Below are 57,034 nucleotides of genomic sequence, written 5' to 3' on the forward strand. Positions count from 1 at the left end.
GGTGAGGCAGGCGGTCACACGGGCCGAATCGGAACCTTGCCGCTGCTGCAGGAGATCCTCGAAACGACATCACTTCCAGTACTGGCGGCCGGCGGAATCGGGACCGGCCGCGGTTTGGCCGCAGTCCTGGCGGCAGGCGGGGAAGGCGTGATGATCGGAACGGCGCTGCTCGCCAGCCCGGAGACGGTCGGGCCGGGCTATGCCCGCGAGCGCGTCGTCGAAGCCGGAAGTGCCGACACGATTTACACCTCGGTGTTCGACCGAGCGCGCAGTCAACCGTGGCCGCAGCGGTGGGGTGGCCGCGCGGTGGCCAACGAGTTCACTGCCGCCTGGCACGGAGTCGACGCCGATGAGGAAATGCTGGCAAAGGCGTACGACCCGTCGGATCCCCACAGCGGAGTCGTCTACGCCGGAGAAGCTGTCGGACTCGTACACGGAACCCATCCGGCCGGCGACGTGGTTCGACGCATCGGCGCCGATGCGGAGCGTCTGCTCTCTCGTTTCGCCTGAAAGCAAGGTCGGACACAGCCGGATCCCATATGAGAAGGTAAGCCTCTGCTAACTAGTGGAGGAGTATTTTCGTGCGTGCGATGAAGTTTTCGGCGGTGGCTCTCTTGGGAGCGCTGGTCGTAGGTATCAGCGGATGTTCGTCCTCGGACGCCGACGAGATCGCGGGCGGTCGGGTCACCACGATCGACCACAAGTTCGGCGCCACCACGATCACCGGGACGCCGACGCGCATCGTCGCGGCCGACACCCAGTGGCTCGACGCTCTGCTCGAACTCGGAATCCAGCCGGTGGGGTACCTGGCTGCCGGCCCGATGGGCGACGAGCGTGGTCTGTTCCCGTGGGAGAGTGGCGTGGACGCGTCGGCGAAGGAACTCGATCGCTCGGCGATCCAGCAGTTCGGTGTCCCGCTCAAAGCTGAAGAAATTGCAACCTTGGATCCCGATCTGATTCTCGGCGGGTTCTCCGTCGCCGATCAGGACGATTTCGACCAGTTGAGCAAGATCGCTCCGACAATTGCCGGTCTGTCCGACGTCCAGGTCGATCCGTGGCAGGACCAGGTGGAGATTCTCGGCCGGGTTCTCGACAAGGAGTCGCGAGCCGACGAGATCGTCGAGGCGACAAACGGGCAGATCGATGCGCTCGCACAGCGGTTGCCGGGGCTGAAGGGTAAGACCGCTCTTTTGTCGCAGTACGTCTTCCCGACGTCGCAGTTGGTGATCGTCGCTGATCCCAAGGACGGTGCTTCGGGACTGTTCACGCGTCTGGGAATGTCGTTGCCGCCCAAGCTGGTCGACGAGGCCGGTGTGACCGGTGGCCGGCTGATACTCAGCCCGGAACGGGTCGACGCTCTCAGCGCCGACGTCGTGGTGCTGCTGCCCAACGGCGGGTCGCTCGACGACATGATGAAGCTGCCGGGGTTTGCCGACCTGCCTGCAGTCAAGGGTGGCGGATTGGCCATCGTCGACTATCCGACTGTTGCCGGCCTGAACACTCCGTCGTCGCTGTCGCTGAAGTACTCGCTCGAATCGATCACGCCGCAGCTCGAAGCGGTGGCCGGCTAGACCTGCTGTGCGCCTTTATTAACCGCGGGCGGTTAATAAAGGCGCACAGCAGGGGGTCTAGGTCGCGTTGTGCGCGGGCTGGAAAGCTCCGGCTTCGGCAGCTTCCTCGGCGCGGATCACGTGGACCACGGCGTTGATCAGCGCCAGGTGTGTGAACGCCTGCGGGAAGTTACCCAGATGGCGACCGGTGTGCGCGTCGATCTCCTCCGCGTACAGCTTGAGCGGGCTCGCGAACCCGAGCAGACGCTCGCAGAGATGCTTTGCCCGATCCAGTTCGCCGATCTCGACGAGGGCGGAGACGAGCCAGAAGGAGCAGATGGTGAACGTGCCCTCTTCTCCGCTCAATCCGTCGTCGGTGGTGTCGACGCGATAGCGCAGGACCAACCCCTCTTCGGTGAGCTCGTCGGCGATCGCCAGCACCGTCGCCCGGATGCGCGGATCGTCGGCCGGCAGGAAGCGCAGCAGCGGTGCCAACAAGAGCGACGCGTCGAGTGAATCGTGGCCGTACCGCTGTGTTAGAACTCCGCGCGAGTCGACACCGTGCGCGAGGATGTCGGCCTTGATCTCGTCCGCGATGGCCGTCCATTGCTGTGCAAAGCTCTTCTCGCCCTGCATCTCTGCCAGCTTGGCGCCGCGATCGAGAGCGACCCAGCACATGATCTTCGACGACGTGAAGTGCTGCGGTTCACCGCGCACCTCCCAGATCCCGCGGTCGGGCTGGCGCCAATGCTTGATCGCTTCCTCGACCTGCTTCTTGAGCAGCGGCCACAACGCCTCGGGGACGCGCTCGCGGGTACGGATGTGGAGGTACACCGAGTCGAGCATGGTGCCCCAGATGTCGTGCTGCTGTTGATCGAACGCCCCGTTGCCGATACGCACCGGACGGGCGCCGTCGTAGCCGGACAGATGGTTGAGTTCGGATTCCTCGAGCGTGCGCTCGCCGCCGATGCCGTACATCACCTGCAAGGGATGCGGCTGACCGTTGTCCGAACTCGACACGTCGTAGATGAAGTTGAAGAAGTCGTTGGCCTCACGGTCCAACCCGAGCGTGTAGAGGCCCCACAGTGCGAAGGTGGAATCGCGAACCCACGCGTAGCGATAGTCCCAGTTGCGTTCTCCGCCTGGTGTTTCCGGTAGCGAGGTCGTCGAAGCCGCGAGTAGGGCTCCGGTCGGTGCGTAGGTGAGCCCCTTGAGTGTGAGCGCACTGCGCTGTAGGTATCCGCGCCACGGGTGATCGGGGAACTTGCCGATCGTCACCCACTCACGCCAGGACTTCGACGTCTGCCACATCTTGTCGGCGGCCTCGTCGAACGTCTGCGGCGCGGGAAGATCCGACCACGAGAGCGCGACGTACACGTTGTCGCCTTCGACCAGTCGCGTCCGGGCCCGTGCCTCACGACCTTCCAGACCCAGTCGGAGATCGGTGGTCAAGCGCAGAGTGGGATGGTCGCCGGGCTTGGCGGAGCGACACGTTGCCGTTGCTTCCTCGTAGACCTTTCCGGTGTACTCCCAATTCGCCGTGCCACGGTGATAGTCGAACGCGGGCTCACAGCTCATCTCGAGTTCGACGGTGCCGCTGACGCATTTGACCGTACGGAGAAGGGTGTGTTCGGCATCCCAGTCGGTCGGTGTGCGCTTGTGCGTGTTCGATCGCTTGTCGACGTTGTGCCAGGGACCGAGAACCAGGGCGTCGCGGACGACGAGCCAGCCGGTCTCGGTCTGCCAGGTGGTCTCGAGAATGAGTCCACCCGGCAGATAGCGCCGAGCGGCCGGCACGTTCTGGCCGTAGGGGCCGATACGGAAATGGCCTGCGCTGCGGTCGAGGATGGCACCGAACACGCTTGGGGAGTCCGGGCGGGGAACGCACATCCACTCGACAGATCCGTTACGGGCAATCAGGCACGAGGTTTCGCAATCGGAAAGAAACGCATAGTCGTCGATCGGGGGGAAGTTGCTTCGATGGTGACCCGTGGAGGCGGGAGGAATCGTCTGCACCACTTCGTCGTCAGCACTCATTCGGCCATCATCCGGCCAGAATCGGCACACGTCCAATCCACACGCTGTCGGGACCGTATCGTCCGAAGGATAGGGTGTTGGCGTGGATCGGATAGCGGATTGGTGGGACAGCTTCGAGCTGTGGATGGCGGGGCTCCCGTTCATCCCGCAGGTCGCGTTGGTCCTGATCGTCGTCGTTCCGCTGTGCCGCCTGGTGGCCATCGGTCTGGATCGCGCGTTGGCCGCCGTTCTCGCTCTGCCGCTCTTCGGCTGGTTGCGTAGGAATTCTCGAGAAGTAGAGGAAAGCTGATGCCCCGCTCACGGGTCACTCTCGCCCTGATAGCCCTGATTCTCCTCGTGATCGTCGCGTGGCTTCTCACCCGTTAGTTCTCCCGATTAGAGCGGGCGCCGGTGCTCTGCTAAAGTCCACCGCGTGTCCGAAGCAACAGCTCCCGTAATCCGCCACCAGTTGGCGTTGATTGCTGTCGGCATGCTCGACGTCGCTGACGTCGCCTGTTGTTGATTTCCTGAGTTCGACCTCTCCGGTGGTGCTGCGCACCCCACTCGAACTTCTCTGCGCGTAACTCGCGCCCCCGATTCAGGGCTCATCGCCCGTCGGCTCTCCATGTCTGAACATCCCGATGGAATCAGCCCCAGAGGTCTCGGACTTGTCGTTTGACCAACCCTCGTTTGTCAGTCCTTTCAGGAAGGTATCTGCAATGAAACGCCGTTCCCGCACACTTCTCACTGCTATCGCGACCATGGGGGCCGTGGTACTCACAGCGTGCAGTGGTGGCTCGAGCGACACCGTGGGTGGTGACAGCGCCGCCAGCGACGGTAGCGCCGGCACGATCAACCTGTTCGCCTACGCCGTGCCGAAGCCTGGCTTCGACAAGCTCACCGCAGCCTTCCAGGCGACCGACGAGGGCAAGAACGTCAACTTCAATCCTTCCTACGGCGCCTCGGGCGACCAGTCGCGCAAGGTGAAGGACGGTGCCGAGGCAGACTTCGTCAACTTCTCCGTCGAGCCCGACATCACCCGTCTGGTCGATGCCGGTCTGGTAGATCAGAACTGGAACCAGGACGCCTACAACGGAATTCCGTTCGGATCGGTAGTCACCATCGTGACGCGTCCGGGCAACCCGAAGGGCATCAAAGACTGGGACGACCTGCTTCAGCCCGGCCTCGAGGTCGTCACGCCGAACCCGTTCAGCTCCGGCTCGGCCAAGTGGAACCTCTTGGCGCCGTACGCCGCGAAGAGCGACGGTGGCAAGAACCCGCAGGCGGGTCTCGACTACGTCACCGCCTTGGTCAACGACCACGTCAAGATCCAGCCCAAGTCGGGACGCGAGGCTTCGGAAGCCTTCCTGCAGGGTAGCGGTGACGTTCTGATCAGTTACGAGAACGAGGCACTGTTCATCGAAGGCAACGGCGACCCGGTCGAGCACGTCACCCCGCCCACGACCTTCAAGATCGAGAACCCCGTTGCCGTGATCTCGAACAGCAAGGTCCTCGACAAGGCGACCGCGTTCAAGGACTACCTGTACACGACCGAGGGTCAGACGCTCTGGGCCGAAGCAGGATTCCGTCCCGTGGATCCCGCCGTCGCTGCCAAGTTCACCGACAAGTTCCCCGAGCCGACCAAGCTGTGGACCATTGCAGACCTCGGCGGCTGGAAGGCCGTGGACAGTGCTCTGTTCACCAAGGACACCGGTTCGATCGCAGTGATCTACGACAACGCGACCAAGTAAGACTGACGTGACTGACACTATTGACCCCACCCCCGTGGCTCGTCGGCGAAAACTCGCGCGGGTCACGGGGAGTGTGGGGCCGCTCGGAATCGGAGTGGCCACCCTGTGGCTCTCCGTCATCGTTCTGCTTCCGCTCGCCGCGTTGACCGCCACCGCGTTCGACGAGGGGATCTCCGGATTCTGGGACGCCGTCACCGCACCCGTCGCCTTGGCGTCGTTGCGCGTGACGTTGTTGGTCTCGGTGATCGTGGCATTGATCAACGTCGTGATGGGCACGATCATCGCGTGGGTGCTGGTCCGGGACGACTTCCCGGGCAAGCGCATCGTCAACTCGATGATCGATCTGCCGTTCGCGCTACCGACCATCGTGGCATCGATCGTGCTGCTGTCCCTCTACGGCCCGCAGTCACCGATCGACATCCATCTCAATGCAACTCAGCCCGGACTGATCGTGGCATTGGCCTTCGTGACCTTGCCGTTCGTCGTCCGTTCCGTGCAGCCGGTGCTGATGGAGGTCGACCGCGAAGTCGAGGAAGCCGCTGCGTCGTTGGGAGCTTCCAACTGGACGATCTTTCGCTCGGTTGTTCTCCCGACGTTGGCGCCTGCCGTCATCTCCGGTGCGGGCCTCGCGTTCGCCAGAGCGATCGGTGAATACGGCTCGGTCGTTCTGATCGGCGGCAACATCCCACGCGTGACACAGATGACGTCGCAGTACATTCAGCAGCAGATCGAGATCGATCGTCCGACCAACGCCGCTGCCGTCTCGGTAGCGTTGCTGGCCATCGCATTCGTGACGCTGTTCGTCCTGCGAATCTTCGCCTCGCGGGGACAGCGACGTGAGGAGAGTTCCCGATGAACGTGTCCAGAGGATCGAAGATCGGTCTGCGGACCATCGCTCTCGTCTACCTGTTCGTGTTGCTGGTCGTGCCGATCGGTGTGATCCTGACGCGAACGTTCGAGAACGGAATCGGCCCGTTTCTCGAATCGATCACGACACCGGCAGCGATTTCCGCGCTGAATCTTTCGCTGATCATCGTGGCGATCGTGGTTCCGATCAACGTGGTGTTCGGTGTCGTCACGGCTCTGGCACTCGTGCGTGGGCGTTTCCCGGGCCGCGGAGTTCTGCAGTCGGTGGTCGACCTGCCCTTCGCGGTCTCGCCCGTCGTCGTCGGTGTGTCGTTGATTCTCCTGTGGGGTGCCAACGGTTGGTTCGGCGGCATCGAATCGTTGGGGTTCAAAGTCATCTTCGGGTTGCCAGGCATGGTGATCGCGACGATTTTCGTGACGCTGCCCTTCGTCGTCCGGGAAGTCGAACCCGTACTTCACGAGATCGGCGACGAGCAGGAACAAGCAGCCGCGACGCTCGGTGCCTCGGGCTGGCAGACGTTCTGGCGGATCACCTTGCCCGCGATCCGTTGGGGCCTGACGTACGGAATCGTGTTGACGGTGGCGCGTTCGCTCGGTGAATTCGGCGCAGTCATCATGGTCTCTTCCGGCTTCCCGGGGGTATCCCAGACACTGACATTGCTGGTGCACTCGCGATACATCGACGACCACAACACCTTTGGTGCGTATTCGGCGGCAACGCTGCTGATGGGCATCGCCATCATTGTCCTGTTGCTGATGACGCTGCTGGACCGTAAGAGGAGCACCACATGATCACAGTGACCGGGGCCCGCAAGAACTACGGTGATTTCGCGGCGCTCGACGACGTGACGGTCAACATTCCCTCGGGTTCGTTGACGGCATTGCTCGGGCCCAGTGGCTCGGGAAAGTCGACGTTGCTGCGTTCGATCGCAGGGCTCGAAGAACTCGATTCGGGAACCATCACCATCGCAGGCAAGGACGTCACCGGCGTCTCGCCGCAGAAGCGTGACATCGGTTTCGTGTTCCAGCACTACGCGGCGTTCAAGCATATGACCGTGCGGGACAACGTGGCGTTCGGGCTCAAGATCCGCAAGCGCCCGAAGCCGGAGATCGAGAAGAAGGTCAACGAACTACTGGGGATCGTCGGTCTCGACGGGTTTCAGCATCGGTACCCCGCGCAGCTCTCCGGCGGTCAGCGTCAGCGCATGGCGTTGGCGCGCGCTCTGGCTGTGGATCCACAGGTGCTCCTGCTCGACGAGCCCTTCGGCGCGCTCGACGCGAAGGTGCGTGCCGACCTGCGCACGTGGTTGCGTCGCCTGCACGACGAGGTGCACGTCACCACCGTCCTGGTCACCCACGACCAGGAAGAGGCTCTCGACGTCGCCGACCGCATCGCGGTGCTGAACAAGGGGCGGATCGAGCAGATCGGTGAACCTGCCGACCTGTACGACCGCCCGTCCAACGACTTCGTGATGTCCTTCCTCGGATCCGTCGCGAAGCTCAACGGGCAGTTGGTCCGTCCGCACGACATCCGACTCGGCCGCGATCCGAGCATGGCTCTCGCGCAGGAATCCGGAACGGCCGAGTCGCTCGGCGTCACACGCGCAACAGTCGAGCGCGTCGTGTACCTCGGCTTCGAGGTTCGAGTGGACCTGCGCAACGAGGCAACCGGCGAGCTCTTCTCGGCTCAGGTCACGCGCGGTGACAGTGCAGCGCTGCACCTCGAGGCGGGGGAGACGGTGTACGCGCGTGCTACCCGGGTGCCGGATCTGCCGGAGACCCCGGTGTCGACGCCGGTGCAGGAGCCGGTCACGGTGAGCGTGGTCGGCCAGGTATGACCCGCTCGCCCTGTTCGACCTGTTGTACCCCCACTCCTGTTTGAGCGAACGGCACTTTCGGACTCCTGATGGCGCCGAAAGTGCCGTTCGCTCAGAAAAAAGGGGGTGGGGCACAACAGTGAGACGGGTTCAGCCCTCGCGGCAGACGAGGACCGGGCACTGGGCGTGGTGGATGAGGCTCTGACTGGTCGATCCGACTATCGACGCCATGAAGGGGCTGCGGCCGTGGCTACCGACGACTACGAGCTGCGCCTCCGCTGAATGCTCGAGCAGTGCTTTCATCGGTCCGCTGCGCTGGACACTGCGGGTGACTTCGACGTCGGGGTACTTCTCCGTCCAGCCGGCGAGGCACTCGGACAGCAGTGCATGCTCATGCTGTTCGTACGGTCCCCAGTCGACGAAGCGCCTGGCTTCGGAATACCCGCCCAGCGAGGCGTGCTCGTTCCACGTGTGGACCGCAACCAAAGGTGCGCCGAGGAACGCGGCAAATTCGAAGGCATGCGCGACGGCGAGTTCGCTGAGCTTGCTCCCGTCGACGCCGACGACGATGGGCCTGGTGTCGGCCATCGCGTGATCACCCGTACCGCGGAATACGGCCACGGGACAGTGCGCGCGGTTGACCACCCGAATGGTGTCGGATCCGAGAAACACGGACTGCATTTCGCTGGTGCCGGCCTGACCCAGTGCAACGATGCGAGCCGACTTCGAGAGTTCGACGAGTGTGGTTGCGGGAGTACCGGTCACGAGGCCACGTTCGACGGTGACGTCGGTGTGATCATCGCGGATGGCGTCCTCGGCCTCGTCGAGCAGTTTTGCACCCTCGACGCGAAGGTGGTGGTCGAACATCTCTTCGTCGGTGACGTTTGTACCGCCACCGGACTCGGGTTGTCCTGGCAGCACGTGGGTCAGGCGAAGTGGTTCGTCGAATCTCTTTGCAGCCGAAGCTGCCCACCTCGCGGCGTTGACCGCGCTTGCCGAGCCGTCGATACCGGCCACGATTCCGTGTCGAACAGATGCACTGGTCATGGAAGTCTCCTCGCGTCGCCTCCTTACCAGTGTGTCCCTGCTCACCCCCGGTTCGCTACAAACCGGTCAGCTCCCGTGGTGCGAGAACGTCGGTGGGCACTGCCGCGCGAGATCGACGCGGGCGCAACGACAACAGAGCGGTGATGAATCCGTTACCGGACAGTGTCAGTTCCACGTTCTTCAACACGGTTCGGCGCATCAACGCGAGCAGGGCCGCGACGCCGGTGACGGCCATCCACATAGGCAGCGGGTACAGCGTCAGGCGTTCACCAAGGCCGAAAGTGAGGGTTCGTCCGAGAAGCAGTACGGCACCGACGATTCCGGTAGCCGCGCACAGCCCTGACCACACTGCGATCCATTTGCTGTGCTTCCAGAATTGAATTGCCATGAGGACGAGAACGGCATGACGTGCGACGAAGCCGGGAAGTACGGCGGTCCAATGAACGAAGGTCCCGTCGTTCGCCGGGAAGAGGCCGGTGGCCGCGGTGCTCAATGCAACGACGACGGCAAGACCGAGAATCCACTTCTTCGCACGACCGTCCGGAATGTACTTGTGCAGCAAGGCCGCCCCGAGGATGGTGAGCGCACCGAGGATCATGAAGGCCGCGTTCATCACGTCGTGCATCGGCGAACATGAATCCACGCTGCATGTCGTCACGCCCAGCGAACTGATGGAGTCGCGCGCGAAGCTGTACGGCGTCTTCCATGCTCCGGCTGTGAAGATTTCGACAAGCAGGTAGAGCACCGACAGGACCCATGCGATGCCGGCTGTGCCGAGGCGAAGATTGTGAGTGATGGTGTTCCCTCTCGCGGCGCTCTGAGGGGATTGCACCCAAAGATCTGTTTCGCAGGCGAAGGAGGTACCTTCGCGAGCTGGACAGATCCAACACTACGGTAACAATCTGATAACGGCCTGTGAAACCGGATCAGGCGGAGCGGACCAGACGGCCGGGTAGTGCATCAGCGACTTGTCGGTAACGGTCGATCATCGTTTCGATCAGTAGAGAGTGCCCACCGATCGTGTCGGCGAAACGCGCGCGCGGACATGCAGTTGCTGCGGCAGCGCTGAGTCGATCGGTCAGTAGGCCGGGAGCCAAGAACCACGGCGCGACGACAACACGTTCGGCGCCGTCCTGCTCGAGTGCGGAGATCGCCTGGGTAACTGTCGGTTCCGCGGATGTCGCGAAACAGATTCGAACGCCCGACCAGTTGGTTCCGCCGAGGAGAGTGGACGCCAATTCTGCGGTCGCGGCATTGGCGCGCGCATCGGACGAGCCGACTGCCGCAAGAGCGACACCGACCGACGGATCGTCCGGCCGGGCACCCGCTTCGAGAATTCGCTCGCGTACTGCCTCGATCAGCCGAGCATCGCGACCCAGTACGTCTGCTTGGAACACGGTCAACTGGGGGTGGCGTGTCGCGGCAGCGGCCAAGAGTCCGGGCAGATCTACCCGGGCGTGGAAGGCATTGCCCAGCAGCATCGGAACAACAACGGCGTGAGTGTGGCCGTCGTGTGCAACCCCGTCCAGGACCTGATCGATGGACGGTGCATTGAGGTCGAGAAACGCCAGCCGGACATCGAGGTCTGGCCGGACTTCACGAAGAGCTGCCACAGCAGCCGCGATCACCCGAGCAGAACGGGGATCACGGCTACCGTGCGCAACAGCGATGAGCGGAACCATCGACTTAGACGCGCTCGCCCAATTCGACAGCGGAAATGACGTCGCCCACCAGGCCGGCTGCGAGAGTGTTTCCACCAGCGGGATCGATCAGCAGGAAGCTGCCGGTGTGGCGATTGACGGCGTAGTCGTCAGCCACGATCGGCTCGGCCACCCGGATGGAGATCTTGCCGATCTCGTTGAGCTCGAGAGTGTCCGGGCCCTGATCCGTGGTGAGGTCCTGCTCGTTGAAGCGTTCCACCAAACTGCCCACGATGGCCTGCGTCGTTCGCGTGCCGTGCTTGAGCAGCAGACGTGCACCGGGGCGCAGCGACTTCTCGGCCAGCCAGCAGACAGTGGCGTCGAATTCGCCGATCGGCTCGGGTGCGTCGGACGGCGATGCGATGGTGTCGCCGCGAGAGACGTCGACGTCGTCGGCCAGGATCAGCGTGACGCTGCGTCCGGCGTGGGCGACGTCCAGTTCGCCGTCGGCCGTGTCGATACGTGTGACGGTGGTGCGCGTACCCGAGGGCAGGATCACCACTTCGTCGCCGGGCACGACGGAACCTGCAGCGACCTGACCGGCGTAGCCGCGGTAGTCGAGGAACTCTGCGGTGCGGGGGCGGATCACGTACTGCACCGGGAAACGCAGACCGACGCGATGTGGCTCGGCGTCGACCGGAATCGACTCGAGGTGCTCGATCAGCGTGGGGCCGGTGTAGTACGGGGTCTTGTCGGAGCGGATGGCGACGTTGTCACCGTGCAGTGCCGACACCGGGATCTCGACGACGTCTTCGCTTGCCCAGCCAAGTGAGCTGGTGAGTTCGTTGAACTCGGCGGAGATCGAGGTGAAGACCTCTTCGGGGTTCTCGACGAGGTCGATCTTGTTCACGGCGAGAACGAGCTTCGGGACACCGAGCAACGCGAGAACCGCTGCGTGCCTGCGAGTCTGCGCGATGACGCCCTTGCGAGCATCGACCAGCAGGATCACGAGCTGAGCCGTCGAGGCACCGGAGACAGTGTTGCGGGTGTACTGCACGTGGCCCGGTGTATCGGCGAGCACGAAGGTGCGCTTGGGGGTCGCGAAGTAGCGGTACGCCACGTCGATGGTGATGCCCTGCTCACGCTCGGCGCGCAGTCCGTCCACCAGGAGCGAGAGGTCAGGGGTGTCGAGACCGCGGTCCACCGACGCACGGGTCACGGCGTCGATCTGGTCGGCGAGAACGGATTTCGTGTCGTACAACAGGCGGCCCACGAGGGTGGACTTTCCGTCGTCGACGCTGCCGGCAGTTGCCAGTCTGAGCAGATCGCTCATCAGAAGTAGCCCTCTCGCTTGCGGTCTTCCATGGCCGCTTCGGAAACTCGGTCGTCGCCACGGGTCGCGCCGCGCTCGGTCAAACGTGATGCCGCAACCTCGGCGAGGATCGCTTCGTTGTCGGCCGCATCGGAGAGAACAGCACCGGTGGTCGAACCGTCGCCGACGGTGCGGTATCGCACCGAAAGGGTCTGCAGCTCTTCGCCGTCAGCCGGCCCACCCCAGACTCCGGGGGTCATCCACATGCCGTCGCGCTGGTACACCGGACGCTGGTGGGCGTAGTAGATGCTGGCGAGTTCGACGTTGTCGCGAGCGATGTAACGCCAGATGTCCAGTTCGGTGAAGTTGCTGAGCGGGAAGACGCGCACCTGCTCGCCGGGGGAGTGGCGACCGTTGTACAGGTTCCACAGCTCCGGGCGCTGCTTCTTGGGATCCCACTGGCCGAAAGCGTTGCGCAGTGAGAAGATCCGCTCCTTGGCACGTGCCCGCTCCTCGTCGCGGCGAGCGCCACCGAAGACGGCGTCGAAACGGTTCTCCGAGATCGCGTCCAGCAACGGCACGGTCTGCAGCGGGTTGCGGATACCGTCGGGACGCTCGGTGAGGCGGCCGTCCGCGATGTACTCCTCGACGCTGGCCACGTGCAGGCGCAGGTTGTACTTGGCCACCACGTGGTCGCGGAAGTCGAGGACTTCCTGCAGGTTGTGGCCGGTGTCGACGTGCAGCAGGGTGAACGGCAACGGCGCAGGCCAGAAGGCCTTGATCGCCAGGTGCAGCAGCACGGTGGAGTCCTTACCGCCCGAGAAGAGAATGACCGGGCGTTCGAATTCGCCGGCTACCTCTCGGAAGATGTGGATCGCTTCGGACTCGAGGGCGTCGAGAGTATCGAACTGTGTGCCGTCGAGCTGAGGCCGTGAAGGTGTCAAGTCAACTGTCATGATGCGTGCAACCCGCATTCTGTCTTGGAGGCACCGGCCCAACGACCGCTACGCGGATCGCTGCCGGGGGCTGGCTTGCTGGTGCAGGGTGCGCAGCCGATGGACGGATATCCCTCGTCGACAAGGGGATTGACGAGGATGGAATTGGTGTCGATGTAGTTCTGCATCTCCTCGTCCGACCAGGGAGCGATCGGGTTGATCTTCACGAGTCCGAAGGCTTCGTCGAAGGAGATCAGGGGAGCGTTGGCGCGGGTGGGCGCTTCGACGCGGCGGATGCCGGTCACCCACGCGCTGTACCCGGACAGTGTCTGCTTGAGCGGCGCGACTTTGCGTAGTGCGCAGCAGCGGTTGGGATCACGGGCGAACAGATCCTTGCCCTCGGCGACATCCTGCTCGGCGACGCTTGCCAGCGCACGAGCGTTGATGACGTTGACGCCGTACACCTGCTCGACCGCGTCACGCGTGCCGATGGTTTCGGGGAAGTGGTAGCCGGTGTCGAGGAATAGGACGTCGACGCCCGGATGCACCTGTGCGGCAAGGTGAACCAACACCCCGTCCTGCATGTTCGACGCCACGATGTACGAGTCACCGAACGTGTCCTCGGTCCACTGCAACAGTTCCTGCGCGCTGGCTCCGTCGAGTTCTACTGCACCGCGCTCGGCGATGGACCGAAGCTCGTCGGCAGTTGCTCGCGAAATGTCCACTGTCATCGCAAATCTCCTTCGTCTGCGCGCACTGCCCATTCGGCGAACCGTTCACCTTCGTTGCGGTTCTTGACGAACTGACGTACGACGCGGTCGATGTAGTCACCCATCTCGACGCTGGTGACCTTGTGCTGGCGCAGCTTGCGTCCGAAGGCGCTGTCGAATCCGAGGCTGCCTCCCAGGTGAACCTGGAAACCCTCGACTTGATTCCCCTCACCGTCGTCGACGAGCTGGCCCTTGAAGCCGATGTCGGCGATCTGCGAGCGAGCGCAGGAGTTGGGGCAACCGTTGATGTTGATGGTGATCGGCACGTCGAGCTGGCTGTTGATGTCGGCGAGACGCTGCTCGAGTTCGGGCACGAGCACCTGCGAACGCTTGCGGGTCTCGGCGAACGAGAGCTTGCAGAACTCGATGCCGGAGCAGGCCATCAGGTTCTTGCGCCAGTGTGACGGTCGGGCGGGAAGGCCCAGCGCGTCGAGATCGGCGATGAGCGGCTCGAGCGTCTCGTCGGCGACGTCGAGGATGATCAGCTTCTGGTACGGAGTGAAGCGGATCCGGTCGCTGCCGGCCTTCTCCGCGGCGTCGGCGACCTGAGCCAGGATGTCTCCCGAGACGCGGCCGGCGATCGGAGCGAAACCGACTGCGTTGTGGCCGTTGCGGGTCTTCTGGATGCCGACGTGATCGATCGGGCGCTTGGGCTTCTCGGGCGCGGGGCCGTCGATGAGCGGGCGCTCGAGGTACTCGGTCTCGAGAACCTCGCGGAACTTCTCGATACCCCAGTCCTTGACGAGGAACTTGAGCCTGGCCTTCGCGCGCAGACGGCGGTAGCCGTAGTCACGGAAGATCGAGACGACGCCCTCCCAGACATCGGGGACCTCGTCGAGCGGAATCCAGGCGCCGACGCGCTGCGCCAGCATCGGGTTGGTGGACAGTCCGCCGCCGACCCAGAGGTCGAGGCCCGGGCCGTGCTCGGGGTGGTTCACGCCGATGAAGGCGATGTCGTTGATCTCGTGAACAACATCCTGCTGGCCGGAGATGGCGGTCTTGAACTTGCGCGGCAGGTTGGAGTACTTGGGGTCGCCGATGTAGCGGCGCACGATCTCGTCGATCGCCGGGGTGGGATCGAGGACCTCGTCGAGCGATTCGCCGGCCAGGGGAGAACCGAGGACGACGCGAGGGCAGTCACCGCACGCTTCGGTGGTCTTGAGCCCGACGGCTTCGAGGCGCTTCCAGATCTCCGGGACGTTCTCGACCTCGATCCAGTGGAACTGAACGTTCTCACGGTCCGACAGGTCGGCGGTGTTCCGGCCGAATTCCTTCGAGATACCGGCGATGGTGCGCAGCTGCTCGACGTTCAGAGCGCCGGCGTCGCAACGCACGCGCATCATGAAGTACTTGGCCTCGAGCAGGTCGATGTTCTCGTCGCCGGTGAAGGTGCCGTCGTAGCCTTCTTCGCGCTGGGTGTAGAGACCCCACCAGCGGAAGCGGCCGCGAAGGTCGCCCTTGTCGATGCTGTCGAAGCCCTGCTTGGAGTAGATGTTCTCGATGCGGGCCCGAACGTTGAGCGGGTTGTCGTCCTTCTTGGCCTGCTCGTTGGCGTTGAGAGGCTCGCGGTAACCGAGGGCCCACTGACCTTCGGCGCGACGCTTGGCGGGACGCGCAGCGCGTGCAGGCCGGGCTTCGGCAGCTGCCGAATCGGCGGGGGGGGGGGGGGCGGGGGGGGGGGGTTGATCGGCACGCGGCACGCACTATCGATGAACTGTGGCGGTGTCTGATCGGGACGCACCGGTCCGTGTCGGAAATCGAGGGGGCTGTCCTCGGTCTCGGAAAGCTCGCGGCCGGCAGGTGTGCTCACGAAAACGAACAGCTGGAGAAGCTGCGTCCCTGAAAAGGCATGTCTCTGCAGAGAGTGTTTCGGTGAAGCAGATGGAGATGAGCGGGAAAGGCTGGAAGATCAGTGAAAGATCAACAGCTACACAGGTGCAGACACGACGAGCTGCACACACGCTTGAAGTCGACATGGCGACGCGCCACAAGTCGCACTCCGAGTCCGGTCATGCGGACCATTGTGCCACGTCAACTCGATAATTCCGACTCGGGTGCGTATTTCCACGAAAAACGGGGGAAATATCGAGTTCAAGCCGTACGCCGACCTGCATCGCAGGCTGAATAGGTGTGCGTTCCGGATGCTGGGACACTGGAGGCGTGAATGCCACCAGCACGACTCCCACTCGACAGAGCGAGGCGACGCCCTTCGCCTTGCCCGCGCGATCGCTCGAGGGTGTCGGGAAACGGCCGTTCGGGATCTACATCCACGTCCCGTTCTGTGCCACCAGGTGTGGGTACTGCGATTTCAACACCTACACGGCCGGAGAGCTCGGAACTTCCGCCTCGCCGCAATCGTGGTTGGAAGGTCTGCGGCGCGAACTCGATCTCGCGGCCGAGATGACGGGCGTCCCGGCGGCGGACACCGTGTTCGTGGGCGGTGGAACGCCGTCGCTGCTCGGTGGTGACGGATTGTCCGACGTGCTGTCGGCGGTGCGGAGCAGCTTCGGCCTGGCGTCCGGCGCCGAAGTGACCACGGAATCGAACCCCGAATCGACGTCGCCGGAGTTCTTCGGTGCTCTCCGCAGCGCTGGATTCACCCGGATTTCCCTCGGCATGCAGTCGGCCGCCCAGCACGTTCTGAAGATCCTCGACCGCACGCACACCCCCGGTCGCGCCGTCGCTGCCGCGAAAGAGGCTCGCGCAGCTGGTTTTTCGCACGTGAATCTCGATTTGATCTATGGAACCCCGGGGGAGCGCGATCAAGACCTGGACGCCTCACTCGATGCGGTCCTCTCCGCCGATGTCGATCACGTCTCGGCCTACGCGTTGATCGTCGAGGACGGCACCGCCATGGCTCGCAAGGTCAGGCGCGGCGAGCTGCCCGCCCCGGACGACGACGTGCTGGCCTCGCGGTACGAACGAATCGATTCACGCCTGTCCGAGGCAGGCTTGCGGTGGTACGAGGTCTCCAACTGGGCAAAGGCGGAAACCGCGGACTCCGGTGACACCCGGTGTCGTCACAACCTCGGCTACTGGGACGGCGGTGACTGGTGGGGTGCCGGTCCGGGCGCGCACAGCCACGTCGGCGGAGTGCGGTGGTGGAACGTCAAGCACCCGGCGCGGTACGCGGAACAGTTGGCGCTCGGCGAACTTCCCGTCGGCGGCAGCGAAGAACTGACCGCCGAGGACGAACACATGGAGCGAGTCATGCTGACCGCACGGTTGCGTACGGGACTTCCGTTGTCGGAACTGTCTGCATCCGAACGTCTTTCGGCCGAACAGGTGGTAGTCGACGGGTTGGCCGTGATCGAGAACGATCACGTGGTTCTCACCGACCGTGGTCGCCTGCTCGCCGATGCGGTGATTCGCACGATCCTGACCTGACGCGCAACCATCCTTCGCCGCGTAATGTGGCCGTGGTGGCCATCATTCATCGTGCGCAGCTGAATCCGTCCAAGAACGACCTGCTCCGAGCGTGGGTGCCCAAGCAGCCGTGGCTCGGGTCGGTCGACTGTTCGACGCTCGAACGCGTCGACGCCTATCGTTTCGACGACCCGGACGGTGAGGTCGGAATCGAGACGCACCTGATGCGCTCTGCCGACGGTCGAATTCTTCAGGTCCCGCTCACTTATCGAGGTGCTCCGCTGGACGGGGCGGACGCCGCACTGATCGCGACCATGGATCATTCGGTACTGGGCGAGCGGTGGGTGTACGACGCATGCTGTGATCCGGTCTACGTCAGCGCGGTGGCGACCGCGATTCTGACCGGTGGGGCCGGAGTCGAACTGGTCTTCGCGGACACCGCCGATCGCATCCCCGTGACAGCTCACGTAGTTGGCAGCGGTACGGCCCGCGCTTCCGTACCGGCAGTCGAATCCGTGACCTGCTCGACAGTCGGCACCGACACGATCATCCGCGCGGGAGATCTGGAACTGACTGTGGCGAGAGTGATCGACGCAGATCGAGTCTCGGGCTCGGCGACGCTCACCGGAACCTGGCCGGGGCAAACGACACCTGCGTTGCTCGTGACTATCGCCTGAGCGTCAGCGGACTCCCTCGATGACACCGGGCATCGCGTCGAAGTCGAAGACACGCGCGTGCAGCACGACGCGGTTTCGCAGGGCCGAACGAACCGCTCGGTGCAGACCGTCCTCGAGGTAGAGAGTGCCGCGCCACTGCACTGCGTGCGGGAACAGATCGCCGTAGAAGGTCGAGTCCTCCGACAGCAGGCGATCGAGTTCGAGGACCTTCGTGGTGGTCACGATCTCGTCGAGTCGAACCTGACGTGGAGGGAACTTCGACCAGTCGCGTAGAGACAGTCCGTGATCGGGATACGGTTTGCCGTCCATCACGCCTTTGAAGATCATGTGCCGCCTTGTCCATGGTTGTGCGATCGACCTTTCGCCGATCTCACTCCACAGTAAGGGCAACAGCCGTCTCTGGCGCTCGGGCGATTAGACTGCCAGTGGAAACCGATGTGTAAATGTCGGTGTTCGTTCTTTTCAGGAAACGGAGGTGGCAACGATGTCGAGTACCGACGACAGGCGTTTCGAGGTCTTACGTGCAATCGTGGCCGATTACGTCTCCACCCAGGACCCGGTGGGATCCAAGGCACTGGTCGAGCGTCACAACCTCGGAGTGTCGAGCGCCACTGTGCGCAACGACATGGCATTCCTCGAGGCCGAGGGCTACATCGCCCAACCGCACACCAGTTCCGGCCGCGTCCCCACCGACAAGGGATACCGCGAATTCGTCGATCGCATCGCCGACGTCAAGCCCATGTCCGGGCCCGAGCGTCGAGCGATCCTCGAGTTCTTGGAGTCGGGTGTCGATCTCGACGACGTTCTGCGCCGCGGTGTGCGACTGCTCGCGCAACTGACCCGTCAGGTCGCGGTTGTCCAGTACCCGTCGCTGTCCGCGTCGTCGGTTCGCCACCTCGAGGTGGTCGCGTTGACGCCGGCGCGCCTGCTTCTCGTTCTCATCACCGATTCCGGCCGCGTCGATCAGCGAATCGTCGAACTCGGAGACGTCCTCGAAGACGAAGACCTTTCCCGGTTGCGTACGCTTCTCGGCGGAGCACTGGAAGGCAAGCGCCTGGCCGCCGCGTCGATTGCCGTAGCGGAACTGGCCGACGAGTCTCCGGCCGACCTTCGCGACGCCGTGATCCGCTCGGCAACGGTTCTGGTCGAGACCCTGGTCGAACATCCGGAAGATCGTCTCGTTCTGGGCGGAACCTCGAATCTCACGCGCAACGCCGCCGATTTCTCCGGTCTGGCCGGCTTCCCCGGTTCGCTGCGCGCTGTGCTCGAAGCACTGGAAGAGCAGGTAGTGGTCCTCAAACTGCTCGCTGCGACGCAGAACTCCGGCACGGTCACCGTTCAGATCGGTGAAGAGACGCAGGTCGAACAGATGCGCGGAACCTCTGTGATTTCGACTGGCTACGGCGCGGCCGGTACCGTTTTCGGTGGTGTCGGTGTGCTCGGACCCACTCGGATGGACTATCCGGGAACAATTGCATCGGTTGCCGCCGTTGCCAGATACATCGGCGAAGTTCTCTCCGAGCGATGACGGACGTCGACATTCGTCGGCACGCCTCCTCGCGAGGACTGAGGAAAACCTAGAAGTAAGAGAAGGACGAGAGACTCAACGTGGCACGGGATTACTACGGATTGCTCGGCGTCGACAAGAACGCGACAGACCAGGAGCTCAAGCGCGCTTACCGCAAGCTGGCACGCGAACTGCACCCGGACGTCAACCCTGACGAGGCGGCGCAGGCCAAGTTCAAGGAGATCTCGACGGCCTACGAGGTCCTGACCGACCCGGAGAAGCGTCGCATCGTCGATCTCGGCGGAGACCCGCTCGAGTCCGGTGGTGGCGGCGGTGGTGGCTTCGGCGGCGGATTCGGTGGCGGCGGCCTCGGCGACGTCTTCGAAGCATTCTTCGGCGGCGGTGGCGGCGCAGGTCGTGGGCCGCGCGGTCGCGTTCAGCCCGGAGCCGACTCGTTGCTTCGCACCAAGCTGACCCTCGCAGAATGTGCGACGGGAGTCAGCAAGCACGTGACCGTCGAGACGGCCATTCTGTGCGACAGCTGCACCGGAGCCGGAACCAACGGCGACTCCAAGCCTGTCCGCTGTGAGACCTGCAACGGTGCCGGCGAAGTTCAGTCCATCCAGCGCTCGTTCCTCGGTCAGGTCATGACCTCGCGTCCCTGCCCGACGTGCCGCGGTGCCGGTGAGACCATCCCGGATCCCTGCCACAAGTGTGGCGGCGACGGCCGAGTTCGGGCCAAGCGTGACATCACCGTGAAGGTTCCCGCGGGCGTCGCCGGTGGCATGCGCATCCGTTTGACCGCGCAGGGTGAAGTGGGCCCGGGCGGCGGACACCCCGGCGACCTCTACGTCGAGATCGTCGAGCAGCAGCACGATGTCTTCGTTCGAGACGGTGAAGACCTGCACTGCACGATCCGCGTTCCGATGGTCGACGCAGCGCTCGGTACGACTGTCACCGTCGACACCATCATCGACGGCCCCAAGGAAATCACCATCGAGCCAGGCACCCAGCCCGGACACGTTGCTGTTCTTCGCGGTCATGGCATGCCGAAACTGCGGTCGGGAGTGCGCGGCGACGTGCACGCTCACCTCGAGGTGGTCATCCCGAGCCGTCTCGATCACAAGCAGTCCAAGCTGCTCAAGGAATTCAAGCTGCTCCGCGATCGTGACGAGGCCGAGGTTGTCTCGACGGCCTCGCAGAACAGCGGTGGATTGTTCTCGCGTCTTCGCGAAGCATTCAGCGGCCGCTGACGGTGGCCGCAACGGTCTTCTTTCTCGACCCGGTTCCCGGCGTCGGTGAAATCGCAGTTCTGGACGGACAGGAGGGTCGCCACGCGGCCACTGTCCGCCGGATCGGCGTCGGTGAGCGATTGGTGTTGGCCGACGGCCGTGGCCGGGTGGCCGACGCCGAGGTGACGAGCGTCGGCAAGGACCGCCTGGAACTGTTGGTCAGTGACGTTCAGGTTCTCGAGCAGCCCAAGCCGTTGGTGACCCTCGTTCAGGCACTTCCCAAGGCCGAGCGTTCCGAGTTGGCCGTCGAACTGGCGACCGAGGCGGGGATCGACGCGGTGATCCCGTGGCAGTCCTTGCGTTGTGTCGCCAAGTGGGAGGGCCCCAAGCTCGCCAAGGGCGTCGCACGCTGGCGAAGTGCGGCAGTGTCTGCGGCAAAGCAGTCCAGACGCGCGTTCGTCCCGGAAATTGCGGAACTGCACAAGACGCCGGCGGTGATCGCGTTGGTTCGTGACGCCGTTGCCCGTGGCGCTGTGGTTGCGGTGCTTCACGAATCGGCGACGACGCCGTTGGCCGGTTTGCCGCTGGCGAGCGCGGACGAGGTATTTCTGGTTGTCGGTCCCGAAGGTGGGCTGGACGATTCGGAGATCAGCGCGTTGTCGGAGGCCGGGGCCACTCCGGTGCTTCTCGGCCCGACGGTCCTGCGTACGTCGACCGCCGGGGCTGTTGCTCTGGGCGCGATCGGAGTGCTGACCGATCGTTGGGGACCACGGCCACTGCACTGATCTTGTTGTGATCCCGAGCTGAATCGGATCCGGCGCTCAGCGAAGTGTCAGATTTGCGCACTATCGTAAAGACGTCGGGGGTCGCCTTCGGCGTGAGTTGGTTCGGGGATTTCAGGAGGCCAGATGTTGTCACGTGCGCATATGCGAATCGTTGGAGCGGTGTGTGCCGCGGCGGCGTTGATGCTCGTCGCGGGGTGCACGGTCTCCACCGGAGACAACACGGGTTCCTCCAGCAGCGCCGTCACCACTACCCCGACCAGCGAGGCGCTCGTCACCGTCACACCGGCGGACGGCGGAACTCCGGTGAGTCCACTCGACCCCATCGAGGTCCAGGTCGCGAAGGGAACACTGACGACCGTCGCGCTGACCAATCCCGAGGGTAAGGAAGTCGCCGGTATCACCACGCCGGACAAGACGTCCTGGAAACCGAGCGAACCACTCGGATACGGCAAGACTTACAAGCTGGTCGTCGACGCCGTCGACGCGAACGGTGTTGCCACGACCAAGAACACGACGCTGACCACCGTCGCGCCGAGTAACCAGACCCGGGCGTATATCAACACCACCGGTGGCGCCTCGATATCGGACGGTGGCACGTACGGTGTCGGCACCGTCGTCGCCGTTCATTTCGACGAGTTGATCGGTGACAAGGCCGCGGCCGAGAAGTCTCTGCTGGTCACAACCAATCCGCCCGTACAGGGATCGTGGTACTGGGTCGACGGTCAGAACGTTCACTGGCGACCGCAGAACTACTACGCACCAGGCACGACGGTCTCGGTGAACGCGAACATCTACGGCAAGCAGCTCGGCAACGGACTGTACGGCCAGCAGGACGACACCGTGTCCTTCAAGATCGGCGACTCCCACGTCTCGGTCGCCGACGACAACACCAAGATGGTGACCGTCTACGAAAACGGTCAGGTGATCAAGGAAATGCCGACCTCGATGGGAATGGGCGGCACCGAGACGATCGGCGGCACGACGCTCTCGTTCTGGACCCAGCCCGGCACGTACACCGTGATGGACAAGGCAAATCCCGTCATCATGGATTCGTCGACCTACGGTCTGCCGATCAACTCGCGCCTCGGCTACAAGGAATCCATCAACTGGGCCACCCGCATCAGCACGGACGGTATCTATCTTCACGAGTTGGAGAGCACCGTCTGGGCGCAGGGAAACACCGACACCTCGCACGGTTGCCTCAATCTCAGTGCGGCCAATGCCAAATGGTTCTTCGATTTCTCGCAGCCGGGAGATGTCGTCGAGATCAAGAACACCGGCGGCGCTCCGCTGGAGGTGTGGCAGAACGGCGACTGGACCCTTTCCTGGGCAGACTGGGCCGCAGGCAGCGCCCTCGCCTGAGATAGATTTCCTCGGTGCCTCGATTCAAGATTCCGTACGGCCGACACGAGCAGCAGTTCGGGCATCTCTACGTTCCCGACGGAGTCGTTGACGGCCCGATCCCGGTCGTCATGCAGATCCACGGCGGCTTCTGGAGCGGGCAGTACGGATTGACTCTGGGCACCGCATTTGCTGTCGAACTCGCGCGGCACGGCGTCGCGGTGTGGAACATCGAATACCGCCGTCTCGGGGCGGGCGGTGGTTGGCCGGAGATGTCCGCCGACGTGAAAACGGCGTACGACGAAATCCCCGGACTGGTTGCCGGGAAGTCCTCGGCCGAATTGGATCTGAATCAGATTCGCTTGCTCGGGCATTCGGCCGGAGGACATCTTGCAGTGTGGCTGGCGGGGGAGAAGGACACGTTCACCCGGCCTGAACGGGTCATCGCACAGGCGGCCGCACTCGATCTGGCGTCGGCAGGAGAGCGTGGACGACGGATCAGCTTCATCGAGGATCTGTTCGGCGTTCCGTTCGACGCGGACCCGGATCTGTATCGCAGTGCGTCGCCGCAGCATCGATTGCCGATCGGCGTCCCCGTTGTGTGCGTCACGGGTGCGGAGGATCTGCAGGTGCCGGCCAAGGTGAGCTCCCGGTACGCGAAAGCCGCGGAAGCGGCTGGTGATCCCGTGGCACTGCGTGTGATCGAGGGCGAAGGACACGACGCATTTCTCTCACCCTCGACCGAGTCGTGGCGGGTCTCCCGCGAGTTGGTTCTCGCCGAAGACCCGCTGGCTCCGAGCACGTCAGACTGACGCGGGGTCCACTTCCACTGGGGCCTTCTTGCCCGGCAGGATGAACGCCACGACAACTGCCCCCACGAACAGTGCAAGACCGCCCGCCCAACTGGCCGCCGAAATCGCGTCGGCGTAGGCACTGCCTGCGGCGTCGAGCAACGGCCCTGCCTGAGCTGCAGCCAACGGGTTGCCTGCCATCTCTTCGGCGACCAACGAAGCGCCGCCGACGGATTCGCCCGACACCTCCATCGCGTACGCGGCCTGTTGCGCAAGTTCGCCCGTCAACTGCGGAACCTGCATTCCATCGATGAATCCGGCAATCGAATCCTTGTAGCTCGCAGCGAGGATCGAGCCGAGGATCGCGATACCCAGCGAGCCGCCGAGTTCGATGGCGGTGTCGTTGAGGCCACCCGCAGCACCGAGATCGTCCTCGGAGAAGTTGTCCATGATGGCGTCGGTGGCCGGCGGTTCGCTGAGACCGATGCCCAGGCCGAGCAGGATCAGTGGGACTGCGAACATCCAGTAGCCCGAATCGCCGTCGACCTGCGTGAGAATCAGAACGCCGATCGCGGCGACCACCATGCCGCCGACGATGGATGCCCGGACGCCGATCAGCGGAGTGATCCGCCCACTGACAACGGCGCCGATCGAAACGGCAATTGCCAAGGGCAGCAGACGAACACCGGTTTCGAGTGCGCCGTAGCCGAGGATGAACTGGAACTGCTGTGAGATGAAGTAGATGGCGCCGAAGGCGGCCAGGAACAGCAGAAGTACGGCGAGCGTCGCGCCGCCGACCATTCGCTGGCCGAGTTTACGGACGTCGAGTAGTGGCTGCGGGTGACGCAGTTCCCAGACGACGAACGAGACGAGGCCGATCGCAGCGAGTACGGCGGCACCGGTTGGTCCGCCGGTCCACCCGAAGTGGAATCCGTTGATGATCGAGTACACGAGCGAGCCGATGGTGACCACCGAGAGTGCGCCGCCGATCCAGTCGATCCGGCCCAGGTGCTCGGCCTTGCTCGGCGGCACCAGAATTACGGCGGCGACGGCAGCGACTGCGGCGATCGGGACGTTGATCAGGAAAGTGATGCTCCAGGAATGACTGTCGAGAATCCATCCGGCCAACAGCGGACCGAGTGCAATCGCGAGACCCGATGTCGCCGCCCACGCCGCGATGGCGCGTGATCGCTCCGCTTTGGGAAAGGTAGCGACCAGAAGCGAAAGCGTCGCGGGCATGATGATCGCGGCGCCGACGCCCATGATCATTCGTGCCGCGATGACGGCGTTGGTGGTGTCCGCGATGCTGCCGAAGACGGCGCCGCCGGCGAACACGGCGAGTCCGGCGAGAAGTGCGCCGCGGCGACTGTACTTGTCACCGATCACGCCGAACAGCAGCATCAATGCGGCGTAGGGAACGGTGTAGCCGTCGATGACCCATTGAAGTTGCGTGCTGGTGAGGCCGAGGTCTCTGGTCATGTCCGGCGCCGCGACGATCAGCGCGGTATTCGCCATCACGACGATCAGCAGACTCAGGCACAACACCCCGAGCGCGGCCCACCGCCGTGAGTACGGCTGGTCCATCTCCGAGACAGGTTTGCTCATGAGTGTCGTCATGACGCGACTCCGTTCCTGATGATCGAAGACACTCCTCGATCTATTTGCACACTGATGTGTAAGTTAATAACTTGCACACCGATGTGCAACTATGATTGACCTAGATCACAGTTGGGCAGTCGAAAGAGGTGGAACGCGCATTGACGCATTCGGGCACAGTCGTTTCGGGAACTGCCGAATCGGGCGGACGGCAGCGTCGTAGTCAGGCCGCGGCCAATCGCAATCGCATCATCGAGGCGGCGATCACGGCGTTCGCTGCTGATCCGGATGCGAGCATGGACGATGTCGCAAAGGCCGCCGGTGTGGTCAGGCGAACCGTGTACGCGCATTTCGACAGCCGAGAGGCGCTGATCAACGGCATCGTGGACGAGGCGTCGACCGATCTCGTAGCTGCGCTGAGCCAAGCCGGCGAGCCGCCCGAGCGCCCGGATCTGGCGACTGCCGTACTGGCATTGCTGTCATGGCCGGTCGGTGATCGCTTCCGGATGCTGCTCAGCTTTGCTCGCAAAGAGTTGGGGGAGCAGCGGATTCTCGATCTGATGGAGCCCGCGCGTGCCGTGAGTATCAGCGTCGTCGAGCGCGGTCAGCGTGACGGAACCTTCTCGAAATACCTGCCGGCGGAGACTCTGGTAGCGATGACCGAGGCGATCACGATCACTTTGTTCGATCAGGCCAACAGTGGGCTGATCACGGACTCGGGCGAATCCTTTGCCGCCGTGTGCCTGGTCATCGCGGGTATCAGTCCGGACAGAAGCTCCGAGATCGTCGCCGAAGCGTCGGAATGGATCCGCGAATCGCTGCCGTCCGGTCGCCGCGAGGATTAGGCCGGGACGATTAACAAGTGGGCCGTGTCCGACTCTGGCGCTAGACTTCGAAGTATCGAGGCTCACGAGTCGAGTGGGCTGATCGGACCAGAAAGCAGGCCATATTCACCACGTGAGTGAACACAGTGAACTCGACGGGAACCGTGTAACCACCATCACCGAGCGCGCTCTGCCCGCAGAGCGCACCGTCCGTTCGAGTATGGATCTGGCGCCGGAGACCGTGCGTCAAATCCTGGGGGCGACGGACGAGAATCTCACCGCGATCGAACGTGAGCTTCGTGCCGACATTCATGTACGTGGCGGAACCATCTCCTTGTCGGGGACGGCTGCAGACGTGGCGCTGGCAGAACGTGTGTTCAGTGAATTGGCGTCGCTGGCCGGTCGGGGGCAGCCCATTGCCCCGGACGCTGTTCGACGAACCATCGGCATGCTCACCAACGAGGTCGGCGAGTCTCCGGCCGAGGTGCTCTCCCTCGACATTCTTTCGCGTCGGGGCAAGACGATTCGGCCGAAGACCCTCAACCAGAAACGCTACGTCGACGCCATCGACGAGAACACCATCGTGTTCGGAGTCGGCCCGGCCGGTACCGGCAAGACCTACCTCGCCATGGCCAAGGCCGTTCAGGCGTTGCAGGCCAAGCAGGTCTCTCGGATCATCTTGACCAGGCCGGCAGTCGAGGCCGGGGAGCGACTGGGCTTTCTGCCTGGCACGCTGCACGAGAAGATCGATCCGTATCTCCGCCCGCTGCACGACGCATTGCACGACATGATGGATCCCGAGGCGATTCCGAAGTTGATGCAGGCCGGAGTCATCGAGGTCGCTCCGCTCGCCTACATGCGTGGCCGGACGCTCAACGACGCCTTCATCATCTTGGACGAAGCGCAGAACACTACGGCCGAGCAGATGAAGATGTTCCTGACCCGCCTCGGGTTCGGTTCCAAAATCGTGGTCACCGGAGACGTGACCCAGGTCGATCTGCCGGGCGGGGCCCGTTCGGGTCTGCGCGCGGCATCCGAAATCCTCACCGGGATCGACGATATTCATTTCGCCACTCTCGACAGCAGCGACGTCGTACGTCATCGGCTGGTCTCTCACATCGTCGACGCTTACGAGCGTCACGAATCGGATCGGTCCGGCGAGTTGGCGGTCGGAAACCGGGCGCAGCGCCGCGCTGCACATGCTCATTCACCGCGACGGTAGGCTGAGCGACGCATCAACCCCTACTTTTCCCAGGAAAGAGCGTCGCACATGAGCATCGAGGTCTCGAACGAATCGGGCATGGACATCTCCGAACCGGAGTTGATCAGCGTTGCCCGTTTCGTGATCGCTCGGATGGATGTCCATCCGGCGGCCGAGCTGTCGATGGTTCTCGTCGACTCCGCGACGATGGCGGATCTGCACGTTCGCTGGATGGACCTGCCGGGTCCGACCGACGTCATGTCGTTCCCGATGGACGAACTCGAGCCGGGTGGCCGTCCCGATTCCCCCGAGCCGGGGCCGTCGATGCTCGGCGACATCGTGCTGTGTCCGTCTTTTGCCGCGGATCAGGCTGACAAGGCCGGGCATTCACTGGCTCACGAACTTGCCCTCCTGACCGTCCACGGTGTGTTGCACCTTCTCGGCTACGACCATGCGGAGCCGGAAGAGGAGAAGGAGATGTTCGGCTTGCAGAACAGCCTCCTCGAAGAGTGGTACGAAGACCTTCGCCGTATCGACCGCGAAGCAGCACTGGCCGAACGCGACCAGAAGCTGCTCGGTAAGACCGGTTTCGTCGACGGAGTGGACCGATAACAGTTATCCGGGGGTTCTGTAGTGAGTAGCGCCATAGCGCTCTTTGTTCTGGCGATTGCTCTTGTCCCGGTCGGTGGTGTCTTCGCGGCCGTCGACTCGGCGCTCAACACCATTTCGTCGGCGCGGATCGACGAGATGGCAAAGGAAGAGCGAGCCGGCGCCGCGCGAGTGCAACGCATTCTGACCGATCGTCCGCGATACGTGAATCTGATGGTCCTGCTTCGCATTTTGTGCGAGATCACGGCCACCGTCGTACTCGTGGGCGGCCTGATCGACGTCCTCTCGCTGGGCTGGGCGCTGACCGTCACCGCGGTGATCATGGTTCTCGTCTCGTACGTGGTCATCGGCGTCGGACCGAGAACGCTTGGGCGCCAACATGCGTACTCCATCGCGATGGCCGCGTCGCTGCCACTGCTGTGGATCGGGGTTCTGCTCGGGCCGATCAGTCGCGTCCTGATCCTCGTGGGTAACGCATTGACCCCGGGTAAGGGCTTCCGCAACGGCCCGTTCGCGTCGGAAATCGAGTTGCGTGAACTCGTGGACATGGCGCAGGAACGTGGCGTCGTGGCCGACGAAGAACGCCGAATGATCCAGTCCGTCTTCGAACTCGGAGACACGTCGGCGCGCGAGGTGATGGTGCCCCGCACCGACATGGTGTGGATCGAGAACGACAAGAATGCCGGGCAGGCAACGTCGTTGGCCGTGCGCAGTGGTCACTCGCGCCTGCCGGTCATCGGGGAGAACGTCGACGACGTGCTCGGTGTCGTCTACCTCAAGGATCTGGTCAAGCAGACCTACCACCTGCCCGACGGCGGCCGGAACGTCAACGTCTGCGACGTCATGCGGCCCGCCGTCTTCGTTCCCGACTCGAAGCCGCTCGACAGCTTGCTGGCCGAGATGCAGCGCGACCGCAACCACATGGCGATCCTCGTCGACGAGTACGGCGGAATCGCCGGGCTCGTCACGATCGAGGACGTCATCGAAGAGATCGTCGGTGAGATCGCCGACGAATACGACGAGGACGAGACGCCGCCCATCGAGGATCTCGGTGACGGAATGTTCCGCGTATCCGCGAGACTTCCCATCGAAGACCTCGGTGAATTGTTCGATCTCGAACTCGAACTCGACGAGGTGGAGACCGTCGGCGGGCTGATCGGATACGTACTCGGCCGAGTGCCACTTCCCGGTTCCGAAGTGGAGTACGACGGTTTGATCCTGCGCGGCGAGGGAACCAACACGGGCCGAGGCCGGGTACGCATCAGCACGGTGTTCGTGCAGCGCATCCCGCCGTCCGAAGACGAAGAGACAGAAGACACCGATGACTGAGCGAGAGTTCAGCGAGGAGCAGTTATGAGCAAGAACGAATTCCGGTCAGGCTTCGTGTGTTTCGTGGGTCGACCCAATACGGGCAAGTCCACGCTGACCAACGCGTTGGTCGGCAGCAAGATCGCGATCACGTCCTCGCGCCCGCAGACGACGCGCCACACGATTCGCGGCATCGTTCACCGCGAGCATGCGCAGCTGATCCTGGTCGACACCCCTGGACTGCACAAGCCCCGCACTTTGCTCGGGCAGCGCCTCAATGACCTGGTTCGCGACACGTACTCCGAGGTCGACGTCATCTGCCTGTGCATCCCGGCTGACGAGGCCATCGGGCCCGGAGACCGCTGGATCGTGCAGCAGGTCCGTCAGATGGCGCCCAAGACCAAGCTTGTCGGCATCGTGACCAAGATCGACAAGGTCAGCCGCGACGCCGTCGGAAAGCAGTTGCTCGCGCTGTCCACCCTGCTCGGCCCCGAATCCGAGGTCGTTCCGGTGTCCGCGAAGTCGGGTGAACAGGTCGAGATCCTGGTCGACGTCCTCGCCGGTCTGATGGACGAGGGCCCGGCCTTCTACCCGGACGGCGAATTGACGGACGAGCCTGAAGAGGTGCTCATGGCCGAACTGATCCGTGAGGCTGCGCTCGAGGGGCTCGGCGAAGAATTGCCGCACTCCCTGGCTGTGGTGATCGAGGAGGTCATCCCGCGTGAGGGTCGCACCGAGAAGCAGGGCGAGATGCTCGACGTGCATGCACTGCTCTACGTCGAGCGGCCCAGTCAGAAGGGCATCGTCATCGGTAAGGGCGGGGCGCGTCTGCGGGAAGTCGGTACCAGTGCGCGCCTGCAGATCGAGAAGCTGCTCGGTGTGCGGATCTTCCTGGAGCTGCACGTCAAGGTCGCCAAGGACTGGCAGCGCGACCCGAAGCAGCTCGGCCGGCTGGGCTTCTAGGGCCGGAGGACCCTGAGGATCGCCGCGCCGATGTCCTGCTCGTCGACGCCGGTGGCCAGGCGTCGGAGTTGGAGGCCGGTGATGACGGCGACGAGCGTCGATGCAATCGACTCCGGATCCGGTACACCGAGTGCCGTCAGAATCGTGACGGTCAAATCGTCGTAGGCGGCGAAGCATTCGACGGCGACTTCGTGGAGTTCGTGGTCGCGCCCGGCGGCGATGTACATCTCGAACGGCGCGATCCGCTCGGCCGAGAACGAAAGATCTCGCGTCACCTTTTCGGCTATTGCCGCGGCGTCCTCGACGCTCAGACCTTTGTCGCGGTACTCCTCGGCCAAGGCGCGCAGGCGCGTCGTCTCGTCTGTCACGAAACGAGACAGCGCGGCCCGCAGCATGTCCGACTGGCTGGCGAAGTGATACGTGATCGATCCGAGTGAGACGCCGGCCTGCGCGGCGATGCGCCGGTTGCTCACACCCGGGATGCCGTCGGTACCGACGACGTGCAGAACGGCGTCGAGTATTCGCTCGCGAACGTCCCGGTTACTCATCGGGTCACCACCACGGCTCGGGTCGGACCTGATCCCAACGCAGGACCGATTCCAATTGTGAAGCGAGGGAGACCAACAGAGGTTCGGTGTTCTCGTTGCCCATCAACTGCGCACCGATGGGCAGGCCGGCCTTGCTGAATCCGGCCGGCACGTTGACCGAGGGCCAGCCGAGGACATTCCACGGCCACGCGTAGGGGCAGGCGCCGGTCATGACCTTGTCTGTGTCCCAGCCACCGATGCCGTCGATCGCGGTCGCCATGATCGGTGGAGTTGCCGTCGTGGGTGCCAGGACGACGTCGTAGGTGTCGAAGATCGCTCCGATCCGCTTTCGCATCCGCGGCTCGGCCGCGCGGGCCGCGCGCAGAGGTGCGCCGCGAAGTAGCTTGCCGTTCTGTGCATTTCCACGTGTTCGGGCATCGACGAGTGTCGGGTCGGGAACGCGTCCGAGCCAGTCGTGGACCCCGACGAGTGAGCGGGGCAGAAAGTTCAGGCCGAAGATCAGGCCGTATGCGGGATCGTCGACGACGACGTGGTGTCCGAGTTCCCGCAGCGTGTCGGCGATCGAATGCACGGCCAGGCGCACTTCCGGGTCCAGCTTCACGGGAGTGGCGGTGAACGGATTGCGAAGGGAAAGCGCGATTTTCAGTTTTCCGGGGTCGCGTCCCACCGCGTCGCTGACGGTGACCGGTGTCGGCTTGTGGAGGTCGCCGTCATGGTTGCCGGCAGCGACGTCGAGCAGCAGTGCCGCGTCGGCGACGGTGCGAGCGAGCGGGCCGTTGACCGTCAGGCCGTAGAACGCTTCGGCGTCGGGCCAGGTGGAGATGCGCCCGCGCTGCGGTTTGATTCCGACGAGGTTGGTCCAGGCCGCAGGGATTCGGATGGAACCGGCACCGTCGGAACCGATTCCGGCGCTGACCAATCCGGCGGCGACGGCCGCGGCGGTGCCGCCCGACGATCCGCCTGGAGTGTGGTGACGCGACCACGGATTGCGCGTGTAACCGAAGGCTGAACCGCTCGTAAGGGGCCACTGGCCCAATTCCGGGCTGTTGGTCTTGCCCACGATCACTGCGCCGGCGTCGCGGAGGCGTCGAACCATCTCCGAGTCCTCGGTCTTGGCCGGGAAATCGCCAGGGCAACCGAAGGCGGTGGGTTCGCCGGTGATGTCGACGTCGTCCTTCACTGCGATCGGCACACCGAGCAGCGGCAGACGCTCGCCGCGTGCGAGACGTCTGTCGGCCTCGGCAGCTTCCTCGAGTGCCTTCTCTCGCCGCACGATCTTGAACGCATTGAGGTGAGGCTGAGTGGCCTCGATCCGGCTCAGCGTTGCCTCCGTGGCCGCGACGGACGAGGTGGCGCCCGAGGCCAGACTCGCAACCTGGTCGACAAGACCGGGGGCGAGATCGTGGTCGGTTCGAGAAGTCATCAGGTTCCCTTCGCAAAACTGTTCGTTCGAACGAACAGTAACTTGTTTCAGTATTAGTGAACTTCGGTTTCGCGTCAAGATCGCGTCAAGACGCCAGGTCAGTGCGTAAGCGGATCGTCAGAGACGCGGAATCGGCCTTTCCGGAGGTCGAAGCTGAGAGAGCGCATCCGGTCGAGGGCGACCGCGCGTCATGGCTGCGATGCACAGCAGCACGGCAAAAGATTTCGAAGAGGGAAGCTCATGGCCGATCTGGCCTACGTTGCTCTGATTCTCGGCGGTTTTCTCGTGTGCGCGCTGGTACTGCGCGCCCTACAGGCGAGCGCTCCCAAATGACGGTTGCCGGTGTGGTCAGCGTGGTTCTGATCGCCGTCGCCGCGGCATTGGTCATTTACCTGCTCGTTGCACTCGTAGATCCTGAGAGGTTCTGATGTCGCCCGCTCTTGCAGCCGGCCTGCAGATCGCTTTTGTCCTCGTCGTTCTGGCAATCGCCTACGTTCCGGTGGGCGACTACATGGCGCGTGTTTACTCGTCGACGCGAGATCTTCGGGTCGAGAGTGTGATCTACCGCGTCGGTCGGATCGACTCCAGGGCCGAGCAGACGTGGTACGGCTACGCCGCAAGCGTTCTCGGATTCTCGCTGGCCAGCGCATTGTTCCTGTACTTCCTGCAACGGATTCAGGGAGTACTGCCGCTGAGTGACGGTCTGTCCGGGGTCAGTCCTGCCGTAGCGTTCAACACCGCGATTTCGTTTGTGGCGAACACCAACTGGCAGTCGTACACGCCGGAAACGACGATGAGCAACTTCGTTCAGCCCGTCGGTCTGGCGGTGCAGAACTTCGTCTCGGCAGCGGTCGGCATGGCGGTGGCCATCGCATTGGTTCGCGGCTTCATTCGGGTGGCCAGGGGCGGCGAGATCGGCAACTTCTGGGTCGATCTGACGCGTGGTTCTCTGCGCATCCTCCTCCCGTTCTCCTTCGTGATCGCCCTGATCCTGTTGAGCCAGGGAGTGATCCAGTCGTTCCACAGCGGTTTCGCCTCCACCGGCCTCGACGGCAATGCGGTCACCAATGCACTGGCCCCCGTCGCGTCCCAGGAAGCGATCAAGGAACTCGGCACCAACGGTGGCGGGATCTTGGCTGCCAACTCGGCGCACCCGTTCGAGAACCCCACCCCGTTGAGCAATGTCGTCGAGATCCTGGCGATTCTGTTGATTCCGGTCTGCCTCACCCGAACGTTCGGAACTCTCGTCGGGGATCGTAGGCAAGGCCTCACCCTGCTGGCAGTGATGGGAATCCTGTGGAGCGGGCTGCTCGCAGTCACGCTCGCTGCCGAATCCGGCGCACGCGGTGTTGCCGCCACAGCAGCTGGTTCGATGATGGAGGGCAAGGAAGTTCGCTTCGGAATCCCCGGATCGGCGTTGTTCGCGGTGGCGACCACGGGAACGTCGACGGGCGCGGTGAACTCGGCCCACGACAGCATGTCACCCCTCGGCGGCGGCGCGGTCCTGCTCAACATGTTGCTCGGCGAAATTGCGCCAGGTGGAGTCGGAACCGGCCTCTACGGGATTCTTGTGCTGGCATTGATCGCAGTGTTCGTCGGCGGACTGCTGGTCGGTCGCACGCCCGAATATCTCGGCAAGAAGTTGGGTCGACGCGAGATCACCCTTGCGGCGCTGTCGATTCTGGTCATGCCCGCGCTGGTCTTGATCGGTACCGCCATCACCGTCATCCTCGGTTCGACCACCGGTTATCAAGGCAATGGGGGAGATCCGGGCACGCCGGGATCGATCCACGGGTTCAGTGAGGTGCTTTACGCCTTCGCCTCCGCCTCCAACAACAACGGCAGCGCCTTCGGCGGTCTGACGGTCACCAGCGACTGGTTCCAGTCGTCTCTCGGAATCTGCATGCTTCTCGGCCGATTCCTGCCGATCATCTTCGTTCTCGCTTTGGCCGGTGCTCTTGCCTCGCAGAAGAAGGTGGCGCCGACGGCCGGCACCCTCCCGACGTCCGGACCGATGTTCACGGGTTTGTTGACCGGCACCGTCGTTCTTGTTGCTGCACTCACATTCTTCCCGGCCCTCGCGCTGGGCCCGCTAGCGGAGGCTCTTCAATGACCGTGCGTATCAGTGAGAAACCCGTGGTAGCGCAAGACGCTGCCGACAAGGTTGATCCAGGGCAGTCCCGTCAAGTACACGCAGGCGTTTTCAACCCGCGGCAGATGATCACCGCGTTGCCGGGGGCCGTGCGCAAACTCGACCCACGCCACCTCGCCCGCAACCCGGTCATGTTCGTGGTGTTCGTCGGTTCCGTCATCACCACTGTCATGGCGATCGCCGATCCCTCGGTGTTCTCCTGGGTGATCACCCTGTGGCTCTGGTTCACGGTGATCTTCGCGAACCTCGCCGAATCCGTGGCCGAAGGGCGCGGCAAGGCGCAGGCGGCGAGCCTGCGAAAGGTGAAGCAGGACACCACAGCACATCGGATCACGATGAGCGGTGCGATCGAATCGGTTTCCGGCACCGAACTGGTGGTCGGCGATCGGGTGATAGTGGTTGCCGGCGAGGTCATTCCCGGCGACGGCGACGTGGTCGAAGGTATTGCCTCCGTAGACGAATCGGCGATCACCGGTGAATCCGCGCCGGTGGTCCGTGAATCCGGTGGTGACCGGTGCGCCGTCACCGGTGGTACGACGGTTCTCTCGGACCGCATCGTCGTGGAAATCACCGCAGCACCGGGCAGTTCGTTCGTGGACCGGATGATCGCGCTCGTCGAGGGTGCTTCACGTCAGAAGACACCCAACGAGATTGCGCTCAACATCCTGCTCGCGTCGTTGACCGTCATCTTCCTCCTCGCCGTCGTAGCCATCGGCCCGATGGGCTTGTATGCGGGGCACGAGCAGGATCCGATCAAGCTGATCGCACTTCTCGTCTGCCTGATCCCGACGACCATCGGAGCGCTGCTCTCGGCGATCGGTATCGCGGGCATGGACCGCCTCGTCCAGCGCAACGTTCTCGCGATGTCGGGGCGCGCGGTGGAAGCTGCGGGCGACATCGACACCCTGTTGATGGACAAGACCGGAACCATCACTTTCGGTAACCGCCGGGCCACCGCACTCCATCCGGCGCCCGGTGTATCCGCCGACGATCTTGCTGCGGCAGCTCGCTTGTCGAGCCTGGCCGACGGAACTCCCGAGGGACGGAGCATCGTCGAGCTGTGCGCAGCGGAGTTCGGTCTTGCTGCCGAGCCGACGCTGGACGAGGAACGCGCAGAGTTCGTTCCGTTCACGGCACAAACCCGGATGAGCGGACTCGACCACTCCGGACGCCAAATCCGAAAGGGTGCAGCAGATGCGGTGATGAACTGGGTCGTCAGTGGCGGTGGACACGCGGAGAGCGCGGTGACCGACACCGTGGGCGACATCGCCCAAGCGGGCGGAACGCCGCTGGTAGTTGCCGTCAAGCATGGTGAGAGTACCTCGATCCTCGGCGTGATCGCGTTGTCCGACGTCGTCAAGCCGGGAATGGCTGACAGGTTCGCCGAACTCCGGGCGATGGGTATTCGCACGATCATGATCACCGGCGACAATCCGTTGACCGCGAAGGCGATTGCCGACGAGGCGGGCGTCGACGACTTCATGGCGGAGGCCACCCCGGAAGACAAACTGGCCCTGATCCGGAAGGAACAGGAAGGCGGACGTCTCGTCGCGATGACCGGTGACGGGACCAATGATGCTCCCGCCCTTGCCCAGGCCGATGTCGGGGTCGCGATGAACACGGGAACCTCGGCAGCCAAAGAGGCCGGGAACATGGTCGATCTCGACTCCGATCCCACCAAGCTGATCGAGGTGGTGGAAATCGGCAAGCAATTGCTGATCACCCGCGGCGCGTTGACCACATTCTCGTTGGCGAACGACCTGGCGAAGTATTTCGCAATCCTGCCGGCCTTGTTCAGCGGCATCTACCCGCAGCTGGACGCGTTGAACATCATGCGTCTCGCCACCCCCGAATCGGCGATCGTCTCGGCCGTGATCTTCAACGCCTTGGTGATCATCGGTTTGATTCCGTTGGCACTCAAGGGCGTTCGATACCGACCGTCGACGGCATCGCAGTTGCTCGGACGTAACCTGCTCGTCTACGGTCTCGGCGGTGTGATCACACCGTTCGTCGGTATCTGGTTGATCGATCTCGTCGTACGTTTGATTCCTGGAATTGGGTGACCTGACATGCGTTTCACTATCGGTTTTGCCAAACAGGTGTGGGCGGGTTTGCTCGTATTGCTCGCGCTCACCGTCGTTCTCGGTGTGGTCTATCCCGCCGCGGTGTGGGGTGTCAGCCGGATCAGCTCCGGATCTGCCGAAGGCTCACCGGTCACCGATGCCGCCGGTTGCGTGGTCGGCAGTGCCTGGGTGGGTGTCGATCCGCAGGTCGCCGAAGGGCATCAGGACCCGTTCTTCCACAATCGTGTTGTCGGATCCGTTTCGGACGAGGATCCGTTTGCCACCGGTGATCCCGCTGCGGCACTGCCGTCCAACCAGGGGCCGAGCAGCGAGATTCTGGCCGGATTCGTCATCGAGCGCCGGGCAGCCATCGCGGCACGTGAAGGTGTCGACCCGGCATCGGTTCCCGTCGACGCAGTCACCGGTTCGGGCTCGGGTATCGATCCCCACATCAGTCCGGCGTACGCCGAACTGCAGGTCGCGAGGGTGGCGGCGAACAACGGCATCTCGGAAGACCAGGTGCGGGACTTGGTGGCCGAGCACACCGACGGTCGGCAACTCGGATTTCTCGGAGCCGAGCGAGTCAACGTCCTGGAATTGAACCTGGCACTCGGATTGACGGCACCTACGTGTGCTGCACCGACGACTGGTGGATGATTGTCACGTGAGTTCTTCGGAGAAGGTCGGTCAATCTTTCGGTAGGGCACGCAAACGTGGTGAATTGCGTATCTACCTCGGCGCTGCGCCTGGCGTCGGAAAGACCTTCGCGATGCTCGGTGAGGCTCATCGGCGTCGAGATCGTGGCTGTGACGTGGTCGCGGCCGTCGTGGAGACACACGGCCGCGCCCGCACCGCGGCGCAGATCGGAGACCTCGAAACAGTGCCGCCCAAGCTGGTGGATTATCGCGGAACACGGATGCCGGAACTGGACGTCGAGGCCGTGTTGGCTCGGCGTCCGGCCCTTGTCCTGGTGGACGAGTTGGCACATACCAACACGCCAGGGAGCAAGAATCACAAGCGCTGGCAGGACGTACAGGAACTGCTCGAAGCCGGGATCGACGTTCTGTCCACGGTTAACGTGCAACACCTCGAAAGCCTCAACGACGTTGTCGCGCACATCACCGGCGTGGTTCAGCAGGAGACGGTTCCGGACGCGGTAGTGCGTAGTGCGGCGCAGGTCGAGCTGGTCGACATCACCCCGGAGGCGCTGCGCCGCAGACTTTCTCATGGAAACGTGTATTCACCGGAACGGGTCGATGCGGCCTTGGGCAATTACTTCAGACGCGGAAACCTCACGGCGCTACGCGAACTGGCTCTGCTGTGGGTGGCCGATCAGGTGGACGCCGCACTGGCGAAATACCGGGCCGAGAACAAGATTACCGATACCTGGGAAGCGCGCGAGCGTGTCGTCGTTGCCGTGACCGGGGGACCGGAGTCGGAAACCCTGGTACGACGCGCATCTCGAATCGCGTCGAAGTCGAGCGCCGAGCTGATGGTGGTCCACGTCGTACGCGGTGACGGACTCACCGGTGTCTCGGCCCCCGAGATGGGCAAGGTGCGCGCGTTGGCTGTCGGAGTCGGCGCCACGCTTCACACTGTTGTCGGTGACGACGTACCGTCGACGCTCCTCGAGTTCGCGCGTGAGGAGAACGCCACACAGTTGGTGCTGGGAACGTCGCGGCGTTCCCGCCTGGCTCGCATCCTCGACGAGGGGATCGGCGCTGCGGTGGTTCAGCAGTCCGGTGGTATCGACGTTCACATGGTCACGCACGAGGAAGCGACGGCGCGACGACGCATTTCGGTGCTGGGGCGCTCGGAGCGCCGGGTCCTGTCGTGGATTGCGGCGATCGTCGTGCCTTCGCTCGCGGCCGCGATCATGGGTCTCGTCGACCGAATCTCCGGGGTCAACGGCGAGAACGCGCTGTTCTTCGTCGTGGTCGTTCTGGTCGCCCTCCTCGGCGGCGTCGGCCCGGCGATATTGTCGGCCCTGATCTCGGGACTGCTGCTCAATTACTTCTTCACCGATCCGCGGTACAGCTTCACCATCGCCGAACCTGACAACTTCATCACCACTGTCGTGCTGTTGATCGTGGCTGTGGCAGTTGCCGTTCTGGTCGACGCCGCAGCAAAGCGCGCCCGCGAGGCGAAGCGCGCATCCGAGGAAGCCGAACTGCTCACACTGTTCGCGGGATCAGTTCTCCGCGGAGCGGATCTGTCGACACTTCTGGCGAAGGCACTCGAAATCTATCGCCAGCGAGGGGTTTCCGTCATTCATCACGACGACGGAGTCATCGCCGCCGTGGGTACGCAGCCGCCGACCACGGACGACGAAGCGGATACGGTCTGTGAGGTCAACGACGGGGAATACGCGCTGTTGTTGGCTGGGCCCGACCTGAGTGCGCGGGATCGACGAGTGCTGACGGTGGTGGCTCACCAAGCAGTTGGGATGATCCGCCAGGAGAAACTGACAGTCGAGGCGAGCAAGGCTGCCGCGCTCACCGAGGCTGATCAACTGCGTCGAGCCCTGCTGTCAGCGGTAAGCCATGACCTGCGAACGCCTCTCGCCGGAGTGAAGGCGGCGGTGTCGAGTCTGCGCAGCGACGACATCGAGTTCTCGCCCGAAGACACCGCTGAATTGTTGGCAACCATCGAGGAGTCGGCGGATCAGTTGACGGCGCTGGTCGGGAACTTGCTCGACTCGTCCCGACTTGCCGCCGGGGTGGTGAAACCCACGCTGCGGCCGGTGTATCTGGACGAGGTGGTTCACCGCGCGTTGCTGGGCCTCGGCATCGGTGGACGCTCGGATTCGCGGGCTCGAAGTGTAGTCGTCGACGTGGGTACCGTTGCAGTGCAAGCAGATCAAGGTCTGCTAGAGCGGGTGATTGCGAACATCGTCGACAACGCTCTGCGCTACGGGGGAGAAACCCCGGTGCGCGTCGGGGCGGCGCAACTCGGTGATCGTGTGGTGATCAGTGTTGCCGATACGGGCCCAGGTGTTCCGCGAGGTGAGGCCGAAACGATGTTCCAGCCGTTCCAACGGATGGGAGATCGCGACAACACCGGCGGAGTGGGCCTCGGACTTTCCGTGGTGCGCGGATTTGTCGATGCGATGGGCGGAACAGTCAGCGCCACAGACACACCTGGTGGGGGATTGACGATGATCGTGGAGTTGGCTGCGGCCGGTACGAATGGGAATGGATCATGAGTCGAATCCTGGTAGTGGACGACGAACCGCAGATTCTGCGAGCTCTGCGTATCAATCTTTCGGTGCGCGGGTACGAGGTGGTGACCGCGTCGACGGGCGCCGGTGCCTTGCGGGCTGCTGCCGAGCGTCCACCGGACGTCGTGGTACTCGATCTCGGACTGCCCGACATGGACGGCACCGAAGTGCTTGCCGGCCTGCGTGGCTGGTGCACGGCGCCGGTCATCGTGCTGTCGGCGCGCACGGATTCCGCGGACAAGGTCGAGGCTCTCGACGCCGGTGCGGACGACTACGTCACCAAGCCCTTCGGGATGGACGAGTTTCTGGCCCGCGTGCGCGCTGCGGCGAGGCGGGGAACCTCCGCGGCGGACACTTCGGAACCGTCGGTCGAGACCGCGTCCTTCACGGTGGACTTGGCTGCGAAAACAGTGAGTCGGCGCGGTGAACAGGTGCACCTGACTCCGACCGAGTGGGGCATGCTCGAGATGCTTGTGCGCAACCGCGGAAAGCTGGTCGGGCAGAAGGAGTTGCTTCGGGAAGTGTGGGGACCGGCGTACGACACCGAGACCCACTATCTACGTGTCTACCTGGCTCAACTTCGTCGGAAGCTCGAGGATGACCCGGCGAACCCCAAGCATCTGATCACCGAGGCAGGAATGGGTTATCGATTCGTGGTGTGAGAAGCCAGGTCAGAGCACAACTACCAATTTGCCACGTGCCGTACCGGCTTCCATCTTGGCATGTGCTCGCGCGATGTCCTCGAACGCGAACACCTCGTCGATCGGTACCACCGCCTCGCCTGACGCCACAGCGGAGAGGAAGTCTTGCAGTACGCCGGCAGGCAGGTCGGACGCGTCCCCACCGTACGAGGTCAATCGCACTCCGCGTGGAATGTAGTCGATCGGATAAAAGTCTTTGACTGTCCACTCGTTGGACAGCATTCCCGTGAAACACACGGTGCCGTGAACGCGGGTCGCGCGCAACGTGTCGGGAAGTGTTGGTGTTCCGACCAATTCGAGGGCCAGATCAACACCGCCCGGGAGGATGTCTCGAACCTGGCCGGCCACAGCACCGTCGTCGACGATAACGTGGTCAACCCCGATCGCGGTCAACGACGACGCTTTGTTCGCATCTCGGGTGGTCGCAAGGACAGTGAGTCCCCACTGCTTCGCCAGGACTGCGGTTGCCATGCCGACCGAGGAGGTTCCTCCCCGGATCAACAGGGATTGACCGGATTTCGCGTCCAGTCCTACCGTCAGCGAGCCGTAGGACGTCTGCAGCATCTCGGGAACAGCTCCCACTGTCGACCAGTCCAGTTCGCTCGAGAAGGGAACGACCTGACTGACGGGAACGCACGTGTACTCGGCATAACCGCCGTCGAACGTCCTCCCCATCCCACCCATCATGGCGGCGACTTGCCGGCCTTCGGTGAGCTCCCCGCCGGGGCAGTTCACCACTTCGCCGACGGCCTCGATGCCCAGCACCCTCGGGAATGTCACGCCTTCGGCGAGGCCGAGGCGGGTGTGAAGTTCGGATCGATTGAGGCCGAATGCCTTCACCCGGACCAGTACCCAGCCCGCAATCGGCACGGGTATCGGAATCACTTTGATAGTCAATGCTTCTGGCGGGCCGGGGGCGTCGAGCACGATTGCGCGCATTGTGTCGGTCATGCTTTTTCCTTCGTGGTCGGTGTCAGGTTTCGATTGGCTTCACGCAGCGTGGCCAGTGTGGCGCCGAACCGATCGAGAGCGTCGGGCGTCAGCACGGAACCGAGACGGCGCTCCAATTCGTCGTCGAACGTTGCCTTCGCCCGCCGCAACAGCTCATTGCCCTCGGGAGTCAACTCGATGAGTGAGGATCGTTTGTCGGTGGGATTGGATTTTCGACGGCAGTGTCCAGCCGCTTCGATTCGATCCACCAGCTTGCTCGTGCCACCGACGGTGATCGCGAGGGCCTCGGCGATGTCGAAGATCCGACAGGAGCCGAGCCTGTCGATGATCTGCATCGGCTCGAATCGACTCAGTGGCAGGTCGTGCTCGATTCGGAGTCGCTGGTCGACGGCCGTCCACAGTTCGGTTTCGAAGCGGACGAGGTTGTCGAAGTGCCTGCTCAGGGCTGATCTGGTCACGAGCAGACTCCGAACCGATATGCATTCCGTGGAATCATTCTTTCACCGTACGCCCGATTCGTGATTAATTCCATGGAATCTATTTCCGAACCTTACGCAGTGTCGGTGGGTCATGGGAACATATGTTCGTGTCATATGAACCGCTGGACCAAGAAACGCCAGGTGAGCACCCCGGCGATACTCGTTCCGGCGGTAATCATTCTGGCGGTAGTCGGTCCACAGGTGACGCAACAATCCTGCATGCGGACCTCGATTCGTTCTACGCATCAGTCGAGCAACGCGACGACCCGACTCTGGCCGGCAGGCCGGTCATCGTCGGTGGTGGGGTGGTCTTGGCGGCAAGCTACGAGGCCAAGGCGTTCGGGGTTCGCACAGCCATGAGCGGTGGTCAGGCCCGATCACTGTGTCCTCAGGCGATAGTCGTCCCTCCGCGAATGTCGGCGTACTCGCAGGCGAGCAAAGACGTGTTCGACGTCTTTCACGACACGTCGCCGCTGGTCGAAGGAATCTCCATAGACGAGGCCTTTCTCGAGGTCGGCGGGCTCGCCAAGATCGTGGGAAACCCGCTGCAGATCGGAGCCAACCTCAGACGCGATGTGGCCGAGCAGGTCGGACTACCGATCACGGTCGGAATCGCACGCACCAAGTTCCTGGCCAAGGTCGCCAGTGCATTCGCGAAACCCGACGGATTGCTGCGAGTGCCGCCGGAGGGCGAGACCGAGTTCCTGCATCCCTTGCCGGTCGAGAAGCTGTGGGGCGTCGGCAAGATCACGGCCCAGAAGCTGCGAAACTTCGACATCGTGACGGTGGGTGACATCGCGCGGCACGACGAATCCTCGATCGTCTCGATTCTCGGGGGCGGCGCCGGTCGCCATCTCTACGCACTCTCACACAATCGAGATCCGCGCCCCGTCCGCGCCTATCGTGGCCGCAGTTCGATGGGTGCTCAGCATGCGCTGGGTCGCGGATCCCATCCCCGCGCAGAACTCGATGCGTCGTTGATGTCCCTTGTCGACCGTGTCAGTCGACGCATGCGTTCGGCGCAGCGGACGGGGCGCACGGTCACGCTCCGGCTCCGCTTCGCGGATTTCACGCGGGCAACTCGATCTCACACGCTGCGCCGGTCCACCGCCGACACAGCGGAATTGCTGAACGCCTCGATGGTGCTGCTGGACGAAGCGATACCGATGATCGCGGACAAGGGCATCACGTTGATCGGCGTCGCTGTCTCCAACCTGGATCGGGACGGCGCCGAACAACTCGAATTGCCCTTCGACGGTCCAGGATTCGCGGGTCCGGACACTGCCGCCCTCGACTCGGCAATGGACAGTGTCCGGAAGAAGTTCGGCTCCGCGGCCCTTACGAGGGGAGTGCTCCTGGGACGCGATCCGGACCTGTCGGTGCCGCTACTGCCGGACTAGGTGAGGTTTTCTCGCAGAGTCGCTCCCTTGTATTCGCGACGGAACAACCCACGCGCCTGCAGCACCGGAATCACGTGATCGACAAAATCTTCCAGACCCTGCGGATAGGTCGGCGGCATCAGATTGAAACCGTCGGCACCGCGGCCGTTCAACCAGGATCCCATCTCGTCGGCAATCGACTCCGGTGTTCCGATCATCGTTGCGTGACCACCACCCGCAGCGAGCGTCCCGAGGAGTTCCCGCACAGTCGGTGCGTCCTTCTCGACGATCCGCAAAATAGTGGCGTAGCGGCCCTGCGGCCCGGTGAACGCTTCGAGTGGAGGCAACGGGGGCACGGGCCCGTCGAGATCCCAGTTCTCGCAATCCTGTCCGGTGAACAACGAGAGTTGGCGTATCGACTGTTCGGTGGGCAGCAGGAGATCGAGTTCGGCCTTCTTCGCCCTGGCCTCGGCGACGGTGCTGCCGACGTAGGTGACCAGTCCCGGCATGACGGCGACCGAACTCGAATCCCGGCCGGCTCGCTCGATTCTCGATTTCACGTCCGCGTAGTAGGTCTGTGCGCTGGGTAAGTCGTAGGCAACCGAATAGATTGCCTCGGCGCGACGCGCCGCCAGATCGCGACCCTGCTCGGACGCCCCGGCCTGGAACAACACCGGCCGGCCTTGCGGGGAGCGCGGAACCGTCAACGGCCCGTCCACCCGAAAATGTTTGCCGTCGTGATCGATTCGAGAAATCCTGTTTGCATCGGCAAAACGCCCCGACCGGTCGAGAATCAGCGCGTCTTCCGACCATGAATCCCACAATGCGAGGGCCACTTCGACAAATTCGTCGGCTCGTTCGTATCGGGATGCATGATCGGGCATCGCCTCGAGTCCGTGGTTGCGCGCCTCCTGGTCGAACATCGAGGTCACGACGTTCCAGCCGGCCCGTCCGCCGCTGATGTGGTCGAGCGAGGCCAACAGTCGCGCCGCGTGAAACGGCGTGTAGAAAGTGGTGGAAATGGTGGTCACCAGGCCGATGTCCGCTGTCGCTCGTGCCATGGCAGTCAATGCGGTGATCGGCTCGAGAAACCACGACGCACCCGACTCGGGTTCGCGAACACTGTGACCGTCAGCGAAGAAGACGGCGTCCAGCTTGCCGCGTTCGGCGATCTGGGCGAGCGACTCGTAATACGTTATGTCGCCGAGACTTTCGACCGGTGAGTCGCGATGACGCCATGCTGCACTGTGATGTCCGCAACCGAGCAGGAACGCACCTATCCGCAGCTGTGCGCCCATCAGTTCTTGACGAGTCCGCCGTCGACAACCAGGTTCTGGCCGGTCACGGCCCGCGACCATGGGGAGGCGAAAAAGAGTGCAGCGTCGGCAAATTCGTCCGGCGTGGTGACTCGGCGCAGGGGAGTGCTTGCCGCGATCATGTCGAACACGGCTTCCGGTGTTGCGGCGCTCGCATCGGTGGTGCGGAGCAAGCCGCCCGAGACCATGTTGACTGTGATCCCGTCCGGACCGAGGTCGGCGGACAGCGTCCGTGTCAGTGCCAACAGTGCGGCCTTGGCAGCGGTGTAGTCGTGGTACGGAACTACCGGATTCTGGACCAGATTGGTTCCGACAGTGATGATTCGGCCGAAGCCGAGTTCGCGCATGCCTGGTAGCGCTGCCTGGGTGGTATTGAGTGTTCCGGCAACAGCTCCGCGTAGTTGAGAGTCGAAGTCGGCCCAGGTGATCGTGTCCGCGTTCGGCCGTGCATCGCCGTTGAACGAGAAGTCGACCAGTGCATTGTCGACCACGGTCGAGATCGGTGCGTCGAATCTCTCGCGTGCAGCGGAGAACAACTGGTCGACGGAACTGCGGTCCGTCACGTCCGCCTGGACTGCGAAGGTGCGATCCTCACCCAGTTCGGCGACCAGGGCCTCGGCGGCATCGCGGCTCTTGTTGTAGTTCACGATTACGCGGGCGCCCGAGCGGGAGAATGCTCGGCTCAGTGCGGCGCCGAGCCCGCGGGCGCCACCGGTGATCAGAACGATCTGCTCGTCCAGGCTGAGTGCGCGCTGAAATTGCTGTTCGGTCATGTCGACATCCCTCCGCCAGTGCTAACTGGTCAGGTTCATCGGGTCTGATCTCAGCCGACTTTTTCGGCACCCCGTGTCACCGTCCATCAGACCACGTGAGGTGAATCGTCCTGAACGCCGGGTGCGTTGTAACGGCCGGCGCGATGAGTTTTCGATCGCTCGGGAGTCGTAATTGCAAGCGAAGTGGCAACCGGCCGCTCGCCTTCGCCCCAGGAGATTCCGATGACCACCCAGCCCGTCCACAACGAAACTGTTTCCGGTAACGCCACGACGACGACACCTTCGGCCACGGCTCGCAAGCTCGGATACGTCCTGAGTGGGCTGTTCGTCGTTTTCATGCTCTTCGACGGCATCATTCACATTCTCAACCTTCAGACAGTCAAGGATGCGTCGGCTGAACTTGGGTTGCCGGACTCGCTGGCATTGACGGCTGGGGTGGTGCAACTGATCTGCCTTGCGCTGTACGTGATTCCGCGAACGTCGATACTCGGCGCGATTCTGCTCACCGGTTACCTGGGGGGAGCGGTGTTGACCAACCTTCGAGCTGAACAGCCTCTGCTGAGCACGACCCTGTTTGCCGTCTACACCGGAATCGTCATGTGGGCGGGACTGTATCTCCGGGACGAGAAGGTTCGCGAGATCATCCCGCTGCGTCGGGCCTGAAATAGGCCCCCGAGGGGGTTGCGTGGGACGCGGTGTCCCATTATGTTTGACCTCATTCAAGTCCGTCGACTGCAATCGACGGACTGGCCGTGAGGAGACACCGATGGCTCGGTCAGCGTCGATCGAAGTGGAAAAGCCGTACCACCAGGTACTGCAGACTTTGTCCGAGGGCTCAGTTGCCCGCAGTTTCGATCCCTATCTCGACATCGACTGGGATTCACCAGAGTTCGCGATCGATCCGCATGATCCGAGATGGGTGCTCTCGTCCGTGTCGGACCCCCTCGGGGCGACGCAGTGGTACCAGGATCAGTCGTTGGAGCGTCGAATCGCCATGGGAATGTGGCGTCAGGCGAACGTGACCAAGGTGGGTTCGGCCTTCGAGAGCATCTTGATCCGGGGAATGCTGCAATACATCGTGGCGCTACCCAACCAGTCGCCTGAGTTCCGGTACTGCCTGCACGAGATGACCGAAGAGTGCAATCACATCCAGATGTTCCAGGAACTCGTCAATCGCATGGACATCGACGTGCCGGGTATGCGTCCGATGTTCCGGCGGCTGTCGCCGATCATCGGAGTGCTGGGAGCAAAGTTCCCGGTCATCTTCTTCATCGGCATTCTGGCTGGTGAAGAACCGATCGACCACTTCCAGAAGGATCTCATCCGTGAGGGTAAGGACACGCCGCCGGCGATGCTCCGCACCATGGAGATTCACATCGCCGAAGAAGCGAGACACATCTCGTTTGCTCACGAGTTCCTGCGCAATCACGTCCCCAGACTCAGTCGTACGAGTCGAGCCATCACATCGGTCGCCTTCCCCGGCGCGATGCGTTGGCTTGCGGGTGAAATCATGTCACCGCCAAAGGAATTCGCCGAAGAATTTGGAATCCCGGACGAGGTGATGAAGAGCGCCTTCTGGGGGAGCCCGCATTCACGCCGCATCCTGGGTAACTACTTCGGCGAAATGCGAGCCCTGGCAGACGAACTCGGATTGATGAATCCGGTGTCGAAGCGTGCGTGGCGAAAGCTGCGCATCGACGGCGACTACGCCCGCTACCGCGGCGAGCCGAAGCGTTCCGACAAGACCCGGATCTAGTCCGGCCGCGAAGTTCCTCCGTCGGAGGACACCAGCTCGGCTATGAGCGTGGACAATTCGACATGGGGATCGATCTGTAGTCCGCTCGAGCGGGCAACGCCGTCGAACATGTACCAGGTGTATTTCGCGAGGTCGGCGACGATCTCTTCGCGGCTCGGCTTCGGATCGGTGCTTCGGACCCAGTGGGTGAGCGTGCCCTCGACCATTGTCACCACTGCGAACGGTAGTGAATCGAAGGGTGAGGAGTCGATCCCCACGGATCGACCGACTTCGGTGATAGTGGTGCGGGCGGAGTCGGCGATTGTGGCCTTCAGACTGCTGATCGCGTCGATGCTCTCGTCGTCGTAGTCGGTGGGGCCGGTACCCATGAACTCGTGAATCCGCGGATGCTCGGTGATCCACTCGGCGACGGCGCTGATGGTTCGGGTCAGGATCTGGTCGAGAGTGCCTACCGAAATGCTCATCGAAGCATCCAGGGCCGCCGCAAATTGGCCGAGCACGAACGCTCGCACTCGTCGATCGAGGTCGTCTCGGCCGCTGAATTGGCGGTACACCACCGACTTGGCGAGGCCGGCACGATCGGCGATCTGCTGGACGGACACCTCGGCACCTGCCGCACGCTCTTCGATCAGTTCGACCGCCGAGGTGAGTATCCGTTTCTGACGCTCGGAGTTGTGTCGCTCCCACCGCGCTTCGCGACCGGTCAACTCTGCAGTGACAGGTTGCACAATTGCGTCGCTCGGCATCGCGCCAGTCTATCCGGACGGACCTGCCGTGTTTCCGACTTGTCATCGGGCGCGGCATCGGGATCGGTCGTCGGTACAACGTGGGACACTGGTCGAGTGAGGTTGTATCGAGACACGGCGGTGGTGCTGCGCCTGCACAAACTGGGCGAAGCCGACCACATCGTCACGTTGCTCACCCGTCAGTTCGGGTTGGTACGTGCCGTGGCCAAAGGTGTCCGCCGAACCACCTCCAAATTCGGTGCCAGACTCGAACCGTTTGCTCACATCGACGTGCAACTACTTCCGGGCAAGAATCTCGACATCATCACTCAGGTGCAGACGGTCGACGCATTCGCCACCGACATCGTCGACGACTACAGCCGGTACACCACGGCCTGCGCCGTACTCGAAACTGCCGAGCGGTTGGCCGGCGAGGAACGCGCGCCGGCCCCGCAGCTTCAGCGATTGACGGTGGGAGCACTGCGTGCGATCGCCGAGCAGGCACGACCGGTCGAGTTCGTGCTCGACGCGTTCTTGTTGAGAGCCATGGGCTATGCGGGTTGGGCGCCTGCCCTCGAAGAGTGCGCCCGCTGCAGTGCTCCTGGACCGCACCGGGCCTTTCATGTCGCCGCAGGCGGAGCCGTGTGTACCTATTGCCGCCCGGCGGGTGCTGCGACGCCGTCGCCCGGAGTGCTCGACTTGATGGAAGCCCTGCTCCGAGGGGAGTGGGAGGGTACCGATTCGGCGCCCGCGACGCTGCGGACGCAAGCCAGCGGACTGGTCGCGGCACACCTGCAGTGGCATCTCGAGCGCCAATTGCGGACGTTGCCGCTGATCGAGCGTTCGAGGCCGCATGCAGCCGTCGAGGTCGACTTGCCCGTGAGGCAGGATGGAACACGTGATTCGACGACGCGAACCGCGAACTCCGCTTGATTCTGCTGCTGACCGGGTGATCCGACCACCGGACCCACATCCGTCCGGGGCGACCCCGCCGATCCTGCAGACCGAACTGATCCCGCGCCACGTCGCTTTGGTGATGGACGGCAACGGACGATGGGCGCAGGAGCGCGGTCTGCCCCGAACCGCCGGGCACGAACGCGGCGAAGCTGTCCTGATGGACACCGTCTGCGGGTGCATCGAGATGGGTGTCGAGTGGCTCTCCGCTTACGCCTTCTCCACCGAGAACTGGAAGCGCAGTCCCGACGAGGTTCGATTCCTGATGGGCTTCAACCGTGATGTCATCCGCCGTCGACGCGACGAGATGAACGAAATGGGTGTGCGTGTTCGCTGGGCCGGTCGTAAGCCACGCCTGTGGGCCAGCGTGATCAAGGAACTCGAGATCGCCGAAGAACTGACCAAGAACAACACCGTCATGAACTTGACCATGTGTGTGAACTACGGCGGCCGGGCCGAAATTGCCGATGCGGTAAAGGAAATCGCGAAGCGTGTCGCGGCCGGTGAGATCAATCCGGACAAGATCACCGAGGCGACGGTTGCCAAGTACCTCGACGAACCCGAAATGCCCGACGTCGATCTCTTCCTGCGTCCGTCGGGGGAACAGCGGACGTCCAATTTCTTGATCTGGCAATCTGCCTACGCCGAAATGGTGTACCAGGAGAAGCTGTTTCCCGATTTCGACCGCCGCGACCTTTGGGCCGCCTGCGTCGAGTACGCCTCACGTGACCGTAGATTCGGTGGCGTCAAATGACAGGGGAGAACATGACCGACACCACCGACGAAGCAGCCCGCCTACAAGAACGCGCGGCCGCCTCGCTGGCGCATTTCGTGACGGTCGATGTGGCTGCCGACGGATCACTGGGTTTCCAGTACTCCGGCGCGCTGTGTTCCATCCAGGCGATGAATCTGTCCGAGGGTCTGGACGTGCTGTCCATGACGTGTGTTCTCGCATGGGACCGACCGGTGAGCGCGGCACTGCATCGCAAGGTGGCCGAGCGGAATCGCACCATCCAATTCGGCTCCATCGCGGTGTTCGGCCACGGCAGTCTGGCGGACGTCATCCTGCGTTACACGTTCCCTGCCGCCGGACTGGACGACGAGGCACTGACCACGATGTTGCTACTGGCGCTCACCGGTGCCGATACCGCCCGGCAGGGTTTGATTCCCTGACGCTCTCAGGCGGCGGCGCAGTCGCGGCAGGTGCCGAAGATCTCGACGGTGTGACTCACTTCGGTGAAACCGTTGTCCTCGGCGATGGTCTGTGACCACTGCTCGACCGTCGGGCCCTCGACCTCGACGGTGAATCCGCAGTTGCGGCACACCAGGTGATGGTGGTGCCCGGAGGAGCAGCGTCGGTAGACGGACTCACCTGTGTCGGTGCGTAGGACGTCGATGGTTCCGGCGTCGGAGAGTGCCTGCAGCGTGCGGTAGACGGTGGTCAGGCCGATGCCTTCACCTCGCTTGCGCAGTTCGTCGTGCAATTCCTGTGCCGACTTGAATTCGTCGATGTCGTCGAGCAGGGCGGAGATGGCGCTGCGCTGTTTCGTGGAACGAACGCCGACTGTGGCCGGTCCACGTTTCGAGGTCGTACTGCCCGGGGTGTTCATGCGGTGGAATCTCATCCTTCTTCGGCGTGGGCGACAGCGTCGACGACGATGTGTGCAAGGTGATCGTCGACGAGTCGATAGAGAACTTCTCGTCCGTTGCGCTCGCCGCGGACGACGCCCGCTGCTTTGAGTACGCGCAGATGCTGGCTGATGAGTGGCTGAGTGACACCGAGAGCTCCGACGAGTTCGTGAACGCAACGCTCCGACTCGTGCAACTGAAGCACGATCGCGATCCGAACGGGTGCAGCGAGCGCCCGCAGAATTTCACCGGCTGCCGCCAGGGTTTCCTTGGGCGGCACGGGCGCGGGCGGTGCGGCTTCGAACGGGTCGTGCGTGTGTCCGAGGTCGGAATGATCATGGCTTTTGTGGAGATCGCCGGTATCCGCAATGCTCACAGCGAGGCTCCTTCGAGGGGTAGATCATGATGTCCGGGCATAGCCATCTCACCACATTATTGCAAATCACTTTCATTTTGATATGCACAAGTATGCATGTCAACCTTGGACGGAAGTGCGTGGCAGCCGCCAGATAGGCTGATGGTGCGAAAAGCGCACGAAAATCATGCATCTATTACCCAGATGGAGAGCAATCGAGTGGCACCCAAGTCCAAGATCGAAGCCGTTGTCAATCTCGCCAAGCGGCGAGGCCTGGTCTACCCGTGCGGTGAGATCTACGGCGGTACCAAGTCCGCATGGGACTACGGCCCATTGGGTGTCGAGCTCAAGGAGAACATCAAGCGCCAGTGGTGGCGCAACATGGTCACCAGCCGCGAGGACGTCGTCGGCCTCGACTCGTCGGTGATTCTGCCCCGCGAGGTGTGGGTCGCGTCCGGTCACGTCGGTGTCTTCAACGACCCGCTCGTCGAGTGCCTCAACTGTCACAAGCGTCACCGTCAGGATCACCTGCAGGAGGCGTACGCGGAGAAGAAGAAGCTCGACAACCCGGACGACGTCTCGATGGATGTCATCGGTTGCCCCGATTGCGGCACCGTCGGCCAGTGGACCGAGCCGCGCGACTTCAACATGATGCTCAAGACGTACCTCGGCCCCGTCGAGAGCGAAGAGGGCATGCACTACCTGCGCCCCGAGACCGCACAGGGCATCTTCGTGAACTTCGCCAACGTGCTGACCACCTCGCGTAAGAAGCCGCCGTTCGGCATCGGTCAGATCGGCAAGAGCTTCCGTAACGAGATCACCCCGGGCAACTTCATCTTCCGCACCCGCGAGTTCGAGCAGATGGAGATGGAATTCTTCGTCAAGCCGGGCGAGGACGAGCAGTGGCATCAGTACTGGATCGACTACCGCCTTGACTGGTACACCGGCCTCGGTATCAACAAGGACAACCTGCGTCTGTACGAGCATGCGCCGGAAAAGCTTTCGCACTACTCGAAGGGCACGACCGACATCGAGTACCGCTTCCACTTCCAGGGCAGTGAATGGGGCGAGCTCGAGGGCATCGCGAACCGTACCGACTTCGATCTCTCGACGCACTCCAAGCATTCGGGCACCGAGCTGAACTACTACGACCAGACGACGGGCGAGCGGTACACGCCGTACGTCATCGAGCCGGCGGCCGGTCTCACGCGTTCGCTGATGGCCTTCCTGGTCGACGCCTACACCGAGGACGAGGCGCCCAACTCCAAGGGCGGCGTCGACAAGCGCACAGTGCTCCGCCTGGATCGCCGACTCGCTCCCGTCAAGGCTGCCGTTCTGCCGCTCTCGCGTAACGCGGACCTGACGCCGAAGGCCAAAGATCTTGCAGCGCAGCTGCGTCAGAATTGGAACGTCGAGTTCGACGACGCCGGCGCCATCGGTCGTCGATACCGTCGCCAGGACGAGATCGGCACACCGTTCTGCATCACGGTCGACTTCGACACTCTCGAAGACCAGGCTGTGACGGTGCGTGAGCGTGACTCCATGGCGCAGGAACGCGTCGCCCTCGATCAGGTGGAAAGCTACCTGGCCGCACGGCTGATCGGCTCCTGATTCTCGTTCGAAGCTGACGGGCGGTCCTTCTCAATCGAGAAGGACCGCCCGTTTTCTCTTTCCCCGATGGTCCTTCAGGCGCAGGATCGAAGTTATGAGAAAACTCAGCGTGACCAACAGCGTGACTCTCGACGGTGTCATGCAGGCGCCCGGTGGGCCGGACGAGGACCGTCGTGGCGGATTCGAGCACGGTGGGTGGGCAGCACCCTTCAACGATTCCGTCATGGCGCAGAAGATGGGGGAGGGGATGGCGAAGAAATCGGCGTTGCTGTTCGGACGCAAAACCTACGAAAACTTCGCCTCGTACTGGCCGTTTCAGACCGACAATCCGTTTACCGAGGTGCTCGACAACACGCAGAAGTACGTAGCGTCAAGGACTTTGGGTGAACCGCTGCCGTGGAAGAACTCGACCTTGTTGAAAGGTGATGCCGCCGACGCGGTCGCCACGCTCAAGGAAAGTGAAGGCCCGGATCTGGTGATTCTGGGCAGCGGCGACTTGATCACGTCCTTGGCCGCGCGACGTCTCGTCGACACCTACACTCTGCTGATACATCCGCTGGTTCTCGGAACCGGGCGCAGATTGTTCCCCGACGGAGCTGCGCTCGCTCAGTTCACCCTCACCGACAGCGTCCCTACGACAACAGGCGTCATCATCGCGACGTATCAGTTGAGCTGAACGCAGTTGAGCTGAACACAGTCGAGCTGAGTACATCAGGGAACTCGCCGAAATGCCGGATCTGCCAGCGCTGAGTTCTGACTGCTTGCGCGCTGGTCGGCGTAACCCAGGGCGCATAGACCCGGACAGCGCGCTTACCACCGGAGAAGTTCGTCGAGACGATGTCGTGTTCGACGAGGGTTTCGACGGGAAAGACGAAGTGCCCCGAATGCTCTTCGTCGTATACCTTCACCACGAACAGCATCACGCGGTCGCCGATGTCGAAGGGGCGGATGGGCCCGGCTTCGGAACGGCGCCACAGTGTGACGAACTGACCGAGCTTGGTCGGCGTCGTCTTGGCGGTTCGATAGACGGTGGGAAGGCCGTTGACGGTCAACGTGTGAGCGCCGTACTCAGCACCCTCGGACTCGGGAATCGGTGTGGACCAGGTAAATCCGTCGGCGTTCATCGGCACCGATGATTCCACGAACCACCGACAGCCTTCGTGACGAACGCTGTCGGTGGTAGTCCCGATTCAGGCCGAAGGCACCTTGTCGAGGAACCCGAGGACAAGCGTCACCCGGCCGTCGTCGTCGCGTTCGAGTACGTCGAATCCGTCGATCAGTGACTCGGCCCCCGACGGGCCGAGAGCCCAACCGAATCGAGCCTGTCGGTGATGCGCGTCCACCGGTCCGACGAGGGTGAAGTGCATGCCCGGAAATTGTTGCTGCACAGCGTTGATCATCGCGTCGATCTGATCGTGTCCGGTGACGTCCGCGAGCGGATCGGTGTAGCGACCGCCGGGTGCGAACAATTGCTCGACCCGTGCTTTACGGGCGGTGGTTTCGGTTTCGTTCCACATGTCGATGTAGGCGTCGGCGATTGCGTCGAAGTCGCTCATGGTCGCTCCCTTGATCAGTTTCCGGTGGTGAATGTCCGGCGGCCTCGCTGGCTGAGACCACTGTTCCTCCGAAACTGCTTCGGGTCGATTACCTCTGAGGTCATGGCCTCGGCTACCTCGGGTCGCTAACTTGAAAGAATGACCTTCGAGACGATGGACGTGGGCTCCGAACTCAAGCGGTGGCGGGAGCGGCGAAGGCTCACTCAGTTGGGACTCTCGGCGGCGGCAGGAGTGTCGACCAGGCATCTGAGCTTCATCGAAACCGGCCGCTCCAAGCCGAGCCGGGACATGATTCTTCACCTGTCCGAATGTCTGGATGTTCCTCTACGACAACAGAACACGCTTCTGCTGGCAAGTGGCCACGCGCCGGAGTACTCGCAGAAGTCGTTAGCAGAAGCGCCGATGTCAGCGGTGAGTGAGGCCATCGATCGCATCATCGACGCGCATGACCCGTATCCGGCCGTGGTGGTCGATCAGCAGTGGGAGATGGTCGCCGGGAACCAGGCCGTGGGAATTTTGACCGCGGGCGCCGCTGATTTCCTCCTGGAACCACCGGTGAACGTATTGCGTCTGAGCTTGCATCCCGAGGGCATGGCGCCGCGGATCGTGAACCTCGCGCAGTGGCGGGCCCACCTGCTCACAAGGCTGGCTCGGGAAGTGGAGGTCAGTGCGGATGCGCAGCTGTCGTCGTTGCTCGACGAGCTGCGCGCCTATCCGAGCGGCGGAGACTGGCACGACGACCGCGCGAATTCCCTGCTGGTTCCGTTGCGTGTACGCGTCGGCGATACCGAACTGGCGATGTTCAGCACCACCACCGTGTTCGGTACGCCGCGCGACGTCACGCTCGCAGAGATTGCGATCGAATCGTTCTACCCGTCGGACACGCAGACGGCCGACTACTTTCGATCGGCCGCCGAGGTCACAGGGACTTCTTGCCGAACTTGAGCTTCCACGGCACCAGAGCAGACTCCAACTGAACCGAGAGACTCATCTTGGAGACGCCTTCGGTGCGCTCCTCGAAGCGGATGGGCGTTTCGGCGATCTTCATGCCGCGCTGAACAACTCGGTAGTTCATCTCGACCTGGAACGCGTAGCCGTTGCTCTGCACCGATTCGACGTCGATGTCGCGCAAGGTCTTTGCATGCCACGCCTTGAAGCCGGCGGTCGCATCCTTGACGTGCAGTCGCAGAATGGCGTTGACGTAGAAGTTCGCCCAGGCGGACAAGGCCTTGCGGTGCCACGGCCAGTCGCCGGCGACTGCGCCGCCTTCGACGTAGCGGGAGCCGAGAACGACTGCCGCATCGGTAGTGGTGAGGATCTCGATCATGGCGGGGATCGCTTCGGACGGGTGCGAGAGATCTGCGTCCATCTGAATGACGATGTCTGCGTTCTCCGCCAGAGCCCGGCTCATGCCCGCGACGTAAGCACGGCCGAGACCGTCCTTGACCGTGCGGTGAAGCACTCCGACCGGGATGGGACCATCGATACCCAACTTGTCCGCAACCTCGCCCGTTCCGTCGGGGGAGTTGTCATCCACCACGAGGACGTGCAGGTTCGGGATCTTCAACGCGGCGAGGCGATCGACGAGCTTTGGCAGGTTCTCACGCTCGTTGTATGTGGGTACAACGACGGTTATCTGCGGGGCGACGCTTTCCATAACACCTTCGTATGATCTGTGATCCCGACTTGCCGGATGAAGCGTACGACGAGTGCGGTCGTGAACAAAGTAGGGATTTTACTACCTCGACGGGATCCGTCAGAACCGGCCGCCGCCGCCTCGACTGGTTCGGCCGCCGCCCCCGCCGCCGCGTCGCCAAGGTGGTCGCGGCCTGGGCGTGTTGCAGCGCCTTCGACGGATCCGAGGCCTGCAATTGCTGGGCCGCCTGCAGGTGCCGCTGAGCCTCGGCGTAGCGAGTGCGCGCCTCCGCTCCGATCGCGCCGCGTCTGGTTCCGAGGAAGTCGCCTGCAGCGGTCACCTGAGCCTGTGCGGCCAGAATGTCCTGGGCGAGGCGCTGCTGTGCACGTTCGAGCTGCTGCTTCTGCTCCTGAGCGTCGGCAAGAAGCGCGTCGAGTTGGGCGTCGGCTGCGACGATCTGGTTGAAGGCTGTCAGCGGATCGCTGTCCTTCGACGTCTGAGCATTCGCCAACGCTGCCTGGGCTGCGGCCTTCGCGTCCGCCAACTTCTGCCCGCCTTGCGCCAGGTAAGCGTCCGCAGCGGTGATGCCCTGCTGGACGTCGTCCATCGCGGACGGAAGTGTCGCGATGGCGTTTCGGATGTCGTCGGCGGCGTGATCGACGCCGTCGAGTAGCTTGCGTGCCTGATCGAGGGCGGCTTCGGCCGTGCGAATCGCAGTGACGGCAGCGCCTTGCTTACCGGCCGGCAGTGCCGTCGCGTCTCGTCCTTCCTCGATCGACTTCTCGGCGAGCGTCAGGCGCTCACTCGCCATCGTGACGTTGTTCACGACCGATGCCAGCGTCGGCGCGGGGAATTGATCCTTCAATTTGGTCAGAATCGCCTCGGATTCGGGCAAGCGCACGCTGAGAGAAACAACACTCTGCGTCAACGCATCGAGACGGGCGGGGGCGTTGATGAGAAGGTCGCGAAGCCCGTCGAACTCCTCGACGCGAGCTTCGAGTTCTTGGTCGGCTCGACCGCACGAGGAAATGATGTCGATCAGCATCTGTCGGCGTTGATCGGGAGTTTCCGGGATGGCGTCGTCGAGTCGCTGCCTGATCGCGAAGGCTTCGGCGAGGGTGGCCTTGGCCTTGTCGAATGCTGCCGAGAACGGTGCGACGGCGGAATCTCCGAACTCGCTGCGGGCCAGATCGAGTTCCTCCTGGCTGCCGGCGATCGCGTTGTCCGTCTCGACGAGGATCTCCTTCGCGCGTTCGTCGAGCGTTGGCAGCGGGAGTGCATTGAGGCTGGCGATGTCGTCGGGGGAGATGTTCTTCGCGGCTTCGACGCTTGCCTTGTTCTTGTCGTTCTTGCGCTTGCGTGAGTACAGGACCACGCCGCCCGTCCCGACCACCACAGCGCCGCCCGCGATGAGGAGTGTTCCGACTCCCATTCCGCCGCTCGTGTTGTTCGCGTCGCCGAGTGCGCCGGCCGCGGCAATCGCCGCGCCGGTCCAATCATCCTCGGCGAGAGCCGGTTCCACCGCGTCGGTATTGATCGATTCGATGTCGGAATCCGTGATGTTGCTCAGCTCAGCGGGCACATCGAGGTAGTAAGCACGCTCCGCCGTGGCAACTGCAAGCAGGACGGACTTGGTACTCAGCGTCGACTTCGTGGCTGTCTGCTGCGCCCACGCCTGGCCACCCAGGTTGTTGAAATCGGGGACGAACGCGACCCACAGATCGATCTGGTGGTCCTCGCCGAGTTGATCGATCGCGGCTTGTATGTCGCTGCGTTGCCCGGCGTCGAGAACCCCGGAGGTGTCGGTGATGTGATTCGGCAACACCATCGGGGCGTCCGCCGAGGCGAGCGCAGGACTGAAGACGAGCGCCAGCAGAGCGAAAATCGCAGCGACGGCGGCGG

The 57,034-nt window shown here is 63.2% G+C and carries 58 protein-coding genes and 1 riboswitch (1 of these 59 cut by a window edge); of the genes, 35 read left to right on the forward strand and 23 right to left on the reverse strand.

Annotation, left to right across the window (positions count from 1 at the left end; translation table 11 throughout):
• A partial coding sequence (locus tag YH3_RS23415) for a nitronate monooxygenase family protein (RefSeq protein ID WP_193777183.1) occupies positions 1–510 on the forward strand: 510 nt, incomplete at its 5' end.
• Between the two features lie 80 nt (positions 511–590).
• Positions 591–1,571: an ABC transporter substrate-binding protein gene (locus YH3_RS23420; RefSeq protein ID WP_238592699.1), complete on the forward strand. Its 981-nt coding sequence runs from the start codon at positions 591–593 to the stop codon at positions 1,569–1,571.
• A 57-nt stretch (positions 1,572–1,628) separates the two neighbouring features.
• On the opposite strand, the gene YH3_RS23425 is transcribed toward YH3_RS23420, so the two are convergent.
• Complete coding sequence (locus YH3_RS23425) at positions 1,629–3,587, reverse strand: glycoside hydrolase family 15 protein (RefSeq protein ID WP_003944557.1); 1,959 nt, start codon at positions 3,585–3,587, stop codon at positions 1,629–1,631.
• A gap of 82 nt (positions 3,588–3,669) precedes the next feature.
• Here YH3_RS23425 and YH3_RS23430 point away from each other — a divergent pair, with 82 nt between their 5' ends.
• From YH3_RS23430 to YH3_RS23450, 6 genes are all read left to right on the forward strand, one after another.
• Complete coding sequence (locus YH3_RS23430; RefSeq protein ID WP_003944489.1) at positions 3,670–3,876, forward strand: hypothetical protein; 207 nt, start codon at positions 3,670–3,672, stop codon at positions 3,874–3,876.
• A gap of 123 nt (positions 3,877–3,999) precedes the next feature.
• On the forward strand, positions 4,000–4,089 hold the full coding sequence (locus tag YH3_RS37370; RefSeq protein WP_309599318.1) for an Ms4533A family Cys-rich leader peptide: 90 nt from the start codon (positions 4,000–4,002) through the stop codon (positions 4,087–4,089).
• Positions 4,090–4,285: 196 nt separating this feature from the next.
• Positions 4,286–5,317: a sulfate ABC transporter substrate-binding protein gene (locus YH3_RS23435; RefSeq protein WP_003944569.1), complete on the forward strand. Its 1,032-nt coding sequence runs from the start codon at positions 4,286–4,288 to the stop codon at positions 5,315–5,317.
• A gap of 7 nt (positions 5,318–5,324) precedes the next feature.
• Entirely contained in the window at positions 5,325–6,173 is an 849-nt protein-coding gene (cysT, locus tag YH3_RS23440) for a sulfate ABC transporter permease subunit CysT (protein ID WP_030536617.1), read from the forward strand.
• Positions 6,170–6,976: a sulfate ABC transporter permease subunit CysW gene (gene cysW / locus YH3_RS23445; protein WP_003944503.1), complete on the forward strand. Its 807-nt coding sequence runs from the start codon at positions 6,170–6,172 to the stop codon at positions 6,974–6,976. Before cysT ends, cysW begins: the two co-directional genes overlap by 4 nt.
• Positions 6,973–8,022, forward strand: a complete 1,050-nt coding sequence (locus tag YH3_RS23450) for a sulfate/molybdate ABC transporter ATP-binding protein (protein ID WP_007731046.1) — start codon at positions 6,973–6,975, stop codon at positions 8,020–8,022. The genes cysW and YH3_RS23450 overlap by 4 nt, the downstream gene beginning before the upstream one ends.
• A 129-nt stretch (positions 8,023–8,151) precedes the next feature.
• Here YH3_RS23450 and YH3_RS23455 read toward each other — a convergent pair whose 3' ends face one another.
• From YH3_RS23455 to YH3_RS23485, 7 genes are all read right to left on the reverse strand, one after another.
• Positions 8,152–9,048 carry a universal stress protein gene (locus YH3_RS23455; RefSeq protein WP_003944544.1) on the reverse strand — a complete coding sequence of 299 codons (897 nt, stop codon included), beginning with the start codon at positions 9,046–9,048 and terminating at the stop codon, positions 8,152–8,154.
• Positions 9,049–9,103: 55 nt separating this feature from the next.
• Entirely contained in the window at positions 9,104–9,880 is a 777-nt protein-coding gene (locus YH3_RS23460) for a DUF998 domain-containing protein (RefSeq protein ID WP_030536614.1), read from the reverse strand.
• 94 nt (positions 9,881–9,974) lie between these two features.
• Positions 9,975–10,730, reverse strand: a complete 756-nt coding sequence (locus YH3_RS23465) for a sirohydrochlorin chelatase (RefSeq protein WP_030536613.1) — start codon at positions 10,728–10,730, stop codon at positions 9,975–9,977.
• 4 nt (positions 10,731–10,734) lie between these two features.
• Positions 10,735–12,021, reverse strand: a complete 1,287-nt coding sequence (locus YH3_RS23470) for a sulfate adenylyltransferase subunit 1 (RefSeq protein WP_020969973.1) — start codon at positions 12,019–12,021, stop codon at positions 10,735–10,737.
• Positions 12,021–12,956 carry a sulfate adenylyltransferase subunit CysD gene (cysD, locus tag YH3_RS23475; RefSeq protein WP_007731054.1) on the reverse strand — a complete coding sequence of 312 codons (936 nt, stop codon included), beginning with the start codon at positions 12,954–12,956 and terminating at the stop codon, positions 12,021–12,023. The genes YH3_RS23470 and cysD overlap by 1 nt, the downstream gene beginning before the upstream one ends.
• The gene (locus YH3_RS23480; RefSeq protein WP_042924073.1) at positions 12,953–13,666 is read right to left on the reverse strand and encodes a phosphoadenylyl-sulfate reductase; all 714 of its coding nucleotides are present in this window, start codon (positions 13,664–13,666) and stop codon (positions 12,953–12,955) included. The genes cysD and YH3_RS23480 overlap by 4 nt, the downstream gene beginning before the upstream one ends.
• Positions 13,663–15,405 (reverse strand): nitrite/sulfite reductase, encoded by a 1,743-nt coding sequence (locus YH3_RS23485; protein ID WP_064444116.1) that lies wholly within the window; start codon positions 15,403–15,405, stop codon positions 13,663–13,665. Before YH3_RS23485 ends, YH3_RS23480 begins: the two co-directional genes overlap by 4 nt.
• A gap of 460 nt (positions 15,406–15,865) precedes the next feature.
• Here YH3_RS23485 and hemW point away from each other — a divergent pair, with 460 nt between their 5' ends.
• A complete protein-coding gene (gene hemW, locus YH3_RS23490) occupies positions 15,866–17,092 on the forward strand; it encodes a radical SAM family heme chaperone HemW (RefSeq protein ID WP_064444117.1) in 1,227 nt (408 codons plus the stop codon).
• Positions 17,093–17,127: 35 nt separating this feature from the next.
• On the forward strand, positions 17,128–17,748 hold the full coding sequence (locus YH3_RS23495; RefSeq protein ID WP_064444265.1) for a hypothetical protein: 621 nt from the start codon (positions 17,128–17,130) through the stop codon (positions 17,746–17,748).
• 3 nt (positions 17,749–17,751) lie between these two features.
• On the opposite strand, the gene YH3_RS23500 is transcribed toward YH3_RS23495, so the two are convergent.
• Positions 17,752–18,075 (reverse strand): type II toxin-antitoxin system VapB family antitoxin, encoded by a 324-nt coding sequence (locus YH3_RS23500; protein ID WP_003944521.1) that lies wholly within the window; start codon positions 18,073–18,075, stop codon positions 17,752–17,754.
• Positions 18,076–18,232: 157 nt separating this feature from the next.
• On the opposite strand from YH3_RS23500, the gene hrcA reads away from it, so the two are divergent.
• From hrcA to YH3_RS23525, 5 genes are all read left to right on the forward strand, one after another.
• Positions 18,233–19,276 carry a heat-inducible transcriptional repressor HrcA gene (hrcA, locus tag YH3_RS23505; protein WP_003944583.1) on the forward strand — a complete coding sequence of 348 codons (1,044 nt, stop codon included), beginning with the start codon at positions 18,233–18,235 and terminating at the stop codon, positions 19,274–19,276.
• Positions 19,277–19,356: 80 nt separating this feature from the next.
• Entirely contained in the window at positions 19,357–20,508 is a 1,152-nt protein-coding gene (gene dnaJ, locus YH3_RS23510) for a molecular chaperone DnaJ (protein WP_003944460.1), read from the forward strand.
• A 2-nt stretch (positions 20,509–20,510) separates the two neighbouring features.
• Positions 20,511–21,272, forward strand: coding sequence for a 16S rRNA (uracil(1498)-N(3))-methyltransferase (locus YH3_RS23515; RefSeq protein WP_003944495.1), 762 nt, complete (start codon positions 20,511–20,513; stop codon positions 21,270–21,272).
• Positions 21,273–21,395: 123 nt separating this feature from the next.
• Entirely contained in the window at positions 21,396–22,634 is a 1,239-nt protein-coding gene (locus tag YH3_RS23520; protein WP_003944568.1) for an Ig-like domain-containing protein, read from the forward strand.
• A gap of 14 nt (positions 22,635–22,648) precedes the next feature.
• Complete coding sequence (locus tag YH3_RS23525) at positions 22,649–23,425, forward strand: S9 family peptidase (RefSeq protein WP_064444118.1); 777 nt, start codon at positions 22,649–22,651, stop codon at positions 23,423–23,425.
• Here the strand turns inward: YH3_RS23525 and YH3_RS23530 are convergent.
• Positions 23,417–25,021: an MFS transporter gene (locus YH3_RS23530; protein ID WP_064444119.1), complete on the reverse strand. Its 1,605-nt coding sequence runs from the start codon at positions 25,019–25,021 to the stop codon at positions 23,417–23,419. The two genes, YH3_RS23525 and YH3_RS23530, sit on opposite strands and share 9 nt — an antisense overlap.
• A 128-nt stretch (positions 25,022–25,149) precedes the next feature.
• Between YH3_RS23530 and YH3_RS23535 the strand changes: the two genes are divergently transcribed.
• From YH3_RS23535 to era, 5 genes are all read left to right on the forward strand, one after another.
• Positions 25,150–25,845, forward strand: coding sequence for a TetR/AcrR family transcriptional regulator (locus YH3_RS23535; protein ID WP_007731067.1), 696 nt, complete (start codon positions 25,150–25,152; stop codon positions 25,843–25,845).
• A gap of 112 nt (positions 25,846–25,957) precedes the next feature.
• On the forward strand, positions 25,958–27,046 hold the full coding sequence (locus YH3_RS23540) for a PhoH family protein (protein WP_003944580.1): 1,089 nt from the start codon (positions 25,958–25,960) through the stop codon (positions 27,044–27,046).
• A gap of 48 nt (positions 27,047–27,094) precedes the next feature.
• Entirely contained in the window at positions 27,095–27,637 is a 543-nt protein-coding gene (gene ybeY, locus YH3_RS23545) for an rRNA maturation RNase YbeY (RefSeq protein WP_003944525.1), read from the forward strand.
• Positions 27,638–27,658: 21 nt separating this feature from the next.
• Complete coding sequence (locus YH3_RS23550; RefSeq protein ID WP_003944509.1) at positions 27,659–28,963, forward strand: hemolysin family protein; 1,305 nt, start codon at positions 27,659–27,661, stop codon at positions 28,961–28,963.
• A 24-nt stretch (positions 28,964–28,987) separates the two neighbouring features.
• Positions 28,988–29,905 carry a GTPase Era gene (gene era / locus YH3_RS23555; RefSeq protein ID WP_003944451.1) on the forward strand — a complete coding sequence of 306 codons (918 nt, stop codon included), beginning with the start codon at positions 28,988–28,990 and terminating at the stop codon, positions 29,903–29,905.
• Here the strand turns inward: era and YH3_RS23560 are convergent.
• Together YH3_RS23560 and YH3_RS23565 are read right to left on the reverse strand one after the other, a co-directional pair.
• Positions 29,902–30,453 (reverse strand): TetR/AcrR family transcriptional regulator, encoded by a 552-nt coding sequence (locus tag YH3_RS23560; RefSeq protein ID WP_030536607.1) that lies wholly within the window; start codon positions 30,451–30,453, stop codon positions 29,902–29,904. The two genes, era and YH3_RS23560, sit on opposite strands and share 4 nt — an antisense overlap.
• Positions 30,454–30,457: 4 nt before the next feature.
• A complete protein-coding gene (locus tag YH3_RS23565) occupies positions 30,458–31,876 on the reverse strand; it encodes an amidase (protein ID WP_064444120.1) in 1,419 nt (472 codons plus the stop codon).
• A gap of 329 nt (positions 31,877–32,205) precedes the next feature.
• On the opposite strand from YH3_RS23565, the gene kdpF reads away from it, so the two are divergent.
• From kdpF to YH3_RS23595, 6 genes are read left to right on the forward strand one after another with little or no spacing between them, the layout of a single operon-like run.
• Positions 32,206–32,304 (forward strand): K(+)-transporting ATPase subunit F, encoded by a 99-nt coding sequence (gene kdpF, locus YH3_RS23570; protein WP_007731078.1) that lies wholly within the window; start codon positions 32,206–32,208, stop codon positions 32,302–32,304.
• Positions 32,304–33,989 carry a potassium-transporting ATPase subunit KdpA gene (gene kdpA, locus YH3_RS23575; RefSeq protein ID WP_003944472.1) on the forward strand — a complete coding sequence of 562 codons (1,686 nt, stop codon included), beginning with the start codon at positions 32,304–32,306 and terminating at the stop codon, positions 33,987–33,989. Before kdpF ends, kdpA begins: the two co-directional genes overlap by 1 nt.
• Positions 33,986–36,091 (forward strand): potassium-transporting ATPase subunit KdpB, encoded by a 2,106-nt coding sequence (kdpB, locus tag YH3_RS23580; RefSeq protein WP_007731079.1) that lies wholly within the window; start codon positions 33,986–33,988, stop codon positions 36,089–36,091. Before kdpA ends, kdpB begins: the two co-directional genes overlap by 4 nt.
• Before the next feature lie 6 nt (positions 36,092–36,097).
• On the forward strand, positions 36,098–36,748 hold the full coding sequence (locus YH3_RS23585) for a potassium-transporting ATPase subunit C (RefSeq protein ID WP_030536605.1): 651 nt from the start codon (positions 36,098–36,100) through the stop codon (positions 36,746–36,748).
• A gap of 7 nt (positions 36,749–36,755) precedes the next feature.
• The gene (locus tag YH3_RS23590; RefSeq protein WP_003944466.1) at positions 36,756–39,296 is read left to right on the forward strand and encodes a sensor histidine kinase KdpD; all 2,541 of its coding nucleotides are present in this window, start codon (positions 36,756–36,758) and stop codon (positions 39,294–39,296) included.
• Positions 39,293–39,973, forward strand: a complete 681-nt coding sequence (locus YH3_RS23595; RefSeq protein WP_003944545.1) for a response regulator — start codon at positions 39,293–39,295, stop codon at positions 39,971–39,973. The genes YH3_RS23590 and YH3_RS23595 overlap by 4 nt, the downstream gene beginning before the upstream one ends.
• Positions 39,974–39,982: 9 nt before the next feature.
• Here the strand turns inward: YH3_RS23595 and YH3_RS23600 are convergent, their stop codons facing one another.
• Both YH3_RS23600 and YH3_RS23605 read right to left on the reverse strand, forming a co-directional pair.
• Complete coding sequence (locus YH3_RS23600; protein ID WP_042924097.1) at positions 39,983–40,963, reverse strand: zinc-binding alcohol dehydrogenase family protein; 981 nt, start codon at positions 40,961–40,963, stop codon at positions 39,983–39,985.
• A complete protein-coding gene (locus YH3_RS23605; RefSeq protein WP_064444121.1) occupies positions 40,960–41,421 on the reverse strand; it encodes a MarR family winged helix-turn-helix transcriptional regulator in 462 nt (153 codons plus the stop codon). Before YH3_RS23605 ends, YH3_RS23600 begins: the two co-directional genes overlap by 4 nt.
• A 122-nt stretch (positions 41,422–41,543) precedes the next feature.
• Between YH3_RS23605 and dinB the strand changes: the two genes are divergently transcribed.
• Positions 41,544–42,842 carry a DNA polymerase IV gene (gene dinB / locus YH3_RS23610; RefSeq protein ID WP_082920632.1) on the forward strand — a complete coding sequence of 433 codons (1,299 nt, stop codon included), beginning with the start codon at positions 41,544–41,546 and terminating at the stop codon, positions 42,840–42,842.
• On the opposite strand, the gene YH3_RS23615 is transcribed toward dinB, so the two are convergent.
• The gene (locus YH3_RS23615; protein WP_064444122.1) at positions 42,839–44,119 is read right to left on the reverse strand and encodes an LLM class flavin-dependent oxidoreductase; all 1,281 of its coding nucleotides are present in this window, start codon (positions 44,117–44,119) and stop codon (positions 42,839–42,841) included. The two genes, dinB and YH3_RS23615, sit on opposite strands and share 4 nt — an antisense overlap.
• On the reverse strand, positions 44,119–44,910 hold the full coding sequence (locus YH3_RS23620) for a 3-oxoacyl-ACP reductase (RefSeq protein ID WP_064074774.1): 792 nt from the start codon (positions 44,908–44,910) through the stop codon (positions 44,119–44,121). The genes YH3_RS23615 and YH3_RS23620 overlap by 1 nt, the downstream gene beginning before the upstream one ends.
• Positions 44,901–44,994: riboswitch (TPP riboswitch) on the reverse strand. It overlaps the preceding gene by 10 nt.
• A gap of 138 nt (positions 44,995–45,132) precedes the next feature.
• Here YH3_RS23620 and YH3_RS23625 point away from each other — a divergent pair.
• Together YH3_RS23625 and YH3_RS23630 are read left to right on the forward strand one after the other, a co-directional pair.
• Positions 45,133–45,573: a DoxX family protein gene (locus tag YH3_RS23625; protein ID WP_003944516.1), complete on the forward strand. Its 441-nt coding sequence runs from the start codon at positions 45,133–45,135 to the stop codon at positions 45,571–45,573.
• Between the two features lie 103 nt (positions 45,574–45,676).
• Positions 45,677–46,666 (forward strand): diiron oxygenase, encoded by a 990-nt coding sequence (locus YH3_RS23630; RefSeq protein WP_064444123.1) that lies wholly within the window; start codon positions 45,677–45,679, stop codon positions 46,664–46,666.
• Here YH3_RS23630 and YH3_RS23635 read toward each other — a convergent pair.
• On the reverse strand, positions 46,663–47,412 hold the full coding sequence (locus YH3_RS23635; RefSeq protein ID WP_003944575.1) for a TetR/AcrR family transcriptional regulator: 750 nt from the start codon (positions 47,410–47,412) through the stop codon (positions 46,663–46,665). The two genes, YH3_RS23630 and YH3_RS23635, sit on opposite strands and share 4 nt — an antisense overlap.
• A gap of 96 nt (positions 47,413–47,508) precedes the next feature.
• Between YH3_RS23635 and recO the strand changes: the two genes are divergently transcribed.
• The 3 genes from recO to YH3_RS23650 are packed head-to-tail and all read left to right on the forward strand — an operon-like array spanning position 47,509 to position 49,518.
• A complete protein-coding gene (gene recO, locus YH3_RS23640) occupies positions 47,509–48,324 on the forward strand; it encodes a DNA repair protein RecO (RefSeq protein ID WP_029255636.1) in 816 nt (271 codons plus the stop codon).
• A complete protein-coding gene (locus YH3_RS23645) occupies positions 48,281–49,099 on the forward strand; it encodes an isoprenyl transferase (protein ID WP_030536597.1) in 819 nt (272 codons plus the stop codon). Before recO ends, YH3_RS23645 begins: the two co-directional genes overlap by 44 nt.
• Positions 49,096–49,518 carry a YbjN domain-containing protein gene (locus YH3_RS23650; RefSeq protein WP_019749000.1) on the forward strand — a complete coding sequence of 141 codons (423 nt, stop codon included), beginning with the start codon at positions 49,096–49,098 and terminating at the stop codon, positions 49,516–49,518. The genes YH3_RS23645 and YH3_RS23650 overlap by 4 nt, the downstream gene beginning before the upstream one ends.
• A gap of 5 nt (positions 49,519–49,523) precedes the next feature.
• On the opposite strand, the gene YH3_RS23655 is transcribed toward YH3_RS23650, so the two are convergent.
• Both YH3_RS23655 and YH3_RS23660 read right to left on the reverse strand, forming a co-directional pair.
• Positions 49,524–49,955 (reverse strand): Fur family transcriptional regulator, encoded by a 432-nt coding sequence (locus YH3_RS23655; protein WP_003944514.1) that lies wholly within the window; start codon positions 49,953–49,955, stop codon positions 49,524–49,526.
• A gap of 11 nt (positions 49,956–49,966) precedes the next feature.
• Positions 49,967–50,350 carry a metalloregulator ArsR/SmtB family transcription factor gene (locus tag YH3_RS23660; RefSeq protein WP_003944457.1) on the reverse strand — a complete coding sequence of 128 codons (384 nt, stop codon included), beginning with the start codon at positions 50,348–50,350 and terminating at the stop codon, positions 49,967–49,969.
• Positions 50,351–50,548: 198 nt separating this feature from the next.
• Between YH3_RS23660 and YH3_RS23665 the strand changes: the two genes are divergently transcribed.
• Positions 50,549–51,940, forward strand: a complete 1,392-nt coding sequence (locus tag YH3_RS23665; protein ID WP_003944491.1) for a glycine--tRNA ligase — start codon at positions 50,549–50,551, stop codon at positions 51,938–51,940.
• A gap of 94 nt (positions 51,941–52,034) precedes the next feature.
• Positions 52,035–52,616, forward strand: coding sequence for a dihydrofolate reductase family protein (locus tag YH3_RS23670; protein ID WP_030536596.1), 582 nt, complete (start codon positions 52,035–52,037; stop codon positions 52,614–52,616).
• Here the strand turns inward: YH3_RS23670 and YH3_RS23675 are convergent.
• Both YH3_RS23675 and YH3_RS23680 read right to left on the reverse strand, forming a co-directional pair.
• Entirely contained in the window at positions 52,591–53,082 is a 492-nt protein-coding gene (locus tag YH3_RS23675; RefSeq protein WP_030536595.1) for a MepB family protein, read from the reverse strand. The genes YH3_RS23670 and YH3_RS23675 overlap by 26 nt on opposite strands.
• A 48-nt stretch (positions 53,083–53,130) precedes the next feature.
• Complete coding sequence (locus YH3_RS23680) at positions 53,131–53,496, reverse strand: nuclear transport factor 2 family protein (protein WP_030536594.1); 366 nt, start codon at positions 53,494–53,496, stop codon at positions 53,131–53,133.
• Positions 53,497–53,634: 138 nt separating this feature from the next.
• On the opposite strand from YH3_RS23680, the gene YH3_RS23685 reads away from it, so the two are divergent.
• The gene (locus tag YH3_RS23685) at positions 53,635–54,441 is read left to right on the forward strand and encodes a helix-turn-helix domain-containing protein (RefSeq protein ID WP_054827649.1); all 807 of its coding nucleotides are present in this window, start codon (positions 53,635–53,637) and stop codon (positions 54,439–54,441) included.
• Here YH3_RS23685 and YH3_RS23690 read toward each other — a convergent pair.
• On the reverse strand, positions 54,416–55,153 hold the full coding sequence (locus YH3_RS23690) for a polyprenol monophosphomannose synthase (protein WP_003944487.1): 738 nt from the start codon (positions 55,151–55,153) through the stop codon (positions 54,416–54,418). The two genes, YH3_RS23685 and YH3_RS23690, sit on opposite strands and share 26 nt — an antisense overlap.
• On the reverse strand, positions 55,098–57,034 hold the 3' portion of the coding sequence (locus YH3_RS23695) for a TPM domain-containing protein (RefSeq protein WP_154100324.1). The gene runs 85 nt beyond the window's last position; only the last 1,937 of its 2,022 coding nucleotides appear in the window; its start codon lies off the right edge, out of view; it ends in the stop codon at positions 55,098–55,100. Before YH3_RS23695 ends, YH3_RS23690 begins: the two co-directional genes overlap by 56 nt.

Source organism: Rhodococcus sp. YH3-3, from assembly GCF_001653035.1.
Classification (GTDB): Bacteria; Actinomycetota; Actinomycetes; order Mycobacteriales; family Mycobacteriaceae; genus Rhodococcus_F; species Rhodococcus_F qingshengii.

Bases quoted from the DNA above. Each gene is read 5' to 3' on its own strand.
- kdpB (WP_007731079.1), top strand. From the start codon at position 33,986: ATGACCGTGCGTATCAGTGAGAAACCCGTGGTAGCGCAAGACGCTGCC.
- YH3_RS23520 (WP_003944568.1), top strand. From the start codon at position 21,396: ATGTTGTCACGTGCGCATATGCGAATCGTTGGAGCGGTGTGTGCCGCG.
- YH3_RS23500 (WP_003944521.1), bottom strand. From the start codon at position 18,075: ATGATCTTCAAAGGCGTGATGGACGGCAAACCGTATCCCGATCACGGA.
- YH3_RS23690 (WP_003944487.1), bottom strand. From the start codon at position 55,153: ATGGAAAGCGTCGCCCCGCAGATAACCGTCGTTGTACCCACATACAAC.
- YH3_RS23595 (WP_003944545.1), top strand. From the start codon at position 39,293: ATGAGTCGAATCCTGGTAGTGGACGACGAACCGCAGATTCTGCGAGCT.
- YH3_RS23425 (WP_003944557.1), bottom strand. From the start codon at position 3,587: ATGAGTGCTGACGACGAAGTGGTGCAGACGATTCCTCCCGCCTCCACG.
- kdpA (WP_003944472.1), top strand. From the start codon at position 32,304: ATGTCGCCCGCTCTTGCAGCCGGCCTGCAGATCGCTTTTGTCCTCGTC.
- hrcA (WP_003944583.1), top strand. From the start codon at position 18,233: ATGTCGAGTACCGACGACAGGCGTTTCGAGGTCTTACGTGCAATCGTG.
- cysD (WP_007731054.1), bottom strand. From the start codon at position 12,956: ATGACAGTTGACTTGACACCTTCACGGCCTCAGCTCGACGGCACACAG.
- YH3_RS23465 (WP_030536613.1), bottom strand. From the start codon at position 10,730: ATGGTTCCGCTCATCGCTGTTGCGCACGGTAGCCGTGATCCCCGTTCT.
- YH3_RS23680 (WP_030536594.1), bottom strand. From the start codon at position 53,496: ATGAGCGACTTCGACGCAATCGCCGACGCCTACATCGACATGTGGAAC.
- YH3_RS23530 (WP_064444119.1), bottom strand. From the start codon at position 25,021: ATGACGACACTCATGAGCAAACCTGTCTCGGAGATGGACCAGCCGTAC.
- YH3_RS23585 (WP_030536605.1), top strand. From the start codon at position 36,098: ATGCGTTTCACTATCGGTTTTGCCAAACAGGTGTGGGCGGGTTTGCTC.
- YH3_RS23685 (WP_054827649.1), top strand. From the start codon at position 53,635: ATGACCTTCGAGACGATGGACGTGGGCTCCGAACTCAAGCGGTGGCGG.
- dinB (WP_082920632.1), top strand. From the start codon at position 41,544: ATGTTCGTGTCATATGAACCGCTGGACCAAGAAACGCCAGGTGAGCAC.
- YH3_RS23650 (WP_019749000.1), top strand. From the start codon at position 49,096: ATGACAGGGGAGAACATGACCGACACCACCGACGAAGCAGCCCGCCTA.
- cysW (WP_003944503.1), top strand. From the start codon at position 6,170: ATGAACGTGTCCAGAGGATCGAAGATCGGTCTGCGGACCATCGCTCTC.
- kdpF (WP_007731078.1), top strand. From the start codon at position 32,206: ATGACGGTTGCCGGTGTGGTCAGCGTGGTTCTGATCGCCGTCGCCGCG.
- YH3_RS23470 (WP_020969973.1), bottom strand. From the start codon at position 12,021: ATGAGCGATCTGCTCAGACTGGCAACTGCCGGCAGCGTCGACGACGGA.
- YH3_RS23625 (WP_003944516.1), top strand. From the start codon at position 45,133: ATGACCACCCAGCCCGTCCACAACGAAACTGTTTCCGGTAACGCCACG.
- YH3_RS23670 (WP_030536596.1), top strand. From the start codon at position 52,035: ATGAGAAAACTCAGCGTGACCAACAGCGTGACTCTCGACGGTGTCATG.
- YH3_RS23435 (WP_003944569.1), top strand. From the start codon at position 4,286: ATGAAACGCCGTTCCCGCACACTTCTCACTGCTATCGCGACCATGGGG.
- YH3_RS23620 (WP_064074774.1), bottom strand. From the start codon at position 44,910: ATGACCGAACAGCAATTTCAGCGCGCACTCAGCCTGGACGAGCAGATC.
- era (WP_003944451.1), top strand. From the start codon at position 28,988: ATGAGCAAGAACGAATTCCGGTCAGGCTTCGTGTGTTTCGTGGGTCGA.
- YH3_RS23645 (WP_030536597.1), top strand. From the start codon at position 48,281: ATGGAACACGTGATTCGACGACGCGAACCGCGAACTCCGCTTGATTCT.
- YH3_RS23450 (WP_007731046.1), top strand. From the start codon at position 6,973: ATGATCACAGTGACCGGGGCCCGCAAGAACTACGGTGATTTCGCGGCG.
- YH3_RS23560 (WP_030536607.1), bottom strand. From the start codon at position 30,453: ATGAGTAACCGGGACGTTCGCGAGCGAATACTCGACGCCGTTCTGCAC.
- YH3_RS23630 (WP_064444123.1), top strand. From the start codon at position 45,677: ATGGCTCGGTCAGCGTCGATCGAAGTGGAAAAGCCGTACCACCAGGTA.
- YH3_RS23615 (WP_064444122.1), bottom strand. From the start codon at position 44,119: ATGGGCGCACAGCTGCGGATAGGTGCGTTCCTGCTCGGTTGCGGACAT.
- ybeY (WP_003944525.1), top strand. From the start codon at position 27,095: ATGAGCATCGAGGTCTCGAACGAATCGGGCATGGACATCTCCGAACCG.
- YH3_RS23420 (WP_238592699.1), top strand. From the start codon at position 591: ATGAAGTTTTCGGCGGTGGCTCTCTTGGGAGCGCTGGTCGTAGGTATC.
- YH3_RS23600 (WP_042924097.1), bottom strand. From the start codon at position 40,963: ATGACCGACACAATGCGCGCAATCGTGCTCGACGCCCCCGGCCCGCCA.
- YH3_RS23480 (WP_042924073.1), bottom strand. From the start codon at position 13,666: ATGACAGTGGACATTTCGCGAGCAACTGCCGACGAGCTTCGGTCCATC.
- YH3_RS23455 (WP_003944544.1), bottom strand. From the start codon at position 9,048: ATGACCAGTGCATCTGTTCGACACGGAATCGTGGCCGGTATCGACGGC.
- YH3_RS23655 (WP_003944514.1), bottom strand. From the start codon at position 49,955: ATGAACACCCCGGGCAGTACGACCTCGAAACGTGGACCGGCCACAGTC.
- YH3_RS23565 (WP_064444120.1), bottom strand. From the start codon at position 31,876: ATGACTTCTCGAACCGACCACGATCTCGCCCCCGGTCTTGTCGACCAG.
- YH3_RS23635 (WP_003944575.1), bottom strand. From the start codon at position 47,412: ATGCCGAGCGACGCAATTGTGCAACCTGTCACTGCAGAGTTGACCGGT.